48 protein-coding genes and 5 pseudogenes (1 of these 53 running past the window's edge) are annotated in these 57,671 nt (G+C 61.1%); 38 read left to right on the plus strand and 15 right to left on the minus strand.

All coding sequences use genetic code 11. The annotated features are described in order from the left end of the window. Positions 1-682, minus strand: a 682-nt coding sequence (locus tag WJU21_RS18960) for a recombinase family protein (RefSeq protein ID WP_346325041.1), incomplete at its 3' end; no start/stop codon positions are given. Between the two features lie 4 nt (positions 683-686). Beyond that, positions 687-884 carry a hypothetical protein gene (locus WJU21_RS18965; RefSeq protein ID WP_346325042.1) on the minus strand — a complete coding sequence of 66 codons (198 nt, stop codon included), beginning with the start codon at positions 882-884 and terminating at the stop codon, positions 687-689. A 247-nt stretch (positions 885-1,131) separates the two neighbouring features. Here WJU21_RS18965 and WJU21_RS18970 point away from each other — a divergent pair, with 247 nt between their 5' ends. The 3 genes from WJU21_RS18970 to WJU21_RS18980 all read left to right on the plus strand — a co-directional run bounded on the left by WJU21_RS18970 (position 1,132) and on the right by WJU21_RS18980 (position 3,378). Then, positions 1,132-2,295 carry a hypothetical protein gene (locus WJU21_RS18970; RefSeq protein ID WP_346325043.1) on the plus strand — a complete coding sequence of 388 codons (1,164 nt, stop codon included), beginning with the start codon at positions 1,132-1,134 and terminating at the stop codon, positions 2,293-2,295. A gap of 217 nt (positions 2,296-2,512) precedes the next feature. Then, the gene (locus WJU21_RS18975) at positions 2,513-2,857 is read left to right on the plus strand and encodes a helix-turn-helix transcriptional regulator (RefSeq protein WP_346325044.1); all 345 of its coding nucleotides are present in this window, start codon (positions 2,513-2,515) and stop codon (positions 2,855-2,857) included. Next, the gene (locus tag WJU21_RS18980) at positions 2,854-3,378 is read left to right on the plus strand and encodes a hypothetical protein (RefSeq protein WP_346325045.1); all 525 of its coding nucleotides are present in this window, start codon (positions 2,854-2,856) and stop codon (positions 3,376-3,378) included. The genes WJU21_RS18975 and WJU21_RS18980 overlap by 4 nt, the downstream gene beginning before the upstream one ends. Positions 3,379-3,418: 40 nt before the next feature. Here the strand turns inward: WJU21_RS18980 and WJU21_RS18985 are convergent, their stop codons facing one another. Further along, positions 3,419-3,664: an AlpA family phage regulatory protein gene (locus WJU21_RS18985; protein ID WP_346325046.1), complete on the minus strand. Its 246-nt coding sequence runs from the start codon at positions 3,662-3,664 to the stop codon at positions 3,419-3,421. Between the two features lie 529 nt (positions 3,665-4,193). Here WJU21_RS18985 and WJU21_RS18990 point away from each other — a divergent pair. Genes WJU21_RS18990 through WJU21_RS19010 form a run of 5 tightly spaced genes read left to right on the plus strand, consistent with a single transcriptional unit; the run spans position 4,194 to position 9,433 of the window. Then, positions 4,194-4,814, plus strand: a complete 621-nt coding sequence (locus tag WJU21_RS18990; protein WP_346325047.1) for a hypothetical protein — start codon at positions 4,194-4,196, stop codon at positions 4,812-4,814. Continuing rightward, entirely contained in the window at positions 4,814-5,887 is a 1,074-nt protein-coding gene (locus WJU21_RS18995; protein ID WP_346325048.1) for an XRE family transcriptional regulator, read from the plus strand. The genes WJU21_RS18990 and WJU21_RS18995 overlap by 1 nt, the downstream gene beginning before the upstream one ends. A gap of 54 nt (positions 5,888-5,941) precedes the next feature. Next, entirely contained in the window at positions 5,942-7,000 is a 1,059-nt protein-coding gene (locus WJU21_RS19000; protein WP_346325049.1) for a DUF4917 family protein, read from the plus strand. 45 nt (positions 7,001-7,045) lie between these two features. Continuing rightward, the gene (locus WJU21_RS19005) at positions 7,046-8,251 is read left to right on the plus strand and encodes a toll/interleukin-1 receptor domain-containing protein (protein WP_346325050.1); all 1,206 of its coding nucleotides are present in this window, start codon (positions 7,046-7,048) and stop codon (positions 8,249-8,251) included. Positions 8,252-8,260: 9 nt separating this feature from the next. After that, the gene (locus WJU21_RS19010; protein ID WP_346325051.1) at positions 8,261-9,433 is read left to right on the plus strand and encodes a hypothetical protein; all 1,173 of its coding nucleotides are present in this window, start codon (positions 8,261-8,263) and stop codon (positions 9,431-9,433) included. Between the two features lie 331 nt (positions 9,434-9,764). On the opposite strand, the gene WJU21_RS19015 is transcribed toward WJU21_RS19010, so the two are convergent. The 4 genes from WJU21_RS19015 to WJU21_RS19030 all read right to left on the minus strand — a co-directional run bounded on the left by WJU21_RS19015 (position 9,765) and on the right by WJU21_RS19030 (position 14,473). Next, positions 9,765-10,058, minus strand: a complete 294-nt coding sequence (locus WJU21_RS19015) for a DCL family protein (protein WP_346325052.1) — start codon at positions 10,056-10,058, stop codon at positions 9,765-9,767. Between the two features lie 18 nt (positions 10,059-10,076). Beyond that, on the minus strand, positions 10,077-12,692 hold the full coding sequence (locus tag WJU21_RS19020) for a DEAD/DEAH box helicase (protein ID WP_346325053.1): 2,616 nt from the start codon (positions 12,690-12,692) through the stop codon (positions 10,077-10,079). Then, on the minus strand, positions 12,689-13,636 hold the full coding sequence (locus tag WJU21_RS19025; protein ID WP_346325089.1) for a DUF1837 domain-containing protein: 948 nt from the start codon (positions 13,634-13,636) through the stop codon (positions 12,689-12,691). The genes WJU21_RS19020 and WJU21_RS19025 overlap by 4 nt, the downstream gene beginning before the upstream one ends. A gap of 258 nt (positions 13,637-13,894) precedes the next feature. Continuing rightward, positions 13,895-14,473 carry a tyrosine-type recombinase/integrase gene (locus WJU21_RS19030; protein WP_346325054.1) on the minus strand — a complete coding sequence of 193 codons (579 nt, stop codon included), beginning with the start codon at positions 14,471-14,473 and terminating at the stop codon, positions 13,895-13,897. 272 nt (positions 14,474-14,745) lie between these two features. Between WJU21_RS19030 and WJU21_RS19035 the strand changes: the two genes are divergently transcribed. The 3 genes from WJU21_RS19035 (at position 14,746) to WJU21_RS19045 (ending at position 17,221) form a co-directional block, all read left to right on the plus strand. Beyond that, positions 14,746-15,666 carry a nucleotidyltransferase family protein gene (locus WJU21_RS19035; protein ID WP_346325055.1) on the plus strand — a complete coding sequence of 307 codons (921 nt, stop codon included), beginning with the start codon at positions 14,746-14,748 and terminating at the stop codon, positions 15,664-15,666. Beyond that, positions 15,656-16,540 carry a hypothetical protein gene (locus WJU21_RS19040; RefSeq protein WP_346325056.1) on the plus strand — a complete coding sequence of 295 codons (885 nt, stop codon included), beginning with the start codon at positions 15,656-15,658 and terminating at the stop codon, positions 16,538-16,540. The genes WJU21_RS19035 and WJU21_RS19040 overlap by 11 nt, the downstream gene beginning before the upstream one ends. Positions 16,541-16,726: 186 nt before the next feature. After that, positions 16,727-17,221: a hypothetical protein gene (locus tag WJU21_RS19045; RefSeq protein ID WP_346325057.1), complete on the plus strand. Its 495-nt coding sequence runs from the start codon at positions 16,727-16,729 to the stop codon at positions 17,219-17,221. Between the two features lie 9 nt (positions 17,222-17,230). Here WJU21_RS19045 and WJU21_RS19050 read toward each other — a convergent pair. Together WJU21_RS19050 and WJU21_RS19055 are read right to left on the minus strand one after the other, a co-directional pair. Then, positions 17,231-18,030 (minus strand): annotated as a pseudogene (locus tag WJU21_RS19050) (IS5 family transposase). A gap of 253 nt (positions 18,031-18,283) precedes the next feature. Next, positions 18,284-18,370, minus strand: a pseudogene (locus WJU21_RS19055) (IS5/IS1182 family transposase); the annotation flags it as partial. Between the two features lie 328 nt (positions 18,371-18,698). Between WJU21_RS19055 and WJU21_RS19060 the strand changes: the two are divergent. From WJU21_RS19060 to WJU21_RS19170, 23 genes and pseudogenes are all read left to right on the plus strand, one after another. After that, positions 18,699-19,076: pseudogene (locus WJU21_RS19060) on the plus strand (transposase); the annotation flags it as partial. 224 nt (positions 19,077-19,300) lie between these two features. Beyond that, positions 19,301-20,800, plus strand: coding sequence for an O-antigen ligase family protein (locus WJU21_RS19065; protein WP_346325058.1), 1,500 nt, complete (start codon positions 19,301-19,303; stop codon positions 20,798-20,800). 37 nt (positions 20,801-20,837) lie between these two features. Next, the gene (locus WJU21_RS19070) at positions 20,838-21,698 is read left to right on the plus strand and encodes a glycosyltransferase family 2 protein (protein WP_346325059.1); all 861 of its coding nucleotides are present in this window, start codon (positions 20,838-20,840) and stop codon (positions 21,696-21,698) included. After that, positions 21,698-22,918: a glycosyltransferase family 4 protein gene (locus WJU21_RS19075; protein ID WP_346325060.1), complete on the plus strand. Its 1,221-nt coding sequence runs from the start codon at positions 21,698-21,700 to the stop codon at positions 22,916-22,918. Before WJU21_RS19070 ends, WJU21_RS19075 begins: the two co-directional genes overlap by 1 nt. Continuing rightward, positions 22,915-23,697 (plus strand): FkbM family methyltransferase, encoded by a 783-nt coding sequence (locus WJU21_RS19080; RefSeq protein ID WP_346325061.1) that lies wholly within the window; start codon positions 22,915-22,917, stop codon positions 23,695-23,697. The genes WJU21_RS19075 and WJU21_RS19080 overlap by 4 nt, the downstream gene beginning before the upstream one ends. Beyond that, complete coding sequence (locus WJU21_RS19085; protein ID WP_346325062.1) at positions 23,697-24,857, plus strand: glycosyltransferase family 4 protein; 1,161 nt, start codon at positions 23,697-23,699, stop codon at positions 24,855-24,857. Before WJU21_RS19080 ends, WJU21_RS19085 begins: the two co-directional genes overlap by 1 nt. Beyond that, complete coding sequence (locus WJU21_RS19090; protein ID WP_346325063.1) at positions 24,854-26,008, plus strand: glycosyltransferase family 1 protein; 1,155 nt, start codon at positions 24,854-24,856, stop codon at positions 26,006-26,008. The genes WJU21_RS19085 and WJU21_RS19090 overlap by 4 nt, the downstream gene beginning before the upstream one ends. Continuing rightward, entirely contained in the window at positions 26,005-27,195 is a 1,191-nt protein-coding gene (locus tag WJU21_RS19095) for a glycosyltransferase family 1 protein (protein WP_346325064.1), read from the plus strand. The genes WJU21_RS19090 and WJU21_RS19095 overlap by 4 nt, the downstream gene beginning before the upstream one ends. Then, positions 27,195-28,487 carry an oligosaccharide flippase family protein gene (locus tag WJU21_RS19100; protein WP_346325065.1) on the plus strand — a complete coding sequence of 431 codons (1,293 nt, stop codon included), beginning with the start codon at positions 27,195-27,197 and terminating at the stop codon, positions 28,485-28,487. Before WJU21_RS19095 ends, WJU21_RS19100 begins: the two co-directional genes overlap by 1 nt. A 13-nt stretch (positions 28,488-28,500) precedes the next feature. Further along, on the plus strand, positions 28,501-29,484 hold the full coding sequence (locus WJU21_RS19105; RefSeq protein ID WP_346325066.1) for a class I SAM-dependent methyltransferase: 984 nt from the start codon (positions 28,501-28,503) through the stop codon (positions 29,482-29,484). Continuing rightward, on the plus strand, positions 29,481-30,224 hold the full coding sequence (locus WJU21_RS19110; protein WP_346325067.1) for a class I SAM-dependent methyltransferase: 744 nt from the start codon (positions 29,481-29,483) through the stop codon (positions 30,222-30,224). The genes WJU21_RS19105 and WJU21_RS19110 overlap by 4 nt, the downstream gene beginning before the upstream one ends. After that, complete coding sequence (locus WJU21_RS19115) at positions 30,221-30,967, plus strand: hypothetical protein (RefSeq protein WP_346325068.1); 747 nt, start codon at positions 30,221-30,223, stop codon at positions 30,965-30,967. Before WJU21_RS19110 ends, WJU21_RS19115 begins: the two co-directional genes overlap by 4 nt. 12 nt (positions 30,968-30,979) lie before the next feature. Then, a complete protein-coding gene (locus tag WJU21_RS19120) occupies positions 30,980-32,185 on the plus strand; it encodes a glycosyltransferase family 4 protein (RefSeq protein WP_346325069.1) in 1,206 nt (401 codons plus the stop codon). Then, positions 32,182-34,335 (plus strand): bi-domain-containing oxidoreductase, encoded by a 2,154-nt coding sequence (locus WJU21_RS19125; RefSeq protein ID WP_346325070.1) that lies wholly within the window; start codon positions 32,182-32,184, stop codon positions 34,333-34,335. The genes WJU21_RS19120 and WJU21_RS19125 overlap by 4 nt, the downstream gene beginning before the upstream one ends. 78 nt (positions 34,336-34,413) lie before the next feature. Beyond that, the gene (locus WJU21_RS19130) at positions 34,414-36,063 is read left to right on the plus strand and encodes an alginate lyase family protein (RefSeq protein ID WP_346325071.1); all 1,650 of its coding nucleotides are present in this window, start codon (positions 34,414-34,416) and stop codon (positions 36,061-36,063) included. A gap of 1,131 nt (positions 36,064-37,194) precedes the next feature. Further along, the gene (locus WJU21_RS19135; RefSeq protein WP_346325072.1) at positions 37,195-37,629 is read left to right on the plus strand and encodes a hypothetical protein; all 435 of its coding nucleotides are present in this window, start codon (positions 37,195-37,197) and stop codon (positions 37,627-37,629) included. A gap of 96 nt (positions 37,630-37,725) precedes the next feature. Further along, a complete protein-coding gene (locus tag WJU21_RS19140; protein WP_346325090.1) occupies positions 37,726-38,940 on the plus strand; it encodes an outer membrane beta-barrel protein in 1,215 nt (404 codons plus the stop codon). Between the two features lie 37 nt (positions 38,941-38,977). After that, entirely contained in the window at positions 38,978-39,532 is a 555-nt protein-coding gene (locus WJU21_RS19145; protein ID WP_346325073.1) for a polysaccharide biosynthesis/export family protein, read from the plus strand. Between the two features lie 74 nt (positions 39,533-39,606). Beyond that, entirely contained in the window at positions 39,607-41,853 is a 2,247-nt protein-coding gene (locus WJU21_RS19150; protein ID WP_346325074.1) for a polysaccharide biosynthesis tyrosine autokinase, read from the plus strand. Between the two features lie 85 nt (positions 41,854-41,938). Beyond that, entirely contained in the window at positions 41,939-42,544 is a 606-nt protein-coding gene (locus WJU21_RS19155; protein ID WP_346325075.1) for a hypothetical protein, read from the plus strand. Next, entirely contained in the window at positions 42,541-43,050 is a 510-nt protein-coding gene (locus WJU21_RS19160; protein WP_346325076.1) for a transcriptional activator RfaH, read from the plus strand. The genes WJU21_RS19155 and WJU21_RS19160 overlap by 4 nt, the downstream gene beginning before the upstream one ends. A gap of 341 nt (positions 43,051-43,391) precedes the next feature. Then, positions 43,392-44,421 (plus strand): annotated as a pseudogene (rfbB, locus tag WJU21_RS19165) (dTDP-glucose 4,6-dehydratase). A gap of 404 nt (positions 44,422-44,825) precedes the next feature. Next, positions 44,826-46,154 carry a glycosyltransferase family 4 protein gene (locus WJU21_RS19170; protein WP_346325077.1) on the plus strand — a complete coding sequence of 443 codons (1,329 nt, stop codon included), beginning with the start codon at positions 44,826-44,828 and terminating at the stop codon, positions 46,152-46,154. Positions 46,155-46,333: 179 nt separating this feature from the next. Here the strand turns inward: WJU21_RS19170 and wecC are convergent, their stop codons facing one another. The 4 genes from wecC to WJU21_RS19190 all read right to left on the minus strand — a co-directional run bounded on the left by wecC (position 46,334) and on the right by WJU21_RS19190 (position 50,220). Further along, positions 46,334-47,581, minus strand: a complete 1,248-nt coding sequence (gene wecC, locus WJU21_RS19175; protein ID WP_346325078.1) for a UDP-N-acetyl-D-mannosamine dehydrogenase — start codon at positions 47,579-47,581, stop codon at positions 46,334-46,336. A gap of 9 nt (positions 47,582-47,590) precedes the next feature. Beyond that, entirely contained in the window at positions 47,591-48,760 is a 1,170-nt protein-coding gene (gene wecB, locus WJU21_RS19180) for a UDP-N-acetylglucosamine 2-epimerase (non-hydrolyzing) (protein ID WP_346325079.1), read from the minus strand. Positions 48,761-48,873: 113 nt separating this feature from the next. Next, entirely contained in the window at positions 48,874-49,086 is a 213-nt protein-coding gene (locus WJU21_RS19185; protein WP_346325080.1) for a hypothetical protein, read from the minus strand. 90 nt (positions 49,087-49,176) lie between these two features. Next, positions 49,177-50,220 (minus strand): MraY family glycosyltransferase, encoded by a 1,044-nt coding sequence (locus tag WJU21_RS19190; protein WP_346325081.1) that lies wholly within the window; start codon positions 50,218-50,220, stop codon positions 49,177-49,179. A gap of 319 nt (positions 50,221-50,539) precedes the next feature. On the opposite strand from WJU21_RS19190, the gene WJU21_RS19195 reads away from it, so the two are divergent. Both WJU21_RS19195 and WJU21_RS19200 read left to right on the plus strand, forming a co-directional pair. After that, on the plus strand, positions 50,540-51,946 hold the full coding sequence (locus WJU21_RS19195) for an O-antigen ligase family protein (protein ID WP_346325082.1): 1,407 nt from the start codon (positions 50,540-50,542) through the stop codon (positions 51,944-51,946). A 103-nt stretch (positions 51,947-52,049) separates the two neighbouring features. Next, a pseudogene (locus WJU21_RS19200) lies at positions 52,050-52,390 on the plus strand (transposase); the annotation flags it as partial. A gap of 53 nt (positions 52,391-52,443) precedes the next feature. On the opposite strand, the gene WJU21_RS19205 reads toward WJU21_RS19200, so the two are convergent. Together WJU21_RS19205 and WJU21_RS19210 are read right to left on the minus strand one after the other, a co-directional pair. After that, positions 52,444-54,069 carry a TadE/TadG family type IV pilus assembly protein gene (locus WJU21_RS19205; RefSeq protein WP_346325083.1) on the minus strand — a complete coding sequence of 542 codons (1,626 nt, stop codon included), beginning with the start codon at positions 54,067-54,069 and terminating at the stop codon, positions 52,444-52,446. A gap of 260 nt (positions 54,070-54,329) precedes the next feature. Then, a complete protein-coding gene (locus WJU21_RS19210; RefSeq protein ID WP_346325084.1) occupies positions 54,330-54,584 on the minus strand; it encodes a hypothetical protein in 255 nt (84 codons plus the stop codon). Between the two features lie 154 nt (positions 54,585-54,738). Between WJU21_RS19210 and WJU21_RS19215 the strand changes: the two genes are divergently transcribed. Together WJU21_RS19215 and WJU21_RS19220 are read left to right on the plus strand one after the other, a co-directional pair. After that, positions 54,739-57,036 carry a CHASE3 domain-containing protein gene (locus WJU21_RS19215; protein WP_346325085.1) on the plus strand — a complete coding sequence of 766 codons (2,298 nt, stop codon included), beginning with the start codon at positions 54,739-54,741 and terminating at the stop codon, positions 57,034-57,036. Between the two features lie 286 nt (positions 57,037-57,322). After that, on the plus strand, positions 57,323-57,671 hold the 5' portion of the coding sequence (locus WJU21_RS19220; RefSeq protein ID WP_346325086.1) for a hypothetical protein. The gene runs 101 nt beyond the window's last position; only the first 349 of its 450 coding nucleotides appear in the window; it begins with the start codon at positions 57,323-57,325; its stop codon lies beyond the right edge, outside the window.

Genomic DNA, 57,671 nt, shown 5'->3' on the forward strand with positions numbered 1-57,671 from the left:
ACAAAAACCCAACCCCCCCCCCCCCCCCCCCCCCCCCCCCCCCCCCCCCCCCCCCCCCCCCCCCCCCCCCCCCCCCCCCCCCCCCCCACAATTCGTCGGCCAGCGTGTGCAGGGTATGGGTTCCGGTTGCATAGAGCTCGAATGCCTGGCGGATGAGCGGTGCGCGCTCGGGATCAGGCGTCTTTACATGGCCGCCGCCATGATCGAGATATCCGATAGGCGCCTTGAACGGATAAAGGCCTTGCTTGGCGCGGCCGCGTATTCCTTTCTTCACCTCATCACGCAGATTGCGGATGTAGTCCGAGGCGATCACGGCCAAGAGGTCGGCGGTAAGTCGTCCGCCACGGGTCGTCATGTCGAGGCTTTCATGCGCGAAGTAGACATCGACGCCGTGCTCGATCAGTTCCTGAATATCGCTCCAGTCCTTCAGGTTGCGGGCACCGCGGTCGATCTTGTGGAAGATCACACCCCGGTCGCGCCGGCGCTTCACCAATTGTAGGATACGCGAAAATGCTGCGCGGCCCTGCTTGGCGGCGGTCTCGCGTTCCTCGAACCACTCGAGAATCTTGATCTGGTTGCGTGATGCGAACGCGGTAATCGAGTCTCGTTGCTCACCTAGGGACGTACCCTTTTCTCCCTGGCGGACTGTCGAGACGCGCACATAGGCATAACATTCTTTCATATATTCAATGGTTTAACTCGTCCGGATTCTGACTCGATTCCGGCATTTTGTCGAATCGGGCCGTGGCCTCGCGGGTTAGCCGGGCGTGGATGCGGTCAACAACGCGCAAATAGGCACGGACATTCTCCAATGCCGCCAGGTGTGCCGCCTCGTCGGCATCAGGCATGAAGTCGCGGATGAATTGCGGAATCTGATCACTCATTCCTCAAGATTACCGCCGTCAACTCCCAGCGACAGGTGCACCCCTATGCCGCATGCGCAGGATCACGCGCCTTAGGCGCCCGCTTACCGACCCGTACACTGAGGCCATGTCACAACAGCGAGCCAAGAAGAATAAACCCACCGTCACAGCCGGGAGGGTGCTGGACGACGGTACTATCGTGGATCTGGCCTACGACGCCGATGCGCACGCGACCCAGCTCTGTGTCTGCAGGGGCGGGGACGTCTCGATGGAAACGCAGCTTGATCTGAAGGGCGAACGCCTCGTGCCGATCCCAGCGGATCATGCGCTGATCCGGCATAAAGTTGTGCTGCTGCCACGGCAGCCGGAACCCTATGGCACCGACGCTGAGCTTGTCGCCGCGATCCGGGAACATATTCACGGCTATGTCGATCTCGATCCGACCTTCGAGGCGATCGCGGCCCATTATGTGCTGCTGTCCTGGGTTTATGACGCGTTCAATGAACTGCCATATCTCCGCCTGCGCGGCGATTACGGTACCGGCAAGACCCGGGCGCTGCTGATCATCGGCTCCCTGATGTACCGGCCGTTCTTCGCCAGCGGCGCCTCCACCGTGTCGCCGATCTTTCATACCCTGGAGCAGTTCCGGGGAACCTTGGTTCTCGACGAGGCGGACTTCCGCTTCAGCGACGAGAAGAGCGACCTGGTCAAGATCCTCAACAACGGCACCGTGCGGGGTATGCCGGTGCTCCGCACGATGCTCAACAGCCAGCGCGAGTTTACGCCGGCGGCCTTCCATGTCTTCGGCCCCAAGCTGATCGCCAGCCGGATGACCTATGCGGACGTGGCGCTGGAAAGCCGCTTCATCACCGAGATCATGGGGTTGCGGCCCATGCGCCCGGACATCCCGATCAACTTGCCCGACGCAGCCCGTACGGAAGCGGCGGAGCTGCGCGACAAGCTGCTGATGTACCGCTTCGCCAACCGCAACCGGGTGAGGATCGACCCGCAATTGACCCGGCCGGACCTGGAGGCCCGGGTGAACCAGGTGCTGGCGCCGCTGCTGTCCCTGATCGCGGACAAGGACCTGCGCACCGCCATCCTCGATCGAGCCGGGAGCGAGCAGCGCAGCGCCCGGTCAAGCCGCGGCCTCTCCATCGAGGCGCATCTGGTTGAAGCCGTGCTCGCCTGCATGGAAGCCGCGCCTGACCAGCCGCTACCGCTGAAGGACATCGTCTCCACGGTCAATGCCCGCTACGGCCGCGAATACGACCGGCCGCTGACCAGCCGTTATGTGGGCTCGGTACTGCGCTCGAAGCTGTGCCTTTATGCCTACAAGTCGCACGGCGTTTTCATTATCCCGATAAAGGAGCTGCAAAAGGTGCAGGTGCTCGCCGCGCGCTACGGCATCTCGGGCGACGCCGAGGCCTGACCGGGGACATGGGGAGGAGGGGACGTTGCGAGGAGAGCCGGGCTCTGGACGGCCGGGCCATGAATGACGTGGATCCTCGTGGGCGGTCTCGATCCGGGATGTCCCCACATCCCCTTATCCCCAAAGCGTGCCACATGGGCATGTTCGCGCGTCTTATGTCCCCGCCTGGATGGGGTCACACTGGAGTGACAATGCTTTAATAGTATTGGTTAGCTCTATGTCACATCGCCTCCCCAGTTATTTTAGAACACTCCGGCTGCACAGCGGCCTCAGCCAGGCCGAACTGGCGTTCCTGATCGGCTGCAAGAAGGGATCCTACGTCTCGCGGATCGAGCGAGGCCAGCGGCCGCCGACGGTCGAGGCGATGCTCGCCTATACCATCCTGTTCGACAAACTGCCCCGGGATGTGGTGCCGCATTTATGCGAGGAACTGGAGGGCTGCATCCTCGCCCGTACCGAGCAGCTCTACTACGACCTGCAGGGCATCCCCACGCCGGCGATCCGCGCCAAGCTCGATGCCCTGGAGCAGATCCTTAATCGTCACGACATCACCCGCCTATGACACGACAACGCTACAATCTGGTCCTGTCCGTCCACGCCACCGCGCGCGGCCTGGCCTATGTTCTCTTCGAGGGCGAAGCCAACCCGGTCGACTGGGGCCGCGCCGAATGCCGCGGGCCGCTGAAGAACCATCGCTGCATCGATCGCTTCATTGGCCTGATCGAGCGACACCGGCCGGACGTGGTCATCCTGCAGGATCCCGACGATCTGAGACGGCGCCGCTCTGACCGCGCCGGCCAGCTCGCCAGGGGCTTCGCCGCCCATGCCGAGGGCCACGGCATGCCGTTCGTCTTCCGCTCGCGCCGGGACGTGCTCACCGCCTTCGCGCATCTGTGTCCGTGCACCAAGCAGGCCATCGTCCAGGAAATCATCGGGATGATGCCGGTGTTCGCGCAACACACCCCGCGTATCCGCAAACCTTGGATGAGTGAGGATGCCCGCATGGGCCTGTTCGACGCGGTCGCGCTCGCCATCTCCTACTTCGCCGAGCAGAACAGTTTTCCCGAAAGCCGTGCCGCATGAAAAAAGGGGCCTGGTTTGGACGCCAGGCCCCTTGCCCCATCTAGAAGGAGCTTCCGTCACCTGAGGTGCGATCGCGAAGAGCGACGCGTTCGGCGACCCACGCACACACTTCCGTGTACCGCCACGCGACCCTGCAAGGCCCGAGTTGTACCCGCTGGGGGAACTTCCCGTCCTTTTCGAGACGCGCGATGTGCTGAAAGCTGTACGGAATGCCGAGCGCCTTCAGTTCCTTCTTCGATACGAGTAGTCGTTCAAGTTGCATCGGATGTCTCCCAAAAGGGAGCATCGCGATGCCCCAGTAAGCGGCTAGCCGTGCCGTTCAGTGGCAGGAAGAATGATAGGGGCTGTTCGGAACGGGCTCAAGTTATCCGGAATCAGATCGATAGATGGAATATGGTTGCCATCGGGGCTTATCTGCCTTTGGCGGCTAATTCATCGGGAGATAGTCGGCTTTGCGCCCATCTCGGTCGTTCGCCGCGTGAGGGCGTGCGTCCAAAAGCGGACATGGTCAAAGGGAGTAATATGCCGGCGAGGCGCAACTCATGAACTTCGTTGCCATTTTGCGCCGTCGCCGCGACCGACCGCTGTTGCGAAAGCGGTCGTCAGATTTCCACCCTGAAAGGCCGAGATCACTTCGCAAGAGCAAGACTAAATGCAGACCGGCTTTCGAGCTGCGCTACAGGCCGCGTACGCCAGCCATCCGCAGCGGGATTCGCATCGTCTCAGCCGGCGCCTAATTGCCCTGCTGCGCGACGCTTGACATGCTAACATTTTACGCATCAAATGAGGGCCGATTAATTAACATGGAGCATGCTGTGGCGGTTCTCGCGCAGGAGATCGAGATTCTCCCCAGGCTTGCGCACCTTGGTTTATCCAAGGCTGCGCTCTTGGACGTCGTCCGTGCCGCGGTGGGCAGTCGGCGCAACACTACTCCGTTTCATCCGCTGAGCGCGGGTGGCCAGCTTTCGTGGATTGAGGGCACCGCGCACCTGCGGCGCGTGTTCGTGCCTCAAGGGTGGGAAATCTGCCGACGAGACAACATTGAGTCAATCTTCAACGAAGCCGTCGGCATCAAGGTCATTTTCCAGAATGCCGATCGGGCGGGCGATCCGCTGCGTGATCCGATCGCTACCTCCAAGAAGGGGGCAGGATCGGCGCGGGCGGTCGAGCTCGGTCAGTATGACCTGTTTCCGGAGGATAAAGCGAGGGAGGACGTGGAGATCACCGCCGCGCCTTGGGTGCTGTTTGTGTACGCTGACGGTGATGACGTGCGCGCGGAGCTGTCATGTCCGATCGCGATCAATGACGAAAGGTACGACGGCTTTCATGAGCGCATCCTGCTGGTTCAGAAGGGCGAATGGGACGGCCCCAACCCGCTTGCGGACGACGGCGAGCCGCCGGTCGACTATGAGGTCACTATCTCGCGCAAAGGCTGATGGTTGCTGTGTTCAACCCGCAAAGACTGGTCTTGGGCCGCAAGCGGCGCAAGCTGACTGCGCGCGCCTTGGCGAGCGCAGTTGGCCTGTCGCCGATCACGATTTCGCGGCTGGAGAACGGCGCGAACGAGCCGGAGGACGAGACCATCCAGGCGCTGTCGCGCGCCCTCGACTTCCCGCAGTCGTTCTTTTTCGCGGAGGAGGTGGATGAGCTTCCGGCCGAAGCCGCCAGCTTCCGCAGCCTCTCGTCGATGACGGCGAAGGAACGCGATGCCGCGCTGTCGGCGGGTGTTATCGCTTATCTATTTCACGACTGGATTGCCGAGCGCTTCAACCTTCCCGACACCGATGTTCCGCATGTTCGGGACGCAACGCCGGAAGCGACGGCCCAGATCGTGCGTGCCAATTGGGGCCTCGGTCAGCAGCCGATCTCAAACATGATCAAATTGCTCGAGTCCAAGGGCGTACGCGTATTTTCACTTTGCGAGGACACCAAGAACGTCGATGCATTTTCATGCTGGCGCAATGAGCAGCCGTTCGCTTTTCTAAACACCTTCAAGTCTACAGAGCGCAGTCGTTTCGACGCGGCACATGAGCTTGGCCATTTGGTCATGCACAAGCACGGCGCGCCACAGGATAGCCGGCAAGCGGAAAGCGAGGCGGATCGGTTCGCCTCGGCCTTCCTCATGCCCGCCGACGACGTCGTGAGCCGGATTCGATATGTTTCTAACCTTGAGAGCCTCATCCAGGGCAAAAAGCGCTGGGGGGTCTCGGTCGCTGCATTGAACTATCGGCTGCACAAACTCGGTGTCGTCAGCGACTGGCAGAACCGCAGCCTTAATGTTGAGATGTCGAGCCGTGGATATCGCCGCCAGGAACCCGAAGGGCTTGATCCGGAGACGTCGGCCTTGTGGCCCCAGGTGTTTGCGACGCTTTGGCGTGAGCGGATCACGCGGGATCATATCGCCAACGAACTTCACGTCCCGACAAGCGAGCTCGATGGGATCCTTTTTCAGCTCACAGCCCGCACGAAGAGCGAGTCCGAAAAGAAGGGCCGGCTCCGCGCAATCTGATGCTGCACGATCCTATCCGCCGATTGCTGGAGGATGGCACAAGGGAATGGCGACATGCCGTTGATGACATTTGAAGCTGCGATCGCCGATTCCGCGACGTTCGCCAAGCGCCATCTGCTTCTGGGTAATGGTTTCAGCATCGCCTGCTGCGCAGACATCTTCCATTACGGCTCGCTGTTCGCACAGGCGGACTTCAGCAGCTGCCCGGAGGTGAAGTCAGTTTTCACATTGCTTGGCACCGAGGATTTCGAGGCAACAATCCGCGCGCTGGAGAATGCCGCGCTCATTCTTCCCGCTTATGTGCCAGATGGTGCGGGCGCGATCACCAAAATGCAGGTGCATTCCATTGCCCTTAAAGAAATCCTTATCCAAACCATCGCTGGTAATCATCCAGCTGTGCCGCCCGAGATCGACGACACCAAGTTCTGGGCGTGCCGAGCTTTCCTCTCGCACTTCCTCGCTACCGGCGGGCAGGTCTTCACGCTTAACTATGACCTGTTGCTGTACTGGACACTGATGCACGACGACAATCCGTTCCGCGACCCGATCAATCTCGCCAAGAATGATGGCTTCGGAAACGACGAGGATGATCCCGACGCGGAATATGTCGTATGGCAAGGTGAGGTAGGCGCGCATGATGCACGTGTCCACTTCCTTCACGGCGCGCTGCACCTCTTTGACTCAGGGTCCGAACTCAAGAAATACACCTGGGTGCGCAAGGGTGTGCCGCTGGTTGAGCAGGCCCGCGAGGCGATCGATAAAAACGCCTACCCCCTTTTTGTCGCGGAAGGAACCAGCGCCCAGAAGAAGGCGAAGATCCGCCACAACGCCTATCTCTACCAAGGCTTCAAGCAGTTCACCGCGAATGCGAGGATTGGCAGTCATTGCTTCTTCATCTTTGGCCACTCACTCGCCGCGAACGACGACCACATCCTTACCCGCATGGCGCGCGGCAAGTTCCGGAAACTCTATGTCGGCATCTATGGCGACCCGGCATCCGTTGACAATCAGCGGATCATGAACCGCGCGAACGAGCTTGCCGAGCAGCGCCAGGAAAAATCGCCGCTAGATGTGCAATTTTATGATGCTGCCACGGCGCAAGTCTGGGGCTGAGTGAGGCTTGCTCAAGTGTGTAGCTGCCTGAATAGAGTAGATCAGATGCCGAAGATTATGATGAACGGGAAAACGGTGAGGGCTGGCAACATTGAGAAAGATTTGATGCGGGCTGTGGCCGCAAATGTGGTGCAGCAACTGCGCGACCGGTTCAGCGCGATCCGACATCCAGAGACAGGTGAGTTCGCACGCGTCATTGTGCAGGGCGACTCGATCGAAGATATGTCGGTCCGGATCGAGGGATCGCCAGAACTTATCGAATTTGTACGCGACCGCTTTTCACCGGAAGAGGCAGAGATGGTGACGCTTATATCTGATGCTCGGGCTCCGCATGCTAAGGTATTTCTCAGCTACGCATCCGAAGATCGCGAGCTCGCTAAAAGGATTGCCGAGGAACTGCAGGCGAATGGCATTGAGATTTGGTGGGCGGAGTGGGAGCTCGGCGCAGGCGATAGTATTCGCCGAAAGATTGATGCTGGGCTTGGCGGCTGCACCCACTTCATCGTGCTTTTGAGTCCGACGTCCATCACGCGACCATGGGTCAACGAGGAAATCGATGCCGGCTTCGTGCGAAAGGTTCAGGCCAAGAGCCGGTTCATTCCGCTTCGGCACGGGCTCGCGGTGGACGCGCTTCCACCGCTCATGTCTGGTATGCTGGCACCCGAAGTGGACGCGTTAGGCTCAAACCTCCAGCAACTCATCAATGACATCCTCGGCGTTAGTCGTAAGCCACCTCTCGGCAAGGCGCTAATCGAGGCGACACCAGTTGGTACCGGCTACTCATCGGCAGCTAACAAGGTCGCTGAGTTGTTTGTCAGGGAGAGTCGCCACGGCCAGTTTGGCGATCCGCAGGTCCGTGTCGACGACATCGTCGAACGGACTGGTCTGACTGAGGACGACGTGGCAGATGCGCTCCACGAACTCCGCCATTTCTTCAATATAAGCCATCGTCGCGTGTTGCCTAAAGAGGGACTGTATTCCGAATTTGACCGCCATTGGCAACCGTGGGATCCGGCTGATGATGCGCTGAAACTTGCCGCTGATATGCTCAACGACCTTGAATTTCCGAGCACCCCAAAGGCTATCGCGGAGCGCTACGGCTGGAGCGCTCGGCGCCTAAACCCGGCGATGGCGCATCTGCGTGAGCGGGATGCGGCGAGCCTTCGTGATGCGATGGGCCCGGGGCCATTTATCACCATCAGGATTGACCGCAGCGATAGCACTCGCCGATTCGTGAAAAGCCGAAGCTGATGCGAGTATATGGCTGATACACTCAAGAGCCATCTCGTCGGACACGACTTTTCCGACCGTCCGCCCATTGGCGTTCATATTGTACATCAGCACTATCCAGGCTTCATCGACGTCCTGCCAAACGCGCTGTACTTGGTTGATGGCGGTGGGTTGCGCGGTGGCGTGCAGGTCCTGCGGCACGTAAGGCCACTCATCGTAACCGACTTCGATAACAGCTTCTCTCGAACCGACGGTTCGGTAGGTCAGGTATTCACGCGGCTCGAGAGGCCTATTGGGGAGATTTTAGCAGACGCGAACGTCGTAGACGCCATCGGCCTCGAAGGTCGCAGCGCTCCGACGCTCGCGATTGAAAAGGGGCCCCGCGGCCGGATCTTCTACCAAGATGTCTTCACAGAACTGCAGACGCTCACTGAGTTCTTTGAGCCCTCTCAATCCGACGGCTTAGTAGCGCATGGCCTTCTCCTTCGGCGTTTCATCGCGACCTACCGTTTTCTGCATCCTGATCCCCGTTTGGAAATGCCGTCCGAGGCTCCGATCGAGAGCACGCCATTGCGCGTAGGGCGGTATGTTTACGCGAGTGAAGAGCGCTCATGGCCGTTTGAGCAGCGAATAGAACAAGCGTACCCATCGGACCTTCAGCTGTCGATAATGGCACTTGGTCGTGGCGTAAGATCGCTCCGAGATCACTATGTCTCGCCTGCGGAGCTTGAAAAGCGCTCCCGCAATCTCAATGCTTGGCTCTGCAATGGCTTTGATTTGCCCGAAAATCTGGTCGAATTAGAGCGTTTGGCCGATCTGGCATTTATAGGTAAGCGATTGCGAGCGGCGGTGATTGAAGCAATTTCGATCCTTGAGATTAGTCTGCTTCAGGCACGCGATCGCGTGCCTATGGCGCGGCGCCGAGCTAGCTCGATGACCAAAACTGCCGACGATCTGACACTCAAGTTCTTGGTTAATGCGGTTCTCCCGCAGTTGCTGCGCGCCTATGACGGCGATCCGGGCCCCGTTATCAAGAAGGCGAACGAGGCGCGCGTTATTCGTAATAACGTAGTTCACAGTCGCTCGGAGCCGACGCTAGAACAGACAAATTTGGTGCTTTCGAGTGTCCGCACCGTTCTTTCTATCTTTGAACTGCCCGACTCCTTTAAGGGAAATTTTAAGCTTCGTTCGCCCCCTCCTTGAGCCTGTGCCAAGTCGGGAAAGTTCGGTCGGCCTTCGGGCACCTGTGCCTGTAGGTGGACAGCCAATGTATTGCCAAGTCAGGTCGAAGAGCGGCCTAATGAGCAGGCGCCAACAGCCGTACACATCGCCCTTATCGTATGCCGACCGAAGTTTCGCGGATTGAACGGTCTGCCTTTCCCCCGTCACGGCCTGGAAGCAGACAGGCTGCTATCGGCCACTATCGGTCATTGGATTGCGGGCCCTCTGAACGACTGAAACTGGCCGTTTTACGACCGTCTGCTCTCCGGCCTGCAGCCACGAAAGGAGACGCCGCGAGCGAGGTGCCGAGCCCTCAGCCCGTTAGGCACGCTTTGTACGAGAATTTTTCGGTCGTGCCGTCAGGCCGGTTGATCCAGAAGCATTTTGTGCCGAAGTCGGCGCTTCGCACACTAAAATGCGTGATACCACAGCCGATCTTGGCTCCCGCCTCGGGATGTAGCGCAAGCGCATCCCTCAGGACCTGTTCATCGGCGGGGCTGACCTTGTCACCAACATCATAACGATGGAGTATGGCCTGGAGAAAAGCGGCGGCATCACCCTTTTTCGCGAAGTGCAGAGGGCCAATGGTGAGGGGCTTGGACGGCATCTCAATCTCCTCTGTGGCTCATGTTGTTGAGGTCGCGGCTTGTTCGCTGCTCTCGGGAAGAAGCTTCTCGCGTATCTCGCGCAGGATGATCGCCGGGATGTCCATACCCTCGAATTGCGCCTCACGTTCGGCAACCCAAGCTTGGCATCCTTCCTTGCTGAGATCGTCGCGGGCGATCTTTTCATAAAGCGCGACGGCGCTCATGCGCGAGAGGCCGAGCTCCATCAGCGAAAGAAGGGTGCGGGACGAGACCCCGAATTCGAGCTGGGTGCCGATGTCGAGGTCGTGCTCAATCAGATCCACTCGGCCAATCCCGCGCAGATGCAGGTTCAATATGTCCATATAGGCCGAGAAGTATTTTGGCGCTCGGAAGCGCGCAGTCTGCTCGACCAGCTCCATCGTGTGGCGGATCAGGACCGGCAGCCTGAAAGCCCGGCCGCGGCTACGGTGATAATCGATGTTCTTCCTGATCATTGCGGCGAGCGAGAAGCCCTTCAGCCACTGGACGACGATGAGGGCGTGCAATGGGATCAGACCGTCGGGCATGAATGCAGGGAACAGATGCTCATTGATGCGCCGCATGATCGTCACGAAGCGATCATAGCTGTCCTGACTGTCAACCGCTGCCGGAAGCAAATTCTCGATGTCGCCTTCATAGGCGCGGAAAGCATCGAGCAGACGCTGCAGGCCGAGCGCACTAACTCCGGGATGACGGCCAGCGATCTCGGAGCCGATGTCGATCTGACTAGCGATCGCGGCAAGGCGCCCATCGAGCTTCGCGACCTTCGCGGGGTCATGGCGCTTGGCAAGCGCCGCTTGCGAGATCGAGCCAAGCCGCAGGTAGGTCGCGAGGAGATAAGAACCTACCTGCTCGAACTGATCAGAGTGTTCCAGTTCCGGGAGCGTGGCGGTCGCGCGGCGGTCGAGATAGTCGGCGAGACCATCGCCCAGCTCGATGACGGCATCGCTCTCGCGCTTGATCGGATAGCGCGAGCGCGCCGGAACGCCGACCGGCCAGGCGTTGGTATCATGCGGGTCGATGCAGATGATGTTGCCTTGGAACTCGTCGCCCCAGCGACCGGCGCGGCCCGCGAGGTTCCAGAAATCATGGGGCTCCATCGGATGACCAATGCCTTTGCGGGGGCCGCGCAGCACAATGGTGCGGCAGGACAGGTTAACCCCCTCGATCAGCGTCGAGGTGCAGATGAGGAAGCGTATCTTGCCGGAGCGGAACAGCCGTTCGACCTCGAGCCGGATTAGCGACGGCATATTCCCATAATGGAAAGCGACGCCCCGCTCGACGAGCGGCGCTAGCCTGAACTGAGGATGGACGCCCTTGCGCGCGAGATCGGCGAGCTCGAGCAACTCGGGGTCAGGCAGATCGGCTGGCGCAAGCAATTGGCTGATCAGATCGGCAATTTCTTCGGAATCGGCCGCGCGGTTGGCATAGACGAGTGTCCCACCTCGTTCGCCTGCCGCCACAGCGATAAACGCCAGCCGCTTTCGGAGGCCGGCTGGGGAGCTGGCGAGCCGAAGGACGCCGACTGGCAGCGGCGCGTCATGCTGGCGAACCGAGAGATTCCATAGTTTAGGTTTGCCCGGGACCTGCTCCGCCACGATCACATTCTGGAGGACGGTCGGCGCATCGCTGTCGATGGCGGCAACCTCGACACCTTCAGGCGCGTCAGCGAGCAATTCCTCGGGATTCTGAGTCGACGGGCTGATGAAAACGAGCTGGAGGCCGGGATTGGCGCGAGCGGCGCGCTCGATCGCATCCTGGAGGATCACTCCGCGTTGGTTATCTCCGATTTTGTGCGCCTCATCGACGATCAGGAGATTAATTGCGATCGCGTCGCCAAGGATATTGGCGAACAGGTGCAGCCGTTCCTGTGTGAAGACGAAGATGAGACGCGCGCCACCGGCGAGCGCGGCATCATATTTATCCCGCAACGGGAGCGAGGAAACCTGAACCCCACTTTCCTTGCCAAGCAGAGCGACGAGGCTGCCTTCAATCTCCGAGACGAGGGCGCGTGTCGGCGCCAAGTAGACAGCGACACGTGCCTTGCCCGATCGCATCTGGTCGATCAGCCATTGCAGGACTAGAAACGTCTTGCCCGACGCGGTCGGCGCCGACGCGGAGAGCCAGCGATGATCGGCAGCATCCTTCCAAAAGCGCTGCTGGAAGTCGTTGACCTGGAGCCAGCGTCCGCTCGATTCGACGAGAATGGCCTTGTCCATCTGGCGGCGCTGAGCCTCGATGCGGAGCGACATGCCGAGCCTGCCGTCGAGATCGGCGGTAAGTAGGTTGCGCTCGCCGGCCAAAGCGATCGCTCGGAAGTTGGACAGCTTGCCGAGGAGCACTGTACCCGCATCCTTGACCGGATCGCTTGTCGACAGGGTGACCGCCCCTGTTGCGATCCGTAGTGCTGCTTCCTGATGCAGCCGCTGATCGGACCGGGCCAGGATGCTGCCCGCAAGCAGCAGGCGGGACCAATCGATTTCAACTACGGCAACGGAGTCGGCTGAGGGAACCAGATTGTCGATCTCGGTGACGACCGTACGCTTGGTAAGCTCGTCGAGTTCGGTCTTAATGCCTTCATTGAGGAGCCAGGCTTGAAGATCGATCAGGCTCATTTCTTGAGCCCCATCGCGGCCAGGAACGCCGAGCGGAATGCCTCTGCAGACGGCAGGGGCAGGCAGAAGAATTCGATTTCGAACTGCTCGAGCTTATCGGACTTGAGGCGATCGCCGATTCTCGACCGCCACTTCTCGAGCTCAGTCCTCGCGGCTTCGGCGATATCATCGGCGACAGCCTTGGCATCATCGCCGGGATAAAAAGGCGCGTCGAAACCCACGAGGGCAACACCGCAATATTGGACACGCTTCGACATCGCTGAGTTCTTGTCGAAATAGCGCTTGAGCGCTTCAGTCAGATTTGGATCGCTCAAATCCGCCTTGTCGCTGAGCAGAATGAGATCGCGCTCGCGCTCGGCGCCCTCATGCTCGGGCTCGACAAGGAACGGCGCGAGCGAGGTGAGGCAATCCTGTATAGCGGACGCCACATTCTTATAAATCTTGGACTCGCCCCAATAAAGTTTGAGCAAGCCTTCGGCGGTCACGCCCGCATACACGCCATCGGCGCCATGATAGTGCATGCGTGTGTCAGTCTTGATATCCATCTTACAGAGGATCTGCGGGAGCTTGAGGAATCGCTCAGCCAAAAGGAAGAGGAGCATCTCCCCGCCCTCGCCGGTCTTGGCGAGATCGGTGAAGGAGCGCTTTGCCTGCTCGACCAGCGCGGCGACCGCCGCGGTGCTGTTATACTTCTGGTCGCGTGCGTGGGCTTTGGCGAGTTGCGAGCGAGGGATCGCATAATCGGCCACCGCGTCGCGCATCAGTTCGGCGAGGCGGTGGGGCTGGACGCGTCCGTTTCCGTCGACGGTTAGGGCGTGGCAGTGGACCTTGACCGCGTGACCGTCGATCAGAACGTCACGCTCGATCAGGGACAGGTGGACGTCGAGAGCTTCGGGATCTCCCGTCAGCGCAGCTGTCAGATCGCTAGCGGTGATGTTCGACAGACTGCCCCCCTTCTATTCTTTCCGTCGTCCATGACGAGTAACTTTTACATTGGTAAACCTAACCGCGTAGAAGACCCTCGTCTATCATTGGTCGAACAAGGCGGATGACGGTCACGGTCGATGGCGGTTCAACGGATGCTCGGGTCGCCTTCGCTCGCACTGCGAATATGACGGCTTTCGGGAAAACGGCTGAAACCGTTCTACGGCCACCTTGGGCGCTTTCCGGACTAGGACTTCGCTCGAGGCTTGGATGGGAGGTCACCACATCCTGGTCGCGATCTCGCGTTCTTCCGGTCCGAGCGCATTCGCGTAGATGGCGGTTGTCGAGATATCCGCGTGCCCCATCCACCTTCGTAAGAGGTTGAGTGGTACGCCTGAGTGGATTGCGTGGACGCCGTACCCATGCCGCAAGCCCTTTGGTGTCGCCTGGGGACCAGATACCCCAGCTTCTTTCATGATCGACTTGATCCTTCGCCAAGCTGTCATCCGATGCATAGGGAACAGTTGGCCGTTGGTGCCCAAATTCCTCGACAGTGAAAACCGATGTACCTCGCTTGCCAGATGGTCAGGAATCGGAATTTGGCGCACATGCAGCACCCCGCGCTTCTTGAGGGTGAACACCGCGATCAAACCGTCGCTTCGTTCAACCGACGCAGACCGTAGGGACAGGACCTCGGAAACGCGGCAACCAGTGTACACCAGCAACTCGCAAAGCAAGCGAGTCTGCCGGTCGCGGCTTGGAAGCACGGCCAGAACGCGGGCGCGCTCGTCCTCATTGATATAGAGCCGCCGTGTCTGGCGGTCATAGAGATGCATTTCTTGGTGTTGGGACGCCATGGGGTTTGCGTGATGCAGCCACGGCCTGCCGGCGGATCCGCCCATCGATGCCAGTGGCCTTTCAGTGACACTTTTACCAAAAGTGTCACAGGCCTTTGTGGATCAAGGTGATCCGCGCCTCTCGCCGAGACATTAGCAACGAAGAATCTGCGTAACAAGCCCAAAAATGGCCGTAGTTATCAGTATATGACGGTATTGGTAAAAATGTAACAGACCATATGTGGATAAATCTGGATGATTGACGCGACCTTTTTGTCTCGAAGAGGGTCGCGATGACTTTAGATTATGAGCAGATAGAAGGTTTATTTCCATCGATATGCGTTGTTCAAACTGCGGTAGGGGCCTTCCTTGAGCCCGACTTGGATCACGACATATTGTCACCCTGTACAGCGCTGGTGATGGTCGCCAATCGGCGCGGCGTCGAAAATCCCCTCGCTCGCGCCGCCGGCGTTTCTCACAAATGCGCCATCCCTGTAGCCGGCCTCCCCATGTTGGAGCGCGTGATCAGAACGCTGCGGTCTTGCCCCTATGTCGTAAGGATTCTGATTTCCGTCGAAACCCCGGAGGTCCTTCGAAGTGTTTCCTATGTCGATGATCTCGTGGCGGCCGGTCTGGTGTCAGTCGTGCCCAGCGGCGCAACCCTTTCCCAGAGTGTTCTAAACGCGGCACGTCTCCTTGAGGAAGCGGATTATCCGTTGCTGGTAACGACCGGCGACAATGTCCTGCATACCCCGGAAATCGTTCACGGCTTTTACGCGGTCGCCGCGGCATCACCGGTCGACGTGGCATTCGCCCTGACGCCTCGCTCCATCGTGGAGGAGGCCTACCCCGCCGAGGCCCCTGGCATCGGATATCTGACCTTCGCCGAAGGCGAGCATTCCAACTGCAACATCTACATGATCAGGAACAGCCGCGCGCTTCGTGTCTGCGACGTCATGAAGACCGGGGGACAGTTCCGCTCGCACCCCTGGCGCATTCTGCGCGCGGTCGGGTTCTCCACGCTGCTGCTGTACAAGCTCCGGCGGCTGACCCTTACCGGGCTATGCGCGCGGCTGGAGCACCTGTTCGGTGTTTCGGCCGGGGTCGTTTTTCTGCCGCACCCTGACGCACCCATCGACGCGGATGGTCCGGATAGCCTGGCCCTCATCGAGCGTATTCTCCGCGCCCGGGGAGGGGCCCGCCATGCAGCCTGACGCCTCGAACAATGTAATTCTGGTCGGACCCGCCCGGTCGGGAACGACACTGGCTTGCAGCCTGCTCAATGACCCTGTTGTCGCGAACACCGCCGCTCTCGATGAACCCTATGATCGAGACATGCTGGCCGCCGTATCGTCCGAACGGTTTCTCCCGTTCGTTGAAGCGCAGTTCCACCGATTCCGGCGGATGCTGGTCGAAGAGGGAGAGGCGGTCTCGACCGTAGGCGATCACGGTCTTTCCAATCATTACGATTCACTGTGCTCCGAGACCGGATTGCGGGAGCGAGTAGTCTCTGCCGGACGGGTCCGGCTGAACAAAGCCCTGGATGCGGATTGCCGCCTTGCCGTGAAGCACACGATCCCGTTCACGGCGATGCTGGAGCCGCTTCGATCGCGTTATCCGGTCTATGCGATCGTCCGCAATCCAGTGGCGGTGCTTGCGTCCTGGAACTCAATCGATGCGGCTTACCGCAATGGGGCGCCGCCGCGATACGCCGCGCATCTATGCGGTGACATGCCCTGGTTGATCAACGCGGTTCGCGACCGTTTCGAGCGACAGGTGGTATTGCTTGCCTGGCACTTCGAACAATACCTGCCGTTGTTGCGCGATGGGAAAGTCATCAGATACGAAGACATGATCGACAGTGGCGGGCGAGCGCTCGGTATTGTGAGCGCCAACGCCGGCAATCTGTCGGCGCAGCTCGCGAACCAGAATTACGTTAATTTTTGCGATCCGGAACTTATTGCACAAATCAACATCTCCCTACACCGCCTGGGCGGCGTTATCTGGGAGTTCTACGACCGGAAAGAAGTGGATGGGTTGAGCGCGTTTTTCACCGAAGGCCGATCGGAAGTCAGGCAACGCAAATAGTTGGCGCCCCCTGGGCGTCGTTCTCCCGGGGCCCGCCGTAAATCTCAAGCCGGTAGATCGAGGAACCAGAGCCCGTTCCTGGAACGTCACTCTCGCGGATTACATCGCCCTGGAAGCAGTGGTAAGGTTTTGGGTGGGCCTGCCCGTGGCAGGGGACGGCTGGCGTTGTTATCGACGGGTGTTCAGATGTTTTCATTGCGTTTGTTCAGATATTTGATCCTCGCTGGCGGTACCGCGCTCGCCATGCTGCCCCACGGCGCCGAGGCCGAGCCTGGTCCTGCATATGAGGCCGCGGGCCTCAAGATAACGCCAAGGTCGGTCGTATCGCTGGAGAACGGACGCCAACTCCACGTCGTGGTGGTCGTCGAGAACATGTCGGGACAGGATGTTCGGGTGAGTGTCGGCGCCAACCAGGCCGGGACTTACGCGTTCGACGAAACCGGCGGCAAGTGGACGATGGCTGATCTCCCCACCGGTATCGCCAGCGGGTACGACGGATGTTCGTCAGGAACCGTCTTGCATGACGGCGAGGCGCGGCCGGTACTCTATCGGCTGCCGGGTTCTCAGCGGGGTGCCGCGCCAGCGACCATTACGTTCGGGACGTTCCTCTACCGATGCAGTGAGGGGAGGGATCTAGGGGTGCCGGTTTCAATTGACGGTATACCGGTTCACGAGCAGTAAGAGTCTGACTCATAATGTTTGTGAGGTATATGAAGTGTTTGCGAGCCTGCGTGTCATGAGCTGGACGGAGGCGAGCAGGAGCCATTCGGTGGGGCTTTCGATGGTGGTCTCGAAGCCCTTGGCGGTGTCGGATCGCTTGATGGTTTCGAGCGTCCAGTCGCCTTTCCCCTCGAGCACGGTTTCGAGTTTCTCACCGGCACAGTCTCCATCGGCAAAGACATATCGCAACCAGGGGAAGCTGGCCCGAATGGAGGTCAGGACACCGGGCGCGCCGTCGCGGTCCTGGATGTCGGCGGCATGGACTACCACCGCGACCAGCAGACCCAGGGTGCCGGTCAGGATATGGCGCTTGCGGCCGTTGATCTTCTTGCCCGCGTCCCCCGGGTCCGGCTTCGCCGGCCCGAGGGCTGGCTGCCCCCCCGAGGGCCGCCGCTTTCGGTGGTTTTCACGCTCTGGCTGTCGATCACGCCGGCGCTGGGCGAGGCCTCCCGTCCAGCCGCCAGACGCACGGCCATCAGCAGCAGATGATTGACCGTGCTTCAAAGCCCGCTGTCGCGCCACGCATAGAAATAGCGCTGCACCGTCGATACCGGCGGAAAGTCCCGGGGCAGCATCCGCCAGGGCTGACCGCTGCGCAGCACATAAAACACCCCGTTCATGATCACGCGGAGCGACCACCTGGGCGGTCGGCCCAACCTTGAGCGAGCCGGCATCAGCGGCTCAAGAACCGCCCATTCGGCGTCCGTCAAATCGCTTGAATAGCGCAGTCCCTTCCGCGCATGCTTAGCACGGGTGATGTCGGTCCACATGTGGCTCTCCGTCGATGTCTCGCAACAGCGACTGAATCACAACGCACTGATATCTCTCAACTTCTTTTCGGGGCAGACACTAAGACCAATTGCGCGCGGGCAATTATTCATGGCCTCAGGGACGAGGCATGGACCGGGCTGGGCTTGCGCGGAATCTCGACACTCGCGGGGACGAGTATGTGCACTCGACACTCGCGGGGACGAGTATGTGCAGGAGATGAATGCCTTGCCGAAGCAGAACTTTGAGCGCAACCCATTCCTCGTCGGTCAGGTCGCTCGGATACCGCTTCGTTTTCTTCTCGATGGCCACCATCCGGCCGCGTGTCGCTGTGTTCCACATCCACAGCTTGAATCACGACTCGGCGACCCCTTCAAGCCATTATCAAACAGCCTCTCAAAATCCTCGCCACGCCTCCCAAAAACTCCCTATCCGCGCCAGAAGAGAGAATCATCCCAAACCGTCGATGGTGAGACACTTTTTCAGCAGCCTGATAGGATCGATGCCTGAAATAAGGCTGGTAATCGTTTGACCGTATGGATACTTGTTTAAGCTGGCCGTTGACCATCGAGTTAGGCGCAGCAATGCACCTGAGTGCGGTAGTATGGCGGATTGGGCAATGGCGGCACCAACCGTGTATTGGTGGCTTCGCCGCTTTGTCCGGCTGCTGTTATTCCGCACCATCCACGACGTTGCCCTGATGACCGATCGCGAGCGGGTCGGGCGGGAAGCGTGTCCAACGGTAGGCGTGATCGACAGTCAGACTATCAAGGCGCCGATACTGCAAAAGCGCGGTTATGACGCAGGAAAGAAAGTCCTGCGCCGTAATCGACACACCGCCGTCGATACCGATGGCCGGGTGCTGATGGTCAATTTCACTGTCGCCGACATCTCGGACACCGCCGGTGCCCACGCCATTGTCGCCGCCATCCGCAAGTGCTGGCAGTGGTTGAAGCGTCTCTTTGCCGACGGCGCCGATGACCGCACCCGCCTCGTCGACGCTGCTGCCTATCGGGACTTCGTCCTGGAGATCGTTAACTGGACCGACAAGCTACGAACAGCGTCTCGACGTCTCCGAGGCCATGCCCACATCGCTATCGAAAGCTTCATGGTTGCGCACGATCGCCCATCCATGAGCATTCTCAAACGGACTCTGAGACCGTTAGTGGAGTCTGCCTTGAAGGGGCGCTAAGTCGCAGGGGCATGTCTTGGTGTGGCCTTCGACGGTGATAAATTTGGTCTCATGTGCAGCCGGAGTAAGGGCGGGTTGTCTTGGATATAAAAGTAGTTAATGCAGGTGGTAATAAGATGTCCGCGCGCCCCACTTTGGTCCCGTCGGAATTGCCCAGCCAATTAGCGCGGCCGTCTATGAAGTATAAAGAGGTCTCACGCCGTTCATTGGAAGGTGCGTTGCCCATTGCAACCTGTCTATTTTTGCCCTTGGTACAGATTAAAGATTTATTTTATATTTATGATATTGTAACAGTATACAGTATTTATAAGCTTGGATTTCCCTCGGTGCCTTACAGAGGTCGATCAATAGGAAACTCCGTAAGGCTCCTGGCCATCGCCGTATTGCTGGCAACCCTTTCGAGTCTCGTCCGCACTGGCTTTGAACTCCGGTCGATTATGTACTGTGCTCAGTATCTACTGGCGCTAATTTACTTCTACTGCCTATTCTCCAATATAGCTGCAGGCCGTTTGGATGGCAGTTTGCTTGCGGCATGGGTGATCAAGGGAGCGGTTCTTGCGGGCGCATTTGGAATCCTGCACTTTGTGCTCCTTACGGTAGCACCATCCGCAGGTAACGCCCTATATAGGGGTTACCTCAGCCTTGCCGGATTTTCCGACCGCTTCTACCAGCTACGTTATGTTGCCGGAGTGGAGAATACGGGCGTTATTCGCGCGTTGGGTACATGGGATGTCTCAACAACCTTTGGTGGTATGATGGTGCTGGCGAGTGCGTGGTTATTATATGCAAAGCACATCACCAAGAGTGTACGTTATTCGGCTTTCATCCTTCTAAGCTTCGCTGTACTCGCATCAGGATCTCGGCATGCTTGGGTGATTGGATTGATCGTGTTATTTGCGCTTGTCGAAGGAAGCCGGAGGTACAAATTATTCGTGGCATCATGTTTTGTGGGGGGGCTTGCCCTATGGGTGTTTCTTTCGGCGACGCCCGATGATCTTGGGGGCACCTCTTTCTCCAATCAAATTTACAACCGATTTGAGCGCACGGTATCCAGTGGGTTAGAAGATAGCTCAATTCAGTTGCGCTATGTAGATGGTACTTCAAATTTCCTGCTGTACATAATGAAAGATCCGAGCGTTCTGGTATTTGGATTTGGTTTGAATACAGATAAAATCTGGTTCCAATCAATGGATATAGCAGCGTTTGCGTCTGAGAGGATTGACAATTACAATTGGGGATTTGTATCAAATGGATGGTTGCTGATATTGAGAAACATGGGAATATTAGGTTTTGTGGGCTTATTAGGTCTATTTTTGAGTATTAGACGACTTGGCCGTTCAGCGGTTGATGTGCCTCTATTGATTGCGGCACTTTTGATATTGTCGGACAATTATGCGATCCAGGTTGCACGCTGCTTTTTTATGATATTGGCGTTTCTAGCTGTAATTGCTGGTGACGCGCTTTTCCGGCTGCAGAACCGAAAGAGAGTATATCCGGAATCATCAACGCACTCGCCTAGGTCAATGGGCAATAGTTCTGTCACCAAGCAAGAAAAACGTCGTTTGGATAGAAGAAGCTAGACAATTGGTTATGAGGCAGGAGACTCCGAAGATTCAATTGAGCGTTGTCGTCATCACGAAGGACGAGGAGAGTGATCTTCCTCGGTTTCTGGAAAACTTCCTCCCCATCGCTGATGAAATCGTCATCATCGATGACGGATCTACCGATCGGACCGAAGAAATCGCCCGCTCGGCCGGTCCAAGGGTGAAATTCTTTTCCTGTCGCCGCACTGCCGACGAGGGTTTTTGTGACCAGCGGCAAAAGGGCGTCCACTTCGCGCGGGGCGAATGGCTGCTGCAGGTCGATTGCGACATGCGGTTGACGCCAGAATTGGAGCGGGAGATTCGAACGGCGATCCAGTCGCCAAACAAGATCGCCTACTGCTATCGGCTGCATCAGTATTTCATGAACCACCCGGTTCGTTACGGCGGGTTCCAGTACTGGAATCAGCCCTGGCTGTCCCGGCGATCCCTGACGTCGTGGACACAGAGGGTGCATGAGCGGATCCATCTAGACGGACCTGTCAGCGACATTGGCCAGCTCCAGGGCAGGATGGCCCACCTCAACGACACGGATTTTGCAGAAAGACTACGGAAGAACTATCAATACTCCCATTTGGAGGTGGAACGACTACTTGCCAAGGGAGAGACATTTCCCACCTACAAGGTCCTGTTCGTCCCACTGTGGCGCTTCATCCGTGCCTATTTACTGATGCGTGGCTTCCTTGACGGCCGCGTCGGCTTCATCTGGGCGCTTTACCAGTTCACAAGCAATACGACGGTCTACTACCTGGGTTGGGGGCGCCGTCATGGCGGCTCACGCGAACGGAACGAAGCGCTGATCCGCGATGCGATGGAACGTCAGCCGACGTCGCGCAAGGATGGTCTCCCGCCATTGTCCGCACTGGGTCCCCAGTGATGCCATCCACCCATCTTCCCAGCCTGCTGTTTCATCGGGGAAACCGCTGGCAAGGCATGCTCCGAGGCAGCACGAATATTCTGGCGCAGCATTTCCTGCAGGCCGGCTATCCGGTCACCTGGCTCGGCCGCCCTTATCATGCGGGCCATGTGCTGTTTCAAAAGAACAATTCGCACGGATATCGCTTCGGTTCCCGCGTGGAGCGGTCCTCGGACGGCGCGCTGGAAATCCTGCCGTTCACCTTGGCGCCGATCATCAAGTCAGCGCGCCTTGGCGCTCGAGTGTGGGCGCAATCGGCCCGTCTCGGCTATCAGACTATCTGTCCTTCTCTGCCGCGGCTCATGGCCGAGGCGTCGCAACCGTCGCCGCGCATCATTTGGTCGACGGGCGGTGACGCTGACGGCCTGCTTCGGACCTTCCCCGACGCAAAGCGGATCGTCCAATGTGTCGACGTGTATGAAGCTTATGCCGGCCCCGCCCAAAATCTACTGGAACAACATGACTACCGCGACGCGGATGCGATTGTGGCGATCGGCGAGGCACTGGCCCGCTATCTGGTGCGCGAACGCCAGGTGCCGCGCGACAAGATTACGGTGATCGGGCAGGGCGCTGATCTGGAGCTGTTTGCTACCCTCAAGCCGGAGCCGCCCGAGGTGGCGAACTGTCTGCGCCCGCGCCTGATCTGGGTCGGCCTGCTTGAGAAGGCGGATGCGACGCTCATGGAGGCGGCGCTGGCGGCGTTGCCAAACGGCGAGGGATCGCTTGTCCTACTGGGACCTGAAGCCGAGTGGGCGCGCCGCCTGGCGACGCACGACCAGCGAGTCCATGTAATTGGCCCACGGTCAGCGTCGGTTGTCGCCGCCTGCCTGCAGCACGCCGACGTCGGGCTGATGCTCTACGACCGCAAGCGTGATCCGCGCCAGTACGAGGGGCAGAACCCGCTGAAACTTTACGAGATGGCGGCGGCGGGCCTGCCGATCATCTCGACCTCGCACGAGGAATATCGCTATGGGACAAACCCAGCACTGATCGCAGACACTACCGAAGAGGTGGCCGCGGCCATGCATAATGCGCTGGGGCTCCGGGACAAGCTGGCATGTGCATCCCGGGAATTCGCTGGCGCCAATGGCTGGTCCGCGCGCTTCGTCCAAGCGCGGGCGCTCGTCCACGCGCTCCTTGAGGACCATGCGCCCGCAAGGCTCACGGCCAGGGCGGTATGACGATCATGCTGCAGGCCAAGCGCGCCATGGCATCGCTCCTGACGCACCGCATGGTCGGCGGCGTCATCGCCGCCGCGACGGGAAACCGAATCCCAGCCTTTGGCTTGAGGATTGACTCCAGCAATCCTCTGGTCAGTCCCGAAATCAAGGCCAAGCTGTTCTTCGGCATATACGAGTCGGCCGAGCGGCGCTTCGTCGCGCGCTATCTGCCCGGTGACGCCGACGTAGTCGAACTGGGGGCAAGCCTGGGTGTGCTGACCTCCATTATCCGCCGGCGCGTGTCGCAGCCGCGGCGGATCGTTGCGGTGGAGGCCAATCCGTTGTTGGCGCCCATTCTGCGTCGGACCTTGGAAGTGAATGGCTGCGACGCCAACGTGTTTGTCGAGGTTGCGGCGATCCATTATGGGCCGGAAGAGGAGGTTTCGTTCAGCGTCGGACGACACTCTACCGACGGCCGGGTAAGGCATGCAGCGGATGGCGGCGTGTCGGTGATCCGCACACCGACGGTCACGCTGTCGCGGATCCTGAGGCGACACCAAGTGAGGGACTTTTCCTTGATCGCCGACATCGAGGGCGCTGAATGGGGCGTGATCGAGCATGATCTCGAAGCTGCCGCCGCCGCTAAAATCATTATCATCGAGCTGCACACATCCAGCGTAGGCGAGGATGCCGAGATCCTCTTGGGCCGATTGCTTGCAACCGGCAGGTTCGACCTCGTCGACCGCTATGGCAACAGCTGCGTCCTGCGGCCCCGTTCCACAAAGGGTCGGGCGGCCTGATGGGTAGGGAGCAGAAAGATGTGCGCCCGATCCCCGAGCGTTTGGCAGTGGCGGATCGCTTGCGGATAGTGATCTGCTATCCGCTGGTCAACGCCTACATGGCTGCGTGTTGGCGTGAACTGGCCGCGCGCGTTGGCGTGGACCTATTTGTCATCGGGTTCAAGCCGGAGGCGGGCGACCTTGTGGCGTTCACTACCGGCATCATGGCGGGCGTGCCGTCCCGCCTGCTCGCCGGAGCCGAACGGCGCGAGGCCAAGGTCACCGCGGACCTGGTCGGCGAGCTTAGGCCCGACCTGTTGCTGATCAGCGGCTGGTCCGAACCAGCGTTCCGGCCGCTCTACGCCGACAAGCGCCTGAAGGACGTGCCCAAAGTGCTGATGATGGACAACCAGTTGCGGCGGACCCTGCGTCAATATGTGGGGCGGCTGGCGCTCAGGCCAATGCTGCGGCATGTCGACCACTTCTTCGTGACCGGCGAACGCGCCTGGCAGTACGCCAGGTTCCTCGGCATTGGTGAGGATCGAATCCAGCGCGGCGCGGTCTCCATCGACTATAAAGCATTGGCGCCTATCTATGACCAGCGTGTCGCCGGATTGGACGGCTGGCCGCGCAGCTTTTTCTTCGCTGGCAGATATCATCCGCGCAAGGCGATCGACCTCATGCTCGACGCCTATGGCCGTTACCGGGCGCGCCGCCCGGACGCTTGGCCGCTGGTCGCCGCAGGTATGGGCCCCATGGCGGGCGCTTTGGCCGGTCGCGAGGGCGTTACCGACCTGGGCTTTGTGGATCCGCACGCAATGCCGCTTCATTGGCGGGCCGCTGGCGTGTTTGTGATCCCCAGCCGATTCGATGCGTGGCCCTTGGTGATCGTCGAGGCCGCTGCCGCGGGCCTGCCCATCATCGCGAGCGAAGCATGCGGCTCGACTGTCGAAAATGTCCGACATTTCTATAACGGCCTGGTGATACCCACGGAGGACGTGGGCCGCCTTTGCGATGCGTTGCTGTGGATGCACGACAATGGCAACCGACTACCGGTCATGGGTGCTCGCTCCCGCAGCTTGGCAGCCGCCTATGGGGCCGACGTCTGGACCGACCGGGTGCTGGACATGGCCGCCCGGCTGGTGCCGGGAAAACGCGCTGCATCGGCAGGCCATCTATGACGGGAAGGCTGAGCGTGGTTTTTGATGGCGTCGGCATCCGGGATGGTGGTGGCGTTCGTCTGCTCGAACTCCTGGTCGAGCATCTTCCGGCATGCCGCCCCCAGTGGCACTGGGCCTTCTTCATGCTGCCTGAGACCGCGAACAGCCTGGATCTTGGGCATGCCTCGCGGAAAGTGGAAGTCTTTGGTGTTACCGGTGCGGGCTGGTTGTCGCGAGCGCGCTGGCTGACCCGCGGCCTGGGCAAGGTGGTGCGGCAGCGGCATGCCGACGTTGTCTTGAGCTTTGCTAATTTGCCGCCCACCTGCTCGGCCGCGCCGGTAGTTATATTCCTGCAACAGATGAAGGCGCTGCAGAAGCCGTCCTCGTCCCGCCCCGGCGAGCGGCTGCGCCTGTTACTCATACGTGGCTATCTTAGGGCTAGTTTCCGGTTCGTCGCGCGCATCGTCGTGCAGAGTACCCATATGAAGGTTCTGCTGGACAAGTTCCTGCCCGGCGCCGCACGGCGCACGGTGGTAATTCCCAGTCCAGCCGCATCCGTGGCCTCGGGCGGGGCTGGGGGTCATGTCCTGAGTGTCCTGGCGGACGCCGGCCGGCCATGCGTGGCCTATATATCGTTGCCGCGAAGCCACAAGAATCATCTTGTCCTGGTGCGCGCCTTTGCCCACCTACGCCGGTCGATACCAACGGCCAGTCTCCTGCTGACAGTGCCGCGGCCCGGCAAAGGGGATGCAGTCACCGCTTCCATCCATGCGGCGGCGCGCGACCTCGGCGTCGCCGATGGGATTATCTGGCTCGGCTCGATCACCGCGTCGGAGGTTGCAGCCGTTTATGGCACGGTTGAACTGGCCGTGTTTCCGTCGATCAGCGAATCCTTCGGGCTGCCGTTGGCCGAGGCGCTGATGCAGGGATGCCCCGTCGCCGCATCCGACCTACCCTTCGCCCACGAAATCCTGGGCGACGCGGGATCGTATTTCGATCCGGCGGACCCGGTCGCCATGGCAGGCACCATGGCGGTCCTTCTTGGTGATCCGCCGCTGCTGGCGGAGAAGCGAACCGCCAGCCTGGCGCGGGCGCACCGATTTGCGCCGGAGACGGCGGCGGAGCAACTGTGCGCCGTGCTCGAGGATGCGGCAGCCGGGGGGCGATTATGAGTCGCCTTAATGTGGCCATATGGGCCGAGGCACTGGTAGGCCGGCACACAGGAACGCGCACCTTTCTCGAGGCGGTGCTGTACAATTTTGTCACCCATCATTCGGACGATATCCAATTTACCCTAGTCTGCCCTTCATGGGCAGATCCGAAGCATCTCGAGGGCCGCTTTCCCGATGGTCCGTGGCGGGTCGCGTCCGCGCCGGGAACACGATGGAGCAACCGGCTCCGCTGGCTTGCGGGCGGCGCGAACCTGACACCCCTGATTGGCCGGCACGACGTGTATCTCAGCGGCTGGCAATGGCCGCTAGGCGGCGACGACCAGCCATTCGTCGGCATTGTCCACGATCTGCGCCTGCTGGACCGGCATGCCCGCGACCCGGGCGTGTCGCTGCCGCGCCGCATGGCTTGGACGGCGTTGTGGCGCCAATCCGTCCGGGCATGCCTGGCGCGGGCGTCGGCTATCGTCGCGCCGTCCCAGTTCACCCTGGATCATCTGGGGTCGCTGGGATACCGGGCGCACCAGCCTGCCCTGGTGATCCCCCATGGAGTCGACATGTCGGTCTGGGCCGCCGACAGGGCGCAACCGGCCCTCGACGATGCGTGCGGTCGCATCGGCATGGCGCCCGGTCACGAATACATCCTCTCCATCGGCCAGCACACGCCGCACAAGAACCTGCGCCGGCTTATCGAGGCGTTCGCCGCCCGGCTCGCGGTGCGCGATCCGGCCGCCCGACTGGTCATCGCCGGTGGCGAAAACAGCGAGACCCCATTGCTCCATGACGACATCGCCCGGCTCGGCCTTGGCGGCCGGGTTATCCTGGCCGGCTCGGTATCGTTCGACGATTTGCGGGTGCTGATGGCCGGCGCCCGCTTGTTCGCCTTTCCCTCGCTGTTCGAAGGCTTCGGCCTGCCGGTGCTCGAGGCGTATGCCGCCGGCATTCCGGTTGTTACCAGCGCGACCACGTCGCTTGCCGAGGTGGCGGGCGACGCGGCGATCCTGGTGCAGCCGACCAATGTGCCGGAGATCGCGGCCGCCTTGGAGCGAGTTTGGACCGACGGCTGCCTGCAGGTGCAGCTTTCCGCCGCCGGGAGGGTGCGGGCGGCGCTCTACGGCTGGGACACTGCCGCGTCGCGCTATGTCGAACTGCTGCAGACCGTGGCGGGTACGACGGGAAGGCCGCACTGATGGCACGGTTACGGGACCAACTTCTGTCAACCTACGCGGCCGAGGGAATCAATCTCATCTCGGGCGTAGTCTTCGGCATCATGTCGGCACGTGCGCTCGAGCCCGAAGGGCGCGGCGTCGTCGCGGCTGCATGGGCGGCGGTATCGATCAGCACCCTGATTTCCAGCCTCGGTATTGGCAAATCGCTGATCAGCCGGCTGAACGATTCGGATAGTGGGCTGACGGCGGCGGACTATCTGGGCGGCGTCCTAGCCCTAATGCCCGTGGTCATGATGTTGGGCTGGGCTGTATTGTTCTCGATGGCGCCTAATTTTCCACCCGAGCAGCGTATTCTTGGCTGGGTCCTGATCGCTCTCGCGATCCCCGTTGTGTTTGTCAGCGACATGGTGCGCTCGGTCCTCCGTGCCCGACGGCGTATCTTCTGGCTGAACCTGACTGTTTCGGGCGGCGCTGTATTGCGCGTGGCCGTCATGGGCCTGCTGTGGATGCTCGGCGTGATCTCCATCGGGGCAGTGCTGGTTATCGAGATCGGATTCCACGCCGTCATCGCCGCAGTCGGATGCTGGTCGTTGCGTGGTGCGCTGCTGAATGGTCCCCGTATGGGGGCGGTCACCGGGGCGGTGAAAGCCATGCTCGGCTACGGCATCCTGTTCCAGCTCTATTCCCTGCTGTTCAACATGATCAACCGTGTCAATGTCGTGATGCTCGAAAAGATCACGGGCGCGGAGGCTGCCGGCTATTTCGCCATCGGCGCGCGCCTGGCCGAGTACATGGGCACGTTGACCATGCAAATCTCCTTCGTGATGATCCCTTACTTGGCCCAGCAGCGAGATAAGAGCGATGCCGTTCAGCGCGCAATGGACTTGGTCAGGATGAGTGTGTTGGTACTGGTGCCCGCTGGTGTCGTTCTGATGCTGGTGGCAGGTTACCTGATACCAATCTTGTATGGCTCCGCGTTCGTTTCAAGCGTAGCCATCTGCCGCACCATGATCCCCGGGATCGTTGCGGCGGTCCTTTTCCAGCTCGCAAGCATGCCGGCGGTCGCGGCCGGCAGGATGAGACTGGTCACCATGTGCAGCGCCATCGGGTTCGCGGTCAATGGCGTCGCCATGCTGATCCTGACGCCACGATGGGGCGCGGTCGGCGCCGCCGCGGCGGCCACGCTTGGCTATGTCAGCCTGTTGGGCGCACATCTGCTGACACTCAGGTTGTCGATGGGCATATCGCCGATCGACGTCCTGATCCCGAAACGGTCGGACTTCATGGCGGTGCGTCGGGCGCTCAAGGTATGAGACCGGTTCTAAATTGCGTGCGCGGGTATGTTCAAACTCGACAAGGAGAAACGCCATCCTGACTGAAGAAAGCATTCCGGCAACCAACGGCCTGCCTCTGGCGTGGTCCAACGACACTGTGGAGCCGCTGCGTCCCTACAGGATGCCGGCACAGATCAGCGGCGACGCCGGCGTCGGCATGTTCGCGCCGCTCAGGCTGTTATGGAACGGCACGCGCGGGCTCGGCTGCGCCGATCCGATGCCGGATCCGGCGACGCTGGAAAGCTTCTATCGCGACGCGTACCGGCGCGTGATGAACAAACGGCGGGACATCGACAACTACATCACCAGTCCCAACTATCAGGCACAGACCCGTAGCCAGGCGGCGTGGATCAAGGCCGCCGCGCCGGCGACCGGGGAGTGGCTCGATGTGGGCGCCGGCTATGGCATGCTGCTGCACACGGTGCGCCGGGAGATGCCCGACTGGCGACTGACTGCCGTCGAACCGGACAACGAGGCGGAGGCGTCGTTGTGCGCGCTCGCGATCCTGGAACGGGATTTCGCCGGGTTTTGGGAACGGCGGGTTCTGTCCCCCAGCGCGTTCGACGTGATCAGCCTCTCGCATGTCTTCGAGCATCTGATCGACCCGGTTTCAAGCCTGATGGCCCTTCGCCATTATCTGAAGACCGGCGGCCTGCTGATGATCGAGGTTCCCAACGACACGCGAGAGGAACTCATGCGGGAGGCACGAACTAGCGACCTACCCCACCTGTGGTTTTTCTCCCACTCTGGCCTAGTCGCCCTACTTTCCCGCGCCGGTTTCGATGTTCTCCGCTCGGCGGAAATTGGCATCAGGCGTCCCGGGTCTATGGACCCCATCCGGATTCGCGCGCGCCGTATACTGACGAGACAGCTTTATGGCCCCCTGGCGATCCTGGACGACAGGACGTGGTATGCGGAGGGGCCGGATCGGTGCGATCTGCGAATTCTGGCGCGCAAGCGGGAGCTATCCCATTGAGCCAACGCAAGCTGCACCCGAGGCTGTGGCAGCCTACCTACATGCTCAACCGGGCTTTGTCGCGAACTATATCGGGCTGGGCCGAACAATACTTCGCGCCCACGGAACACCATCGACTGCTCGACATCGGCTGCGGCTCCATGCCCTATCGCGTGCTGTTCCAAGACCGTGTGTCCGAATATGTGGGCTGCGACCAGTATCCGCGCAACGCCACAGTTGTCGGGTGCCCTGCTGACGATCTGTCGTTTCCCGATGAAAGCTTCGATTCTGTGGTTTGCTTTCAGGTGCTGGAGCACGTGCCGGAGCCCTGGCGGGTACTCGACGAGGCATCGCGCGTGCTCAAGGCCCGTGGGCTGGCCATCGTGACCGTGCCGTTCCTGTTCCCTTACCACTCCTCGCCGGGCGACTATTACCGCTACACCCATGAGGGAATCCAAGCCATGTCGGCGCGATCCGGGTTCGACATCGTCGAGGTCGATCCGCAATGCGCGACGCTGCCGACCCTGCTGATGATCGTAAACATCAAGGCGTCGGAGCAGCTGCGGCGCTTCAACCGGTTCGCGCTCCTGCGTCCGCTGGCGGGAGCGATCGAAGGGCTATTCGTGGCGTCCGTAAACGTATTGGCGCTGCTGTTTGACGCGCTCGACCGCAAGCGCAATCTTCGCGGTTTCCGGGGCTATGCGAACTACTCCTTCGTCCTCAGAAAGCGTGCGCTTGTTGTGGGTGGCCCGCAGCCATGACAGACAAGCCCCGAGCGCAGGATTTCGATAGGATCAGGCGGCAGCTCCGCTGGCGCCGGTTGTGCGCGGAAATCATCTCGAGATTGCCGCTCAACGGGCTTCGCTGTTGCCTCTACCGGTTGCTTGGCTACAGCATCCGCAACAGCGCCGTCGGAAGAGGCACGGTCATCGCCATCGAAGCCCTGGATATGTCCGAGGCTCACATCGGTGTGCGCAATAAGATTGTCGGGCCCTTCCGGCTGGAGATGCGGCACCGCAGCGCGATCGGTTCGGGCAACACGATCGTGTCAGGCTTCTGGGCGGTGCGCAAGGATCACGCGGCATTCGGCTATCGGCGTGAACTGGTGCTGGAGGAATACGCGCTGCTCACCATCGAACACTGGGTCGATGTGATCGATCGCATCCGGATCGGTGCCGGCACGCATATCGCCGGCATCCGTAGCGAATTTTGGACCCACGGGCATACCTCCGAAAATCGCGACATCGACATCGGCAAGGACTGCTTCGTTGGATCGAGCTGCATCTTCACGCCGGGATCCGGCCTAGCCGACCGGAGTGTGGTAGGAAGCGGCAGCGTGATTACCAAGAAACATCCGAATCGCTTTAGCATGCTTTCGGGCAATCCGGCTGAAATTCGGCGGACCAACTACTATTGGCGCACCCGCAGCATCATCGAGCCGGATGCGCCGCCGCCGTTGCCGGAAACCATCAGGCGCTTCGATAAGAACACCCAAGAGGTTTAGCAGCAGGCGAGAATGATGAATATCTTGTATGTGATGCCGCGTTTTCCGTCGCCCTCCGAAACATTCATCGCCGAGGAGATGATGGGCGTCCGAGCGCGCGGCAACGATGTCACCGTCGTCTCGCTTGCCAGGCCACCGGCCGAACAGGTCGCCCGAATGGGATCGCGCCTACGGGCGGCCGCCGAGAACGTGATATATCTGGACCGCGTCCCGTTGACGCTCGATGCCATCGCGGCTTGCTTTCGGCCAAGTGTCAGGCGCTTGAATGGCGGCATCAGCAGCGCCGCCACGTTTCGCACCAGCACGGCGGTTCGGTTGCTACGTGCATCGGCGGTTAAACGCATCGCCCACCGGGTCGGCACGGAACTGATTTTCGCACACTGGCCGCGGGCGACGGAGGTGGCCATGGTCGCAGGCGAGATCGCCAGGCTTCCCGTTGCTTTCAGCGTTCACGCCCATGAGGTGGCCCATGACAATGGGCATTTCACCTTAGCGTTCGAACACGCCCAGGCCGCCACCTTCTGCAATGCGGCATCGATGGATTATCTCATGAACGTACTGCCGACGACGGCGTCGGCCAAATCCAGCCTAGTTTATCACGGTATCGATTTGTCGCAGTTCAAGGCGCTTCCTTTGCCGCCTGCTGGAAACGTTCTAAAGGTTGTCACGGCGGGTCGCCTCACGCCGACCAAGGGCATCGACAGGCTGATCCGGGCAGCGACCCTTGCGCGCGACCGGGGAGTTCCGTTCGAACTGATGATCATCGGTGACGGCAGCGAGCGCGGGTCGCTGGAAACACTCGTGACGGCCTCCGATTTGGGAACCCTGGTCCGTTTTACTGGCTGGGTGCCGCACGAGCAGATGGTCCATCATCTGAGCGCCGCGCATGTATTTGCGCTGATGGCGGATGCCGATTTCAACGACGGACTGCCCAACGTGGTCCTGGAGGCCATGGCGATAGGGCGGCCCATCATTATTTCGCCGCTCCCGGCAGTCGCTGAGGCGGTCCTGCACAATGAAAACGGCTATGTGCTGTCGACTGTGGAGGCTGTCGAGGAGTTCGCCGATTGCTGCACGAACCTGCGCAGCGCGCGTGGGACGCTGGAACGCTGGGCGGCGGCGGCAATCGTAGATGTGCGGGCGCGCCACGACCGGGCCTTACACCTGGATCGCCTCTGCGCGCTACTGGACAGCGCGAGCAAGGCGTATGCCGCATGAAACAAATCCTCCAGAACCTCTCCGATGGTGTCACCAATCTCGTCGATGTCCCTGCTCCGCTTGCGGGGGCCGGCCAGTTGCTAATCCGTACCTCCGCGTCGGTTCTCTCCGCCGGTACCGAACGCATGCTGGTGGAGTTCGGCAAGGCCGGATGGATCGACAAGGCGAGGCAGCAGCCGGACAAGGTGCGCCAGGTGCTCGACAAGTTACGCACCGATGGTCTGGCGTCCACCATCGAGGCAGTGCGCAGTAAGCTCGATCAACCCTTGCCGCTGGGCTATTGCAATGCCGGGCATGTCATCGCCGTCGGCCCGGGCGTCGAGGGCTTTGCGATCGGCGATCATGTTGTGTCGAACGGCAAGCATGCGGAGATCGTCGCCGTGCCGCGCAACCTGTGCGCCCATATTCCGGCCGGGGTGGACGACGAGTCTGCCGCGTTCGCTGTTCTGGCGGCTATCGGCCTGCAGGGCGTGCGGCTGGCGGCGCCGACATTGGGCGAAGCCGTGGTCGTCACCGGCCTGGGCGTCATCGGCCTGCTGACGGCGCAACTCCTGCGTGCCAATGGCTGCCGCGTGCTGGGCATCGACTTCGATCCGGGGCGCCTGGCGCTGGCGCGTCAGTTTGGCGCCCAGGTGGTGGACCTCTCTCGGGGCGAGGATCCAGTCGCTGCAGCGGATGCGTTTTCGCGCGGGCGCGGGGTCGATGCTGTGCTCCTGGCCGCCTCGACGACGAGCAGCGAGCCGGTTGCCCAAGCGGCGCGAATGTGCCGCAAGCGCGGACGGATCGTGCTGGTTGGCGTCACCGGGCTGGAGCTCTCACGGGCGGATTTCTACGAAAAGGAACTCAGCTTTCAGGTGTCCTGCTCATACGGCCCAGGCCGCTACGACCCTGCGTACGAGGAAAAAGGGCAGGATTATCCAGTCGGCTTCGTCCGATGGACGGAACAGCGTAACTTCGAGGCTGTGCTCGACATGATGGCGACGGGAGCTCTCGACGTCACGTCACTGGTTTCACATCGCTTCGATATCGCCAACGCGCCACACGCCTATGAGCTGTTGGCGTCCGATGAACCTTCGACAGGCATCGTGCTGCAGTATCCTGCTGTCGGAGATATCGAACCTGTCGTCACGCGCACCATCTCCCTGACGGCCGAACAGGGGCGGACCGCGTCCTCGGCCGCGGCGGTGGCCGGTTTCATCGGTGCCGGCAACTTCGGGGGCAGGGTGCTTATCTCGGCCTTCGCCGACGCCGGGGCAACACTCCAAACACTTGCGTCGGCTGGCGGCGTCTCGGCGGTTCATCATGGCCGTAAATATGGATTCCGGCAGGCAACCACCGATACGGGGGCGTTACTTGCCGACCCCGCGATCAACACCGTCGTAATCGGCACGCGTCACGACACGCACGCGGATTTTGCGTCCCGCGCGCTTCAGTCAGGTAAGCATGTCTTCGTCGAAAAGCCGCTCTGCCTGACGCTCGAAGAACTGGCCGCCGTCGAGAGCAACTATATCCGTGCGCCCGGATCGCCGCTGCTCATGGTTGGCTTCAACCGAAGGTTCGCGCCGCAAATTGTCCGAATGAAGCGGCTGCTCGACACCGTGCGGGAACCCAAGCAGTTCATCATGACAGTAAACGCCGGCGCTATTCCCGCCGAACACTGGACCCAGGATCCTTCCGTCGGAGGCGGCCGCATCGTCGGCGAGGCGTGTCATTTCGTCGATCTGCTGCGCCATCTTGCTAGCGCGGCGATCCGCCATCATCTCATCGTCGGCCTGGACGGCGCCAAAAGGACCCCCGTCGGCGACAGCGTCGCCATAACACTCAGTTTTGCCGATGGATCTGTTGGCACAATCCATTACCTCGCCAATGGCCACCGCAGCGTCGGCAAGGAACGGCTCGAGGTGTTCTGCGCTGGCCGGGTGCTGCAACTGGACAATTTCCGCCGCCTGCGCGGCCACGGTTGGCCGGGCTTCCGTTCCATGAACCTGTGGTCCCAGGACAAGGGGCACCGGGCCTGCGTCCGGGCCTTTGTTGAGGCCATCACCCATGGCCGCGCGGCACCGATCCCGATAGACGAAATTCTTGAAGTTAGTCGCGTGGCCATTGAACTGGCCGGACACAACGCCGTGGGGCGGCTAAGTCTCTGTTGAAATTGCTGAGTATCTTCATCTGGCATCCGTTGGCCTCCGGCTGAGATTCGGACTCACACCGGTGATGATGTGACACGGGTGGGGCCATTATTTGCCGCAGCTGAACGCTATTGGCAGACGCTCCGCCATCTTCGTCCCATCCAGTTTTATGGACGACTGCGCTTTCGTCTCGCGCGGCCCACGGCAGATATTTCGCCGCCGCCAGCACGGCGCAGGCTGGAAAAATCCTGGCGCTCACCGGCGCGCCGGCGGCCCAGCCTGTCCGGGAAGATGACCTTCTCGCTGCTAAACCAGACAGCCTCCTTGCCGGAGGTCGGCTGGGATGGGCCTCAATGCGATAAGCTCTGGCGTTATAACCAGCATTATTTCGACGACCTGAACGCATGTGATGCCGATGCGCGGATCGCTTGGCATATTGATCTTTTGCTGGCGTGGGTGGAGGAGAACCCGCCGGGAGAAGGTACCGGATGGGAGCCCTACCCCACATCGCTACGCATCGTGAACTGGATTAAGTGGGCTCTGGCCGGCAATGCGCTGCCGACTGAATGCATCCAGAGCCTAGCGGTTCAGGTGCGCTGGCTGATGCGGCGGCTGGAGTGGCACCTGCTTGCCAATCACCTGTTCGCCAATGCCAAGGCGTTAGTCTTTGCGGGGTTGTATTTCGAAGGGTCAGAGGCGCACCGCTGGCTGGATATGGGCATGAAAATCCTTGCCCACGAGTTACCGGAACAGATCCTGCCGGATGGCGGCCAGTTCGAGCTGAGCCCGATGTACCATGCGCTGGCGATTGAGGATGTCCTCGACGTTGTTAACATCATGCGGGCCTATACCGCAGCGCTCGGACCAGTGCACGAGCAGTGCCTTGCCCAATGTGAGGGCCGACTCCCCGCCATGCGGCGCTGGCTTAATACGATGTGCCATCCCGACGGCGAAATTGCCTTCTTCAATGACGCAGCCTGCGGCGTCGCGCCCTCTTCAGCTGAGCTGGACGATTATGCAAGGCGTCTTGGCTACGGTGCGGCGTTGGAATTGCAGGAATACATGTGGCTGGCCGACAGTGGCTATGCGCGGCTTGCGCAGGGAGGTGCGGTTCTTATCGTCGATATGGCGCGTGTGGGGCCGGATTATCTGCCGGGACACGCCCACGCCGACACGCTGAGTTTTGAGTTTTCGTTCCAAGGGCAGCGCATCTTTGTCAATTCCGGTACTTCCATTTATGGAGCCGGTCCAGAGCGCCTCCGTCAGCGCGGTACCCCCGCCCACAACACCGTCACGGTGAACGGACGAAATTCGTCCGACGTGTGGAGTGGCTTCAGGGTCGGCCGGAGGGCCTACCCCATGAATGCGGGCATCAGTTCCAAGGCAGGTGCCTTGTTCGCACATGCGGGACATGACGGTTACCGACACCTCCCTGGATGCCCGGTCCATCAACGAAGCTGGGCGCTCTCCTCGAACCGGATGATTGTCGAGGATAGCATTTCTGTTTCCTCCCTTCCCGGTGAAGCCCGATTCCATCTGCATCCAGACGTCCGTGTCCAACAGGTTGGACCCGGCGATGGGACGCTGACCGCGCGCGAGGGGCGCCTGCTGTACTGGAATACTCATGGATGTCCTGCTCAGGTGGAGAGTACCTCTTGGCATCCTGAGTTCGGGATCAGCCAGCCAAATTATTGCATCGTCGTGGCCCTTCGCGAGGGCCGTGCAACCTTCGAGCTGAGTTGGATCTGACCCTCGCTGCACATCCTGTTCCTGTCCGACAATTTCCCGCATGAAGTGAACGCCCCGGCAAGCCGAACATTCGAGCATTGCCGAGAATGGGTGAGGGCAGGCCACTGAACCGGCTGGCCAGCTCGCTGTGAATCCAATCCCGCGGGCGACAAAATCGGGTTCTTCGAGGTGTCCAACTCCTTCCGTGCGGGGGGGGGGGCGAAAAGTACAATGCAGTCCAGTATGCCCGATTCAGAACGAATGGTTGGGAAAAGGTTTGTTCCCCGCAAAAAATATGGCACTTATCTGACGGAAGGTTAGGGGCCCCCCCTCACCTTCGGCCTCCGACGCCCTCCGAGAGAGCCCCTCGCGGAGGGCGTCACATTCAAGCTATCTATGGCGTCATCTACGTCCAAGCCGACGCCTCATAGTTGCCTTCGGTTGACTGTGGAGCGGTCATCGACGCTCACGGGGCGCACCTGCCGCGGAGCCCGCCGGCACACGCGCCTCGCAGCTCACATACGAAAACAGCGCCCCGCCCTCACAATCCTCACCACGCTCCAACAACCTCCCAATCCCTATCCGGATAGGGAAGCATCTCCGCATCCCCAAGGCGAGACACTTTTTCAGCAGCCTGCTAGAGCACGCGAAAGAGGGAGGGGCCAATTGTTTCCGCCGGCTTGCGGATGCACCCGGCATGCGAACAGCAAGGACCGGTAAGAATGCGGCGCCGACGATGCCGGGCGATCGCTGATCGGCTGACTGACTTCAGAGTGCTGACGACGCTTATGTAGCGGAATCGGCCTACTTCCCGCAGGACGCCACATCCTCCACCGGTTGGCGACCCGAACGAGACCGCAACGAACTTGCTTCGCCGCTGTGTGGACGGCAATTGTGGCGATGTGCGGGGTTTGATTGGCGGCATCGGGGCCTGATGGCTAGTGTCAATGCGCGCCCGGGCATGGAGGGATTTGGGCCGGGAACGCTGCCTTGACCAAGAAACCCATGTCAAGGGTGTGGTTTCAGGCCCCGGCGAAGGGCGCTAAGCGAGGCTATACGCCATGTTTTGGCCGACTTTGTGATTCACAAGGGCCTCAATTTGTGGTATACAAAATCCGCCGATGATGTCTTGGGCAAAAAAGGGGCAGGATAATGAATAGTATTCTCAGAAATCTCATTCTGGTGTCAGCCTTTATGGTGCCCGGTTTGGGCACCGTCGCAGCAGAACCTGCGACTGGATTGCCAGAAGACGTGGCGCGCGAGCTTAGCGGCCTGTTGGAGTCTTCACCCGAAAACGCAATCAATCCTGCCATATTTACCCTCGCCGGCAACAATCCTGCGTACGCGGATGAGATTGCCTGCGTGCTCATTCAATATCACGGGCAGGCGGGATTCATTGAGCGGGAACTGTTCAAGGTGACACCGGATCCCGACGTGCGAGAGAGCTTGCATGACGCGATAAGGGCTTGCTCGCAAAAGACTGGCGGGTACGGAGATGCCCAGGGTGGCTTCAACAAGTTGCTGGTGGGCGGTGACTTCGGCACCTTGGAGAATACCGCCGACGTGTTGTCGCCTGTTCAACCCTGAGTGGGGCGGGCCAGATTTCCTACATTATCAGGGGCGGGCGTATAGCTTGGACGGCATTTGACGATACATTCGCGCTATTGGGCCTGGAGCGTGGCGATGGCCGTGGGGGCAGGGCTTTCAGCTACTTCCATGGCCCAGTTGGCAGACTCCTCCAAGAATCTTTATGTGGCGAAGCCCGGACCTTACGACCCTCTCGGGATCAGGATGGGATCGTTCTACGCCTTCCCCTCCATTGAGGTGCTCGGCTTGTACGACGACAATGTGTATGCCGACAGCGCCGACAAGCGTTCAGACGAAATCCTGGTGGTGTCGCCGCAGATTCAGGTCGAGTCGAACTGGTCGCGCCACAAGTTGCAGCTGTTCGCGGGGGGCGAGTTCGGGTTTCACAACACCTTCGGCGCCGAGGACTATAAGGATTACCTCCTGCAGGCCCATTTCCAGGGCGATCTGACCCGCGCCACCAAGCTGGAGTTGCAGGCAGAGCAGGCCCGCGACCATCAGGAGCGCGGTGATCCCGAAGCCGTGGAAGGTCTCAAGCCAACCATCTACGACAGGACCGAAGCCCGCGCGCAGCTCAACCAGTCCCTCGGCCGGCTCAGCTTGTCGGCCGGCGGACGCTTCGCGCGGTACGACTTCAAGGACACGCCGGGTGTCAACGGCATCATCAACAACCACGACCGCAACCGCGACATCTTCGTCGCCGATGCCAAGGCCGCGTTCGAGTTTTCCCCTGGCTACCAAGTTTACACTGAATTTGCCTACAATTGGCGCGACTTCGATGATGCCTTCGACGACGTGGGCATCAACCGGGACTCGGAAGGGTACGAGCTTACCGCCGGCGTGCAGTTCGAGCTGACCGACCTGCTGGAAGGCGCCATCTTCGGCGGCTATATGACGCAGAATCCGGACGACCCCAGGCTGATCAAGATCGATGGCGCCGCATTCGGCGCGTCGCTGATCTGGCATCCCACCGAATTGACGACGGTCTCGCTCGAAGCTTCCCGGGCCATCCAGGAAAGCTTCCTGCTCGATGCCACAGGCTATTTTGCCGACCGGGTGCGACTTTCCGTCGGCTACAAGCTTCGCGAGAACCTAGACATCACGGTGTTCGGCTTGCTTGGCCAGGATGACTACCAAGGCATCTCGCGGAACGATTCACGGTATGGTGGCGGTGTGAACGTGTTCTGGGGCCTCAATCGCTTTTTGGCGGCCAAGGTTGCTTACACCTATGACCGGCGTAACTCGGACTTTCCCGGGATTGGGGATTTCGCCCGCAACCGCGTCGCCATTGCGCTCGAAGCGCGGTACTGACGTGAGCAGACCGACTTGGACGGCCGCCGAAGTACCGATGGCTATCAGACAGTACCGCCTGTCATGGATTTTGCTGCTGTGCAGCGCGGCGCTGATGCTGCAGGTCGCCCTATCGACTGTGGCCGCCGCCGGCACGGCAGGCTCCTATCGCCTTGGTTCGGGAGACGAAGTGCGGGTAACCGTGTTTCATCAACCGGATCTATCGGGCCAGTTCCTTATCGGGGCGGACGGCATGATCTCCTTGCCGCTGATTGGCAATTTGCCGGCCGCCGGCGCAAGCGTACGCGACCTTGAAATGCGCATCCAGGATGCCCTGCAGCCGGAGTATCTTAAGAATCCCTCGGTCAGCGTCGAGGTGCTGAACTACCGCCCTTTCTACATTCTGGGGCAAGTCGACAAACCCGGCAGCTATCCGTTCGTGTCGGGAATGCTCGTGGTCAACGCGGTTGCGCTCGCCGGTGGCTACACGGCGCGGGCGAGCATGGGAGGCATATATATCGAGCGGCCAGGCGCCGGTGCGCAGATCAAGGTGACGCCGCAGACCCCGGTCATGCCGGGCGACATCATCCATGTTCCAGAACGCTTTTTCTAGCCGGTACACGATGGCCCCTTTGATGATTTTCCCTCACGTGCACTGGTCGGACTGCATGGCCCATGGGGGCTCTTGTGTCCACTGACGTGCGACGGGAGGGCGGTCTGCTCGAGCGGGAGGCGGCCGACAGGGATGACGAAGGCGGCGTCGATGTCCTCGCCTTCCTTGCCACGCTGTGGCGCCGGAGGGCGATCGTGCTGGGCGTTGCCGCGATTTTCACGGCACTGGCCCTGATCGTCATCTTTCAGTTAACGCCGCGATATGAGTCAGCCGCGCTCGTGCGCATCGATGCGCCAAAGAGCAACGTGGTTGACATCGAAGCCGTCCTTCAGGACTCCGGCCAGGAGCAGGGGTTCGTGGAGACGGAGATCGAGGTGATTTCTTCGCACGACGTGATCGGCCGCGTCGTCGACAAGCTCCGTCTCATGGAAAACCCGGTCTTCAACCCGGAAGTGGGTGAGAAACGCCAGCCCAGTCCGTGGCGGTTTGTCAGTCCAGGGTACTATTTCAGGCTTGCGGGCGAGTTATTCTCCGCAACCTCGGCACCGGCCAGGCAAAGCCTGAGCGCCGAGGATCGGGACACCGAATTGCGCGGCCGCATTATCGACCGGATTGCCGGCATGATGGACGTCAAGCGCAAACGCCTGAGTTCGGTTATCGCGATCGGCATCGAGTCCGAAGATCCGGCGCTGGCCGCCAGATTGGCCAACACGATCGCCGGCGAGTATCTGGTCAGCCAGTATGAGGCCAAGTTTCAGGCGGCCGAAACGGCGACGACCTGGCTCAACGAGCGCCTGGGCACCATGCGCCGGGATGTCGAAGCGGCGGAACAGGCGCTTGAGCAGTTCCGGGCGCGGAGCGGGCTGCTGTCACGGACGGGAGGCAACTCACTGCTGACGGAGCAGGCCTCTCAGTTGAACGCCCAGCTCATCCTGGCGAGGACGGATGCGGCAACCGCGAACGCCAAGCTGGCGCAGGTGGAAGACCTCTACCAGTCCGGTGGTGTCGCCGCCCTCAGCAAATTCCTGACTTCGGACGCTATCGCGCGTTTGCGGGCACAGGAATCCGACTTGAACCGGCAATACGCGGACATGTCGCAGGAAATGGGCGAGCGCCATCCCAAGATGATCAGCCTGCACGCGCAGATCGAGGATACGCGCGAGCAGATCCGCCAGGAGGTGGACAAGACGCTCGGCAACCTGCGCAGTGAAGCCGCGGCGGCCCGCACCAAGGCCCAGACGCTGCAGTCCGGACTGAACGCGATGCAGGGCGAGGCCGGTGCGCGCAGCGAGCAATCGGCGCAACTTGCCACCCTGGAGCGAGAGGCCCAAGCCAAGCGCGTGATGTTCGATACGTTCCTGAAGCGCTTTCAGGAAACGTCGGCGTCGGAAGGTCTGCAGCAGGCGGACGCGACGATCATTTCCCGGGCCCAGGTGCCGCGCCAGCCCAGTTTCCCGCCCATGCGGCAGTTCCTGATCCTGGCCATGCTGGCGTCGGTTGGCGCCGGCGTGGGCGCCGGTTTGTTTGTTGACCGTATCCTGGATCGTGGCTTCCGGCGCCTCGATCAGGTCGAGGCCGCCACCGGCCTGCCGGCGCTCGGCTCCATCCCACAGACCCAGGACGGCGACCTGATCGCCACGGTGCTGCGCAAACCAAACTCGTCCTATACCGAGGCGCTGCGCAATCTGCACGCCGGTATCCGGCTGTCCAGCATCGACAATGAGGCGAAGGTTATCCTGTTCGTGTCGGCCGTCCCCGGCGAGGGCAAGACGTCGGTGTCGACCAGTCTGGCCGTGCTTCTGGCGCATGCGGGCCACAAGGTGCTGCTGGTCGATTGCGATCTCCGCCGCGGGCGTGTGCATGATCGGTTGGGGCTGCTGCCGAAGCCGGGGCTGGTTGAGCTGCTGGTCGAGCCCGAACTCGTTGGCGCGGTACAGGTGCACGCGCCAAGCGGCCTGGACGTAATTGTCAGCGGCGGTTCGGTCCGCAGTCCGCAGGACCTGCTGGGCTCCAATGCCATGCGCGAATTCCTGGCGCGGGCGCGCCAGCGATACGACTACGTGCTGGTCGACACGCCACCTTCCGGCGTTGTCAGCGAAGCCCGGCTTCTCGCCGCTGCGGCCGACCGGGTGGTGCTGATCGCCAAGTGGAACAGCACGCCGCGCAATATCGTGACAGGCGCCGAGCGCCAGTTGCGTGACGCCGGCGCGCACTTCGCGGGCGTCATCCTGTCCCAGGTGGCGCCGCGCAGTGGCCTGATCTACGGCTATGACTCCTACAGCCCCTATTACGGTAAATATGGCGAATATTACCAGGACTAGCAGCGCCGCGGGACGCAAGGCCCGGTTGCTTTGCGCCGGGATGGCAATCGCTGTCGGGGCGGCGGTGCTAGGCGCCGGCCTGCCCATGGGATTGGCCGCCATCGCCGCCGCGCCGGGCGATGCCGTCGCCCACGCATTGCGCGCCCGGCAGAACCTCTCCGAAGAGGAACTGGTGCGCCTTGCCGCGAGCCGCGCGCGCGCGCTGGCCTGGCATGATGACGTCGACCACCGCCGGGAACTGGCGAGCGCCCTCGCGGCCCTGGCGCCGCGGCGAGCCGAGCCGGCGCGGTATTATCTGGAAAGCATGGAGCAGACGCGCGCGGCGCTGCTGGCGGCGCCGGCGAGCCCGCACGACTGGCTGCGCCTTGCCGGGCTGGGGCTGGCGTCCTCTGGCCACCAGGCCCGAGCACGCGCGGCCAGCGATTTTTCGACGGCGCTGCTGACGGGCGCCGACACGCCGGGCCTACGCCCTGGCGTGCTGCAGGTGGGATTCAGGCTGTGGTCGTCCCTGCCGGGAAGCGCGAAGTCGATGCTGCTGGATGTCATGCGGCACGCCTGGCGGGACGGCGGGACCATGGAACGCAGGGGCATCCTGGCGCTCGCCGACGCCAACGGTTTGCTGGAATTGGCGTTGATGGCGCTTCGCGAGGAAGAGGGGATCGAGCCTTATCTCGGCGGGAGGTTGTCGTGACGGCGAACGGACAGGCCCGCTGGTACGTGGCTCAGACATTGCCGCGCAAGGAAGCGCTAGCGCTCGCCAATCTTACGAACCAGAACTTCACCACCTTCTGCCCGCGCATCCGCTGCACCCGGCGCCATGCCCGCAAGTTCTATACGGTGAAGGAACCGCTGTTTCCCGGTTATCTGTTCGTGTCCATCGACACCGGCGACCAGCCGTGGCGCAGCATCAATGGCACGCGCGGCGTGGTGCGCCTGCTGACCGACGCCGCCGGCCCGGTTCCCCTGCACCACCACCTGATCGACGAACTGATGGCGACCGCCACCGGCGATGCCCTGGCGGATCTGGCACCGGGACAGGAAGTCAAGCTGCGCACCGGGCCGTTCGCTGATTTCATCGGCCGCGTGGTGAGCCTGAGTGCCAACCATAGGGCAAAGGTGCTGCTTCACCTGATGAACCGCGAGGTGACGGTGGAGACGGCGATCCAGGATATCGACGTGATGGGGCAGGCGACGTGATGATAAGTGCACTCGCCAGTGTGCAAATGTTCATGATGATGACGCCCTCAAGAATTGCGGGCCGTTTCGAGGGCCGATAGGGTTGATGACTTCATGAGGATGAACTGGGTGATGGTTTCACCCTGAGTGCGGTAGCGTTGCTGAGGCCAACTGACATGATTTGTGATCAAGAGTCGTGCTTCGTGGGGTTTATATGGTCGTATCGATAATCAGTAGTTTGGTCATATTTTGCTGCGGCGAGCAGTTGAATTCGCTTTATAGGAGGCTGGCATCTGCAATTTCTCTTTTCACAGGCGGAGGCATCATCGGCATGACAGCACGCTGGAAGGCGTGCGGCTGACATGATTCTGGTCACGGGCGGCGCCGGGTTCATCGGTGCGAATTTTGTCCTGCACTGGCTGGCGCACAGCGACGAGCCGGTCGTTAATCTTGATGCGCTCACCTATTCGGGAAACTTGGGAAGCCTTGCGGCGGTGCAGTGTGATGCCCGGCATGTATTCGTTTACGGCGACATCTGCGATGCTGCTCTGGTTGGGCAGTTATTGGCCACCTACCGGCCCCGCGCTGTCGTGCACCTGGCTGCGGAAAGCCATGTGGACCGGTCGATTCTCGGACCGGAGGCCTTCCTGCGCACCAACATTGAGGGGACATCCTGCCTGCTGCAGGCGGCGCAGAAGTTTTGGGACGGCCTGCCAACCGATGAGAAGGCTGCGTTTCGCTTCCTGCACGTCTCTACAGATGAAGTGTACGGCACGTTGGAGTCGGACGATCCACCCTTCACGGAAGGCACGACATTTCGGCCGAACGGTGCCTATGCCGCGAGCAAGGCGGCCAGCAACCATCTAGTTCGGGCATGGTTCCAGACCTACGGGCTGCCGATGCTGACGACCAACTGCTCGAATAACTATGGGCCGTTGCAGTTTCCCGAGAAACTCATCCCGCTGACCCTGCTTAATGCCCTGGCGGGCAGGCCGCTGCCGCTTTATGGCGACGGCCTCAATGTCCGCGACTGGCTCTATGTCCGCGACCATTGCGCCGCCCTTCGGCGCGTTCTGGAGGCTGGGCAAGTCGGGGAGACGTACAACATCGGCGGCTGGACCGAGCGGACCAATCTCGAGATCGTTGAGGCTCTCTGCCGCATGCTTGATGAATTGCATCCCGATCCTGGCGGGTCGCATGAACGGCTGATCACCTTCGTGCATGACCGGCCGGGACACGACCGGCGCTCTGCCATCGACGCCCAGCGTATCGAGCGCGAGCTTGGCTGGCGGCCCCTGGAAACTCTGGAAACCGGCCTGAGGAAGACGGTTCGCTGGTACCTGGATCATCCAGAGTGGGTCGCGCAAGTTCAGAGGCACGTATCGGGAATGAATTGACCGGCAGTATGGTGCGCGCGAGCGCGGGTGACGACGAGCCTGTCACGGAGGCGCGCATTGTGACACAGGTGGCTTTATTCACGAAGTGCGTCGTCTGCACGGCCATCGTGCCGCAAGCCGGCGCCGGCAGTGTCCTGCTGAAATGCGACGATGTCGGACTTCATGCGATAGGGACGCCCGCCGTTGCTGTAAGGGTTGGCCGCTGGAGCCTCGAATTCGGCAGGGTGCTGCCGTCTCGATCGCTTGTCGTTCCCATGATGGATGGACAATGCGACATGCATCTGAAGTGGGCTTGTCGGCGCTAGTCGCTACCAGTCCGGCATTCGGTCCCGTATTCGACGTGACTGACAACAGATACGCAATTTGGCCCTTCGATTGATCTAGGTGGGGGATTTTTCCATGCAGTATGGCTACGTACCACATTCAACCGGCCGGCCTCTGAAAATCCTGTTCTTGTCGGACAACTTCGTCCCCGAAGGCAATGCTCCCGCCGCCCGCCTCCATGAACATGCCATGCATTGGGTGAAGGCAGGGCACGAGGTGACTGTGGTTACCGGTGCGCCCAACTTTCCCGAAGGCCGTCTCTATCCGGGATACCGCAATCGCTGGCGACATGTGGAAACGATCAATGGCATTCGGATCGTTCGCGTGAAGACATATATAACCCCCAATGAGGGTCTAGTGCGGCGGACTCTCGACTATCTCAGTTTCATGCTGTCGGCAGGGTTCTTCGCGCTGTTCGAGAAAAAGCCGGATCTGGTCGTGGCGACCTCACCGCAGTTTTTCTGCGCGATTGCCGGCTGGTTTGTGTCTCGCCGTCACGGCGTCCCCTTCATCTTCGAACTTCGGGATCTTTGGCCCGCGTCGATTCACGCGGTCGGAGCGTTGAGGAATGGAGTTATTCTGAGGGCGCTGGAAAAGCTGGAGCTTTCCCTCTACCGCTCCAGCGCCGCGATCGTCGCGGTGACGGAGTCGTTTCGTGACGATCTTGTGGCGCGGGGAATCGCCCGGGATAAAATTCATGTCGTCGTCAACGGCGTCGATCTCGAGCGGTATCTGCCCAGGCCGCGCGATCCGGTTCTGGAAGAGTCGTGGGGCCTGTCAGGCAAGTTCGTTGCCGCGTATATTGGCACCCACGGCATGGCCCATGCGCTCGACAAGGTCGTAGAGGCGGCGGTTCATCTTCGTGATCGTGAAGACATCGTGTTCCTGTTTGTCGGTGCAGGCGCGGAGCGGGCGAACCTGGAAACCGCCGTTGAACGATTGCGGCTATCCAATGTTCGGCTTGTCCCGCGGCAGCCCAAAGAAGCGATGCCCGCGCTGTGGAGCCTCGTCGATCTTTCGATCGTACCGCTGCGCGATACGCCGGTCTTTGCCACCGTCATTCCGTCAAAGATCTTCGAATGCATGGGGATGGGGGTGCCTCTATTAATGAGCGTTCCGGATGGAGAGGCCACGGGAATTGTCCAGCGCACGGCTACGGGCCTGTGCATTTCTCCGGAGGATCCGAAGTCGATGGCCGACGCCATCGCCGGCCTTTCCGTCGATCCCGATCGTTTGCGGGGATTTCGTGAGAATTGCCGCAACGCTGCCTTCAGCTACTCTCGCGAGACCTTGGCGATTCAGTATACTGCGCTTCTGGAGCGGATCGCATTTCCATTGGAAAGCACGCCGGCTCCGCTGGCTGAGGGGGTCGTTCATATTCGAGGGCGTAAACCAGTTATGTAACGGCGTTGGAATGCGCTGGCCCGCACGCAGGGGTCACTGTTTCGCGGCTCGAGAGCCGCTTTTTTTGTGCCTGTGTGATGTTGGGCGAGTAGCTATCGATTCTTGAAGGTGATCTTGGCACTGCCGCAGGACTGCGCTCTTTGCCGTGCCGCTCTCAGCCGCACCGGATAGCCGGCTTTTCACCGGAACAGGCCGCGGGTGTCGATCAGCACTTTGCGGGCAAGCTGCTCGCGCTCGATCAGCCTGAAGCGGTCGTGGTCGACCAGCAGCAGCACGATGTCGGCACGCCTGAGCGCCTCGTCGACGCCGACGAACTCCACATTGGGCAGGCCCTTCAACGTCGGCGGGCAGTCGTCAACATAGGGCTCGACCGCCAGGATCGTCGCCGCCGTGCCACGCGCCAGCGCCTCGGTGATGGCCAGCGCCGGGCTTTCGCGCAGGTCGTCGATATTGGCCTTGAACGCGAGGCCCAGGCACGCGACCACAGGATCCTTGAAGCGATCGGCGGCGTACTTCACCTGCTCGATCACCCAGCGCGGCTTGCCGTCATTGACCTCGCGCGCGGTCTGGATCAGCCGGCTCTGCTCGGGCGCCGAATGGACGATGAACCATGGGTCCACGGCGATGCAGTGGCCTCCCACGCCCGGACCGGGCTGCAGGATGTTGACCCGGGGATGCCGGTTGGCGAGCTGGATCAGCTCCCAGACATTGACGCCCAGCCGGTCGCAGATCAGCGACAGCTCGTTGGCATAGGCGATGTTGACGTCGCGGAACGCGTTTTCCGCCAGCTTGGACAGCTCGGCGGTGCGGGCCTTGGTGGTGAACACGGTGCCGGTGGTGAAGGTGCGGTAGAACGCGGCGCCCACCTCGGCCGAGGCGGTGTCGATGCCGCCGACGATGCGGTCGTTGATCACCAGCTCCTGCAGCACCTTGCCCGGCAGCACGCGCTCGGGCGAATGCACCAGGAAGATGCGGTCGCCGCCCTCGGTGATGTCGGGCCCCAGGTCGGGCCGCTCCTGCGCGATCCATCCGGCGATCCGCTCGGTGGCGCCGACAGGGCTGGTCGATTCAAGGATCACCAGGTTGCCGGGGCGTAGATGCGGCGCCAGCGCGCGGGTCGCGGCCTCCACATGGGACATGTCGGGTACATGGCCTTCGGCGAACGGCGTCGGCACGGCGATGATGAAGATGTCGGCGGGCGCCGGCTTGTAGGACGCCGTGAGCTGGCCGCTGCCGACGGCCGAGGCGACCAGGATGTCCAGGTCCGGCTCGTGGAAGTGGAGGTTGCCGGCCTGCACCGCGCCGACCACCCGGTTGTCGACGTCGACGCCCAGCACCTTGTAGCCGCGCGTCGCCAGCAGGCTTGCCGTGGGCAGGCCGATATAGCCCAGCCCCAGAACGCATATGGTCTTGTCGAAACGCGCCATCCCGCTCCCCTACGCCGCCTTGTCGATCCACGGCGCTGGCCGCTCGCCCTGCCCCGCCAGCGCCTCAAGGTAACTCACGATGCGCCGCGCCGCATGCCCGTCGCCGTAGGGATTGTGCGCGTGGCTCATGCGGTCGTAATGGCTGGCGTCGTCGAGCAGCCGCGAGGCTTCCGCGACGATCCTCGCGCGGTCGGTGCCGGTCATGATGACCGTGCCCGCCTCGACGGCTTCGGGCCGTTCGGTGGTGTCTCGGGTGACCAGCACGGGCTTGCCCAGCGACGGCGCCTCCTCCTGGATGCCGCCCGAGTCCGTGATGATCAGCGTGCCGCGGTTCATCAGGTAGACGAACGGCAGATAGTCCTCCGGCTCGGTCAGGTGGATGTCGGGCAGCCCGCCGAGGAGTTCGTGCACCGGCCCCTTCACGTTGGGGTTGAGATGCACCGGATAAAGCACCGTGACGTCGCCGCGCGCGGCCAGGTCGGCCAGCGCCAGGCACATCTGGCGCAGCCCGTCGCCGAAGCTCTCGCGGCGGTGGCCGGTGACCAGGACCAGCCGCTTCGGACCGAGGAAGGCGAACCGGTCGTCGTAACGGCGCACCAGCGCGTCGTCGGCCAGCAGCCGGTCTCGGGTCATGGCGAGCGCGTCGATCACGGTATTGCCGGTGACGTAGACGCTGTCGGCGGGAACGTTCTCGGCCAGCAGATTGTCGCGCGCCCGCGACGTCGGCGCGAAATGCAGGTCGGCCAGCGCGCCGGTCAGCCGCCGGTTCATCTCCTCGGGCCACGGGCTGTAGCGGTTGCCGGTGCGTAGCCCGGCCTCAACATGCCCGACCGGAATTTTACGGTAATAGGCGGCCAGCGAGGCAGCGAAGGTCGTGGTGGTGTCGCCGTGGACCAGGACGCGGTCGGGCCGCCAGTCGTCGAACACGCCCTCCATGCCCGCGAGCACGCCCGCTGTGATGTCGTTCAGGCTCTGCCCGGCCTTCATGATGTCGAGATCCCAGTCGGGCCGGATGGCGAACAGCTCCAGCACCTGGTCGAGCATCTGGCGATGCTGGGAGGTGACGCAGACGCGGGCGTCGAGCACCGGGCTCGCTTCCAGCGCCGTCACGACCGGCGCCATCTTGATCGCCTCCGGGCGAGTCCCGAACACCGTCAGAATGCGGCGGAGTTTATCCATCGGCGTCTAGTTCAACGAGACCTGATCCGCCATCAAGTGTCCGTCGAGTGCGCACTTCCTGGCGGGACGGACGGGAAAAGCGGGAGGGCTGGGAGCGATCACTGGATATGGCTCTAGGCAGTGCCGTTCTCCAAATCAAAGCCGTGGGCGTCTTCGTCGGCATATTTCCCAGCCGCATCATATGTAGCCAAACTCTCGATCCCAGGCATGATCTCGATCAACGCCACGATCGAAGTTCCGCCCGGCAATCTGGCGTCGGCGCAGATTACGCGGACAGGAAGTTTGGCCCCCGCCGTTCGCAGCGGCCTCGTCAAATCCAGTGACATGGTTGAAATCCTTGTTGGCTCGTCAACTTCCGCAACCCTGCGTTTCGGGCGGCCGCGCCGGATAGGCTCCGGCATCCTGGCCGCTCACTCTCACAGATCCGAATACCGGGACTGGAGCATCCGGCGCCAAGCCAGCGCGCCGGTGTACAGCCCCAACTGCAGCAAGACCACGATGGTCGTCGGCAATCCGATGGCCAGGTGCAGAGCGGGGAGAGCACAGAGGCCCCAGTAAGATGCCACCGCGATGCCGTGGTTGCCGGACATGGCGTACAGCCAGTGATGAAGGTGGTTTCTGTCCGGCGTGAACAGGGCCTTCCCGTTCGCCTTGCGGGTCAACATCACCCGACCCATGTCGATGACCGGGATCAGGAACACGCTGGCGAAATAGGCAGCGTCCAATTGTCCTGCGGCGTCAGTGTACGCCTGAACTGCCGCGAATCCGATCAGCGCTGTCAGCATGTAGACGCCGGAGTCACCGGTGAACAGCCTGCCCCGCAAATTGAACAAGAGCATGACGCCCAAGGTGCCGATCACCGGCAGCATCAGAGCCAGCGTGTCCCTGTTGAACCAGGGGAGCAGCAATACAATCCATATCACGGACATCCCAAGGAAGAGGCCGTTCATGCCGTCGGCCATGTTGGATGCATGCTTCAGGCAAAGCAGGGTGAAGATGGTGAACGGGACCGACAGAAGGCCGAGCTGCAATGTGACGAGGAGGTCGGAGAAGTTCAGGGTGCTAATCCTGAGCGCCGGGTCAATGCCCGTCGCCGCAGCCAACGTAAGCAGCCCAACCCACAGCCGCCCCCATGGGTTCAAATGGCTCCGGTCATCGAGAAAGCCGAGCCCGAAGAATATGGCGCAGACCAGGAAGATCCATAGCCTTGGCTGGATGATCTCGTGGTCGGCGAACAGATCGACCACCATGCCGAAGGCAAGGGATACGAACAACGCAACGCCCCCGACAAGCGGGGTCGGCGAACCATGAATCTTGCGATTGCCGTCCGGGCGGTCGATGATCCCCAGTCGGCCGCCAATCGTTGAAGCCTTGAGGCCAAAAAAAATCCCAATCAGAACACCACCGAGGAGAGAAACCAAAGGGATGGCCCAAAGGACTACGTGATCATCAACAGGCATATCCCAATATCCATTTCCCCACGCCCGCAGGTTTTTCGGCCGACGAATCCATGTCCCCAAATAGCGAACACGATAGTACCCAATATGGGTGGGTTTTCCTAGGCAATTAGGGTGCCCGAACCCATGGCTCTCGCATGGCGTTGCGCCGAAGCTAGGGACGGCCGTGGAAGTGAAAGGGCCTCCGTTCTCGCTGGTGCTGATCGCGTCCGAGGCCCTACACTGCGGATCGAGCCGTCTCTCGAATCCTGCTGATTTCGGATACGGGCCCTAGGGAAATTTTCGCGATAGGGCGGCGTCGACGGCAAAACGGGAAAGATCATTGCGACGCACCGATATTATCTTCTGGGCCCTATTGCTTATGGTCTGTTGGCTGCCGCTTCCTTTCGGATCCGTGCAGGCTTGGGCATGGTCGCTCATGGTTATCGCGGCGGGCCTGCTGTTGATCGCCTGGGGCGTGACCACAGCCGTTGCCGGCAGTCCAACCCCGCACGGACTTGGTCGCGTCAAATGGAGTGTCGTCGGATTTCTGATTGCCGGCCTGTGGGGTTTGATCCAGGTCAGCACGGCGACGCCGGCCGCATGGCATCACCCTATCTGGGCCATCGCAGCCGAGACGCTGTCGGTCCCCGTCGCGGGGCGGATCGCGATCAATCCCCAGGCCGCCGTGTCCACGTTGCTGCGGCTGGCGAGCTACGCGATCATCTTCTGGCTGGCGTTCCAGTATGGCCGGGACCGCCGTCTGGCGCACTTGGGCATGTGTGGAGTGGCGATGACGTCATCCATCGTCGCGGCGCTTGGGATCGTGCCGTGGCTGATCGGCTGGGACGGCTTTCTCTGGTTTGACCGGGAGTTTATGCAACGGCAATTGCAGGTGGGCGCCCGTCTCGCCATTCCCTTCGTGAATCCCAATCATCTGGCGAGTTACGCCGGTATTGGATTACTATGCGGCATTGGCGTCCTGGTCGGGGACACGCGGGGGTTGTGGCGCCCCGAAACACAACCGCGGGAAAAGCTGCGTCGCTTTCTCGAAGTCGTGTTCGTACGCCGGTGGTATGTGGTGGCAGCCTGCCCAATTCTTGCGGTTGCCGCGCTGCTGAGCTTGTCCCGAGCCGGCATAGCGGCGATCGGCGTCGGTCTGATTGTCCTGATCGCGGCGCTTCTGCGCAGGAGCCGGCCGAAGGTAAGCTGGCTGTTCGCTGGCAGCGCGGTCGCCCTGACGGCGATCGTCGGCGCCTTCGCCCCGAGTTTGATCCGGTTGTCGGACCGACTTGAACAGGCGAGCCTCAGGTCGGACCAGCGCCTCGAGATTTATCGAAATTCAATGGAGGCGATCGCTGCGTCCCCCTGGCTGGGATATGGGCTGGGCAGTTTCCAGTCGCTCTACCGGATGTATGACCACTCGGATCTGCGGCGAGTGGTGAACGCGGCCCACAGCACGGTGCTGGAAAATATCCTTGAACTTGGCATACCGGCGGCGCTGGCGCTCTTTGCCGCCATCCTGATCCCGGTTGTCGGGTGCTGGCGCGGCGCGGCGTCAAGACGTCAGGACCAGCATATTCCGGCAATCGCCGTCGCTGCCTCCATCATGCTTATCCTACACTCTCTGGTCGATTTTCCGCTTCAAATCCCGGCTCTCGCGGCGCTGTTTGCGTTCGTGCTTGGGCTCGGCTTTGCGCAGTCGATCAGCGCCCGGCACTGGCCAGCAATGAGTAAGGATCTGGTGTGACGTTGTATTGGCAGCGACCCGTTAGTATCTGACCCAAATTAAGTTGAGTGATATCAGTCGGTTGTGATTCTGTCGAATTTGCGAGAAACGACGGAGTTGGCGCATGCGGACTGATATTACCCGGGCGCAGCATGCGCGAAGCGGCAAGCGGTTGCCAGGCGATCTGACCGACGCCGAATGGTCGGTTGTCGAACCGTATCCGCCGGCGGCGTCGCCAGTTGGGCGGCCGCGCAAATGGCCGTTGTGCCTGATCCTGGACCGGTTGCTCCACCCGCTGCGCTGCACCGCGGCTGCCCTGGTGGACGCCGCGGCTTGGCCTGTTTCCGCCGGCCTCGACCGTCCAGTGGGTGTTTCTACCAGTGGTGTGACAACGGGCCGTGGCAGCGCATCAATCATTTCCTGGTCATGGTGGCGCGCCAGACAGAAAGCCGGGAGACCTCGCCAGGGTCTGTGGGCCGGCCCAAGTACCTCCATCCAGTGCTTTACCGGCACGAGGCTCAGTCAACCAGCTGGCCACGGTCGGCAACCGAGTTGTAGGGTAGGTCAAGGCCCGCCATATCGCATTCGCCTTGGGCCAAAATGGCATTGGTTCCGGAGAATGTGAGGTTGTCGACAATCAGGCCGAAACAGGAATAGCCATAGCTCGCCTTGTTGACGATGCCCTTCAGGGTGACGCTGGAGCGTGGCATGTAGACCATGCCGGTGACTTTCCAGGCCGGAGAGTTGCCGGCCTCGGCGACATCCACGCCGGTGGTCAGGTTCGGTGCCTGGTAGATCGCCACCCCCTTCCATACGCCCGTGGTGGGCGCAGCGAAGTCCAGCATGCCGTTGCCGGTGGGTGCATGGGTGTAGACGCCATTGTCGCCCGCGAACACGATTGTCAATGCAGAGCCGTTAGTTGACCGCAAGGTGTAGCTCTGGGTGTCGAGTTGGCCGTTGAAAATGACCAGCACCGCACCGTCGGGCGCGTCGATGGTGACATTGCCGGTCAACTGCAGGTCGCCGCAGATGATGACATCGCCGCTGAGGTTCTTGCTGCCGGTCCATTGGTTGGAGGACGGCAATGACGGTTTCTGGGGATAAGATGCCCCGCACGGGTCTGACGGGATATTGGTGGCGAGGGCGGCGAATGGGTCGGACACTACCGGCATGTGAGAGTTCTGCTCGGTGCCGCAGCCACTGTTCGTGCCGGCCGCATCGCCGATGTCGACTGTAAGGTCGCTCCCGTTGCAGGTGGCGTTGGTGTTCGACATGATGTCGCATCCCGGCAAACTGGCCTTTGGCGCGCCATTGGTTCGGATGCCGTTCGTGGCGCCGCTGGAGGCAAGGGCCAGAATGCAGTATTCGCGTGGCGCGAAGGCTTGTCTCGCGGTGGCGGAACTGGCCAGGTTCTGCATGCGCTGGCCGTTGATCGCTGTGCTTCCCTGAAAGCCGACCATCTGGCTGAGATACAGCTCCTGCGGCTTGGTGATGGTCACCTTGTAGCAGGTATTTCCGCCCGATGGGCAGGTGGCCGTGTTTGTCGCCGTCACCGTGACGTTATTGGCGCCGTGGGTGAAGCCATACTGCGCCGCCACCGCCTTGGCCTCGGTGTCGTAATTGGCGCCGCCGTTGGTCGCAGCGGCGAGCACGGCGGAATCCGCTGTATTCTGCATCGCCCACTTGGTCATGTGCCATTGGCCGACCTCGAATCCGAGCGCCATGGTGGACAGCAGGATCGGTAAGCAGAGCGCCACGATGATGGCGATATTGCCACGGCGATCGCGAAGCATCGCCGGGAGGCTACCAAGTATCATTGTCATTGTGTCCATCTTCAGACGGTTACCGATCACTGTCGTTACTCCCGGAGCCGTGCGTTTCGTCTGTATCCATGTTGATCGAATTGAACGATCCGCACACAAGGGCCGTATCCCCAGACCGCGTTGATGTTCTCCACTATCGCGGTTGCGCAAGGGCGCGGGACTCCGCGCGGTAACGCGGTAATCAGCACCAACACCCGCAACCATCACGCCAGCGGCACATCTAACCTTCTTGTCCTCGTATTTATGTCGTAAATAAGTCATATTGATGTCTAACAAGGGCACGTATTGCAAATATAGGTCTGTAATGTCAAATATATTCATTTTCATAAAATGCATTATAATTATAATATATTATAAGATGCTCGGTGGTGGGCTTTCATTGCTTCCCCACGAGGGCTTCCGGCCTGAGCGTAACGATCTATGCTTGATTCTCACTTGGGACGTGCGACGTCAGCTGCAGTGGGCGCGGACACTTGCCCGGCGTTCACGGCGTCGATCCGTTGAGCGCGCCGTGCTCGTGGACTTCGGCGGCGCGCTCAGCGGTGCGCTTGCTGACGTTCAGCAGTTCCCGCCGCGTCCATCTATGAAATAACCTCGCCAATTGGCGAATTTTCCGGACAGCCCTGTTTCAGGTCGGCCAGAACTGCCGCCACCATTGTCCGCTGACTGTCCGTCAGGTGTCGCGGATACAGGTCTGGGCTGATGACGTAGTGGATCGGATCGGTGCCGCCGTAGCCTTGAAGCGACGGCGCATCGACACCCGCCTTGATGCGCGCCAGGTAGCGGTTGCGACCGTCCGGGATCGCCCCACCGCATGTCTTGATCGTCTCCCGCAAGCCGTCCGATTTGGCACTGAATCTCGATCCGCCGGGACGAATTGCGACGTTCGTTGCAGCGGCAAATTAAATGCGTGCGTGCTTAATATATCGTAGTGGTTTATGTTGATCGACCACGCTGCGTGTCTATGCGGAGACGGCGGAGAGCATTGCGATGGAATTTATCGATCCTGATATTCGAAAGTCCTCCGTTACGGTAATACCTCCGTCCAAAGCTCACCCAACCAGGAACGGCACTCGACGGCAACGCCTGCTGCGTCATTTTGCCTTCTGGCTGTCGATCCTGGTGATCTGGAGCGCGGGAGCCCTCGCCTATGTCAGCGCCCGCTCTGTCATCGAGGCCGATGAGATGGCTGACCACGCTCAGGACGTCCGCTACCAGACGGAGCTACTGCTGTCGCTGCTGAAGGACGCCGAGACGGGACAAAGAGGCTACATCATAACCGGTGCCGACCACTACCTGGAGCCCTATCGGGCCGGGCTGGCCAAGGTTCCGGATACGCTGTCGCAGCTACGGCAGATGACGCTGGGTAATCCGTCTCAACAGCAGCGTCTCGACAAGCTGAACGGTCTCGTCGACCAGCGTCTGGACATTGCGGCCAGGAACATCAATCTGCGACGCTCGCAGCCTGGCGTCGGCTTCGACACGGCGAGGCTCGACGAGGGCAAGGCCGTCATGAACGAAATTCGTGTGCTGGCGGCTGCAATGATCGACGAGGAGACCCGGCTCTATCGACTCAGGAAGGCAGGGGCTCAGGACAACGCCGAAACAGCTCTTCTGGTCTTCCTGGTCGGCCTCGCGGTGGGGACGCTGGTTATCGCCGGAATCTACTACATGATGCTCCTCGAGGCACGGCGGCGTCGCGCCGCCGAGGCCGCGCTTCTTACACTGAATGGCGAACTCGATCAGCGCGTGCAGGCTCGTACCGCCGAGATCGAGCGCAACCAGCGGTTTCTCGCGGCGATATTGGGCAACATGCGAGACGCCGTGTATGTACGCAAGGATGGCAAGTTCGCTTACGCTAATGAAGCCTGCGCGCGGCTGTTTGGCGCGGCGACCGTCGAAGAGGTGCTTGGGAGAAGTCTGTTCGATTTCTTTCAGAAAGCGGATCGCGCCGTCGTCGCCGAGCGGCTCAAGGTGCTCAGCACGCCGGGGGCCACCGTTCCCGTCATGATCGAGACCATTACGCGTCTTGACGGCGGGACCGTTGACGTTGAAGCGACTGCCGCCTCCTTCATTGACGATTCCGAGCTCGCCGTCTTGACCATCCTGCATGATATCACCGAACGGCAGGCGCTGGAGCGGCGGCTGCGCCAGGCGGAGAAGCTCGAAGCGATCGGACAGCTTACCGGCGGTATCGCGCATGACTTCAACAACCTGCTCACGGTTATCCTCGGCAACGCGGAATCACTGGCCGAGGAAGTGCGCGAGGATGCGCCCCTGCGATTGATGGCCGAGATGGTGCAGGGTGCCGCTGTGCGGGCGGCCGAACTGACGCACCGGTTGCTCGCATTCTCGCGCAAGCAGGCTCTTGAGCCGCAGATCGTCGATGTGAACCAGCAACTGACGGGCATTCAGAGTCTCATGGAGCGGACCTTGGGGGCCGCGGTCCAAATCGAGATCGTTAAGGGCCCTTCCGCGTGGAAAGCGCTCGTGGATCCGGGCCAACTGGAGAATGCGATCCTCAACCTGGCGATCAATGCGCGTGACGCCATGCCGGAGGGTGGACGGCTGACGATTGAAACATCCAATACACGGCTGGATCAGGAATATGCCGACCAGAATTCAGAGGTGGTGCCCGGCCAGTATGTGGCCCTGGCGGTTAGCGATACCGGCTGCGGCATGCCGCCTGAGATCGTCGACAAGGCATTCGAGCCGTTCTTCACCACCAAGGAGATCGGCAAGGGCACCGGACTTGGACTGAGCATGGTGTACGGCTTCGTCAAGCAGTCGGGCGGCCATATCAAGATCTACAGCGAGCTCGGAGAGGGTACGACCATCAAGCTCTACCTTCCCAGGGCTGATGCCGGGGCCGTCGCCGGGCAGCGTCAAGCGGCGTTGGCCGAGGTTGCGCCTCGTGGCACGGAACGCATTGCACTCGTGGAAGACGATGCAGGTGTTCGAAACTACATAGAGAGGACGCTGCGAGAGCTCGGCTACACGGTCCGTTCCTATGACACCGGGCCCCAGCTGCTCGGTGAGATCGAAAGCGGCTATGCGTTCGACCTGTTGCTCACGGATGTGGTGTTGCCCGGGGGCATGAACGGCAATGCATTGGCTGCCGCTGTCCGGCATCTTTGGCCGCTTGTGAAAGTGCTCTACTCGTCAGGCTATACCGAGAATGCGATTGTCCATCAGGGCAGGCTCGACCCGGGCGCGCAACTGCTGCACAAACCGTTCCGCAAGACGGACCTGGCGAGAAAGGTGCGGTCGGTTCTCGATGCGCCATAAAGGGGCGCACCTGTGCAGGAGGGGGACTCCGCGGCAGGTGCGCCCCGTGAGCGGCGATAACCACTCAACTGTCAAATATGACAGTTGAGAGGCGGGCGCAATCCTAAAGGCCTGCGGGATCAAGACGCCCTCGGCCGTTGCACCAATTGCAAGCCGCGCTGAGTGTAGAAATCGGCGCCACGGTTGTGACGCCGGTTCCTGTTGTTGAGCGCAGGTTCATCCGGAAGGGAGTATGCTTCACGTTGGCTGGGGATATCCCCCAGCCAGGCACAATGGGGAACACCAAATGAGGAACAGCTTCAGGCTTTTGTTCACGGTCGCCGCCATGGGGATCGGGACGATGTCCATCGGTTCGACGTTTGCGCAAGAGCAAGACCGCACGGCGTCGCCCATGGGTACGCACCCTATGAAGCCGACACAGGGTCAGGCCGGCGCGATTGCGGCCGACCCCATGGCGCTGAAGAAGGCGCAAATGACTGCCCAACAGGCTCAGACAAGACTGAACGCACCGCCGCCGGATGCGCTGGAACTGGCGAAAGCAACGAGGTCCAAGAACGTTGACGTGGCGAAGCGAATATTGCTGCGCAACGGCTTTTCACCCCAGCAACTTGAAGGCGCGACCATCGTGCTTGAAG

The sequence above is a fragment of the Emcibacter sp. SYSU 3D8 genome, from assembly GCF_039655875.1.
Lineage (GTDB): Bacteria > Pseudomonadota > Alphaproteobacteria > SMXS01 > SMXS01 > RI-34.

What these genes read in the sequence shown, in the direction of transcription:
- WJU21_RS19090 (WP_346325063.1), top strand. Translation starts at nt 24,854, where the DNA reads ATGACGGGAAGGCTGAGCGTGGTTTTTGATGGCGTCGGCATCCGGGAT.
- WJU21_RS19040 (WP_346325056.1), top strand. Translation starts at nt 15,656, where the DNA reads ATGCAGCCTGACGCCTCGAACAATGTAATTCTGGTCGGACCCGCCCGG.
- WJU21_RS19015 (WP_346325052.1), bottom strand. Translation starts at nt 10,058, where the DNA reads ATGCCGTCCAAGCCCCTCACCATTGGCCCTCTGCACTTCGCGAAAAAG.
- WJU21_RS18985 (WP_346325046.1), bottom strand. Translation starts at nt 3,664, where the DNA reads ATGCTCCCTTTTGGGAGACATCCGATGCAACTTGAACGACTACTCGTA.
- WJU21_RS19080 (WP_346325061.1), top strand. Translation starts at nt 22,915, where the DNA reads ATGACGATCATGCTGCAGGCCAAGCGCGCCATGGCATCGCTCCTGACG.
- WJU21_RS18965 (WP_346325042.1), bottom strand. Translation starts at nt 884, where the DNA reads ATGAGTGATCAGATTCCGCAATTCATCCGCGACTTCATGCCTGATGCC.
- WJU21_RS19010 (WP_346325051.1), top strand. Translation starts at nt 8,261, where the DNA reads ATGGCTGATACACTCAAGAGCCATCTCGTCGGACACGACTTTTCCGAC.
- WJU21_RS18980 (WP_346325045.1), top strand. Translation starts at nt 2,854, where the DNA reads ATGACACGACAACGCTACAATCTGGTCCTGTCCGTCCACGCCACCGCG.
- WJU21_RS19140 (WP_346325090.1), top strand. Translation starts at nt 37,726, where the DNA reads ATGGCCGTGGGGGCAGGGCTTTCAGCTACTTCCATGGCCCAGTTGGCA.
- WJU21_RS18995 (WP_346325048.1), top strand. Translation starts at nt 4,814, where the DNA reads ATGGTTGCTGTGTTCAACCCGCAAAGACTGGTCTTGGGCCGCAAGCGG.
- WJU21_RS19045 (WP_346325057.1), top strand. Translation starts at nt 16,727, where the DNA reads ATGTTTTCATTGCGTTTGTTCAGATATTTGATCCTCGCTGGCGGTACC.
- WJU21_RS19215 (WP_346325085.1), top strand. Translation starts at nt 54,739, where the DNA reads ATGGAATTTATCGATCCTGATATTCGAAAGTCCTCCGTTACGGTAATA.
- WJU21_RS19135 (WP_346325072.1), top strand. Translation starts at nt 37,195, where the DNA reads ATGAATAGTATTCTCAGAAATCTCATTCTGGTGTCAGCCTTTATGGTG.
- wecB (WP_346325079.1), bottom strand. Translation starts at nt 48,760, where the DNA reads ATGGATAAACTCCGCCGCATTCTGACGGTGTTCGGGACTCGCCCGGAG.
- WJU21_RS18970 (WP_346325043.1), top strand. Translation starts at nt 1,132, where the DNA reads ATGGAAACGCAGCTTGATCTGAAGGGCGAACGCCTCGTGCCGATCCCA.
- WJU21_RS19085 (WP_346325062.1), top strand. Translation starts at nt 23,697, where the DNA reads ATGGGTAGGGAGCAGAAAGATGTGCGCCCGATCCCCGAGCGTTTGGCA.
- WJU21_RS19185 (WP_346325080.1), bottom strand. Translation starts at nt 49,086, where the DNA reads ATGTCACTGGATTTGACGAGGCCGCTGCGAACGGCGGGGGCCAAACTT.
- WJU21_RS19095 (WP_346325064.1), top strand. Translation starts at nt 26,005, where the DNA reads ATGAGTCGCCTTAATGTGGCCATATGGGCCGAGGCACTGGTAGGCCGG.
- WJU21_RS19020 (WP_346325053.1), bottom strand. Translation starts at nt 12,692, where the DNA reads ATGAGCCTGATCGATCTTCAAGCCTGGCTCCTCAATGAAGGCATTAAG.
- wecC (WP_346325078.1), bottom strand. Translation starts at nt 47,581, where the DNA reads ATGGCGCGTTTCGACAAGACCATATGCGTTCTGGGGCTGGGCTATATC.
- WJU21_RS19120 (WP_346325069.1), top strand. Translation starts at nt 30,980, where the DNA reads ATGATGAATATCTTGTATGTGATGCCGCGTTTTCCGTCGCCCTCCGAA.
- WJU21_RS19170 (WP_346325077.1), top strand. Translation starts at nt 44,826, where the DNA reads ATGCAGTATGGCTACGTACCACATTCAACCGGCCGGCCTCTGAAAATC.
- WJU21_RS19075 (WP_346325060.1), top strand. Translation starts at nt 21,698, where the DNA reads ATGCCATCCACCCATCTTCCCAGCCTGCTGTTTCATCGGGGAAACCGC.
- WJU21_RS19190 (WP_346325081.1), bottom strand. Translation starts at nt 50,220, where the DNA reads ATGCCTGTTGATGATCACGTAGTCCTTTGGGCCATCCCTTTGGTTTCT.
- WJU21_RS19125 (WP_346325070.1), top strand. Translation starts at nt 32,182, where the DNA reads ATGAAACAAATCCTCCAGAACCTCTCCGATGGTGTCACCAATCTCGTC.
- WJU21_RS19155 (WP_346325075.1), top strand. Translation starts at nt 41,939, where the DNA reads ATGGGATTGGCCGCCATCGCCGCCGCGCCGGGCGATGCCGTCGCCCAC.
- WJU21_RS19205 (WP_346325083.1), bottom strand. Translation starts at nt 54,069, where the DNA reads ATGAATATATTTGACATTACAGACCTATATTTGCAATACGTGCCCTTG.
- WJU21_RS19005 (WP_346325050.1), top strand. Translation starts at nt 7,046, where the DNA reads ATGCCGAAGATTATGATGAACGGGAAAACGGTGAGGGCTGGCAACATT.
- WJU21_RS18975 (WP_346325044.1), top strand. Translation starts at nt 2,513, where the DNA reads ATGTCACATCGCCTCCCCAGTTATTTTAGAACACTCCGGCTGCACAGC.
- WJU21_RS19100 (WP_346325065.1), top strand. Translation starts at nt 27,195, where the DNA reads ATGGCACGGTTACGGGACCAACTTCTGTCAACCTACGCGGCCGAGGGA.
- WJU21_RS19035 (WP_346325055.1), top strand. Translation starts at nt 14,746, where the DNA reads ATGACTTTAGATTATGAGCAGATAGAAGGTTTATTTCCATCGATATGC.
- WJU21_RS19030 (WP_346325054.1), bottom strand. Translation starts at nt 14,473, where the DNA reads ATGGCGTCCCAACACCAAGAAATGCATCTCTATGACCGCCAGACACGG.
- WJU21_RS19145 (WP_346325073.1), top strand. Translation starts at nt 38,978, where the DNA reads ATGGCTATCAGACAGTACCGCCTGTCATGGATTTTGCTGCTGTGCAGC.
- WJU21_RS19115 (WP_346325068.1), top strand. Translation starts at nt 30,221, where the DNA reads ATGACAGACAAGCCCCGAGCGCAGGATTTCGATAGGATCAGGCGGCAG.
- WJU21_RS19000 (WP_346325049.1), top strand. Translation starts at nt 5,942, where the DNA reads ATGCCGTTGATGACATTTGAAGCTGCGATCGCCGATTCCGCGACGTTC.